Raw genomic sequence first — 57,127 nt, 5'->3', positions numbered from 1 at the left:
GCCATCCGCTTCCGCGCGGCGGGGGTCATCCTCCTCCTCGCGCATCTGCTGCTCGTCGCATGGCTGACGCTGCGCCCACTGGACGTCGTGTGGGTGACGGCGACGAATCTCCAGCCGCTCGCCGGAATCAAGGCGGACCTGGTGATGGGGCCGGTGGAGGCCGCGCGCAGGATCGGCGAAGGACTGCTGCTGCTGGCCCCTCTCGGCATACTGCTGCCGATGGCGGGCGGTCGGCTCTTCGTCTCCCCGCTGGCATCGCTGGCCCGTACGGTCACGGCCGGAGCCCTGCTGTCGCTCGCCATTGAACTGCTGCAGACGGCGGTGCCGGGCCGGGTACTGGATGTGGACTCGCTGCTGCTGAACACGGCCGGGGTGACGCTGGCCCATCTGCTGGTCGTGCCCGCGGGACGGGCCCGGCTCCGCCGCAGGCGGCGGACGGCGACGGGACCGGCCGCGAGATCGGCCCGGCAGCAGCGCGGTGCCCTGCTGCGGGACGAGGCGTCTCAGGGGGCGACCCCGACGATTCCCAGGGTCGGGATCGCCCCGTAGAGCGACGCTTTGACCCCCCTTGCGGAGCCACCATGGAGTCATCGGGAGCACGACGGAGCTGCTCCCACGAACGGTTCTTGCTAAGGAGCCCACCATGGCCGCACTTGCCCGCCCCCGTGACGGACGCATGATCGGTGGAGTGTGCGCGGCGCTGGCACGGCGCTTCGGCACCTCCGCGAACACGATGCGCGTGATCTTCCTGGTTTCGTGCCTGCTGCCCGGACCGCAGTTCCTGCTCTACCTGGCGCTCTGGGTGCTGCTGCCCTCGGAGAAGACCGCGAGCACGGCCTGGTAGAAGCCACCCGTACGACAAGTGGGGCGCACACCCGGACAGCGTGTGCGCCCCACTGCTGTCACGTCGGGTCAGCCGAGGCCGTGCAGACCGTCGCCGACCGGCAGGATGCCGACGTCACCGATCGGGAGGCCGTCGGCCGGGAGTCCGCCGAGCAGGCTGGCGACCGGGGCCGCCGGCTGCCCGGTGGGCAGCGCGTGCGTCAGCGCGTCCTGGACCGGCAGGACGCCGGCGACGCTGTCGAGCGAGGGCGCGGGGGCGGGCAGGACGGCCGGCGCGGCGGAGGCGGTGCCCGCGGCGGCAGCGGCGAAGGCGGCACCGAGAGCGGCGACACCGAGGGACTTGGCAGCAGACTGCTTCATCAGGGATGAGTCCTTGGGACGAGGTTGGTGGGAGGCTCGCCAAGCTAGCCAGCACCGCACAGTGGCCGCAAACACCTCGAAGCGGCCGGATGTTGACGTTCCCGGCCGCTTCTGCGCCCTCCCACTCAGCCCTGGGTGGGGGAAGACTCGCTGGTCGTGGCGGTCTGCCGGAACAGCCATTCGGACTTCAACTCGGCGTAACCGGGCTTGATCACGTCGTTGATCATGGCCAGTCGTTCATCGAAAGGAATGAACGCGCTCTTCATCGCATTGACGGTGAACCACTGCATGTCGTCGAGTGTGTATCCGAAGGTCTCGGTCAGCAGCTCGAACTCGCGGCTCATGCTGGTGCCCGACATCAGTCTGTTGTCGGTGTTGACCGTGGCCCTGAAATGAAGCCGGCGCAGCAGTCCGATGGGGTGCTCGGCGTACGAGGCGGCTGCCCCGGTCTGCAGGTTGGAGGTCGGGCAGAGCTCCAGGGGAATGCGCTTGTCCCGTACGTACGCGGCGAGCCGTCCGAGCTTGACGGCGCCGTCTTCGGTGACCTCGATGTCGTCGATGATCCGCACTCCGTGCCCGAGCCGGTCGGCGCCGCACCACTGGAGCGCCTGCCAGATCGACGGCAGCCCGAAGGCCTCGCCGGCGTGGATGGTGAAGTGGTTGTTCTCCCGCTTCAGATACTCGAAGGCATCGAGGTGGCGGGTGGGCGGGAAGCCCGCCTCGGCGCCCGCGATGTCGAAACCGACGACGCCCAGGTCGCGGTAACGGTTGGCGAGTTCCGCAATCTCCAGGGCGCGGGCCGCGTGCCGCATCGCGGTCAGCATGGCGCCGACGCGGATGCGGTGGCCGCTCTCGCGGGCCCGCAGCTCGCCCTCGCGGAAGCCCTCGTTGACCGCCTCCACGACCTCTTCGAGGGTGAGCCCGGCCTCCAGATGCTGCTCGGGCGCGTACCGCACTTCCGCGTATACGACGCCGTCCTCGGCGAGGTCCTGCGCGCACTCGGCGGCCACGCGGACGAGGGCGGCGCGGGTCTGCATGACGGCGCAGGTGTGCGCGAAGGTCTCCAGATAGCGCTCCAGGGAGCCGGAGTCGGCGGCCTCGTGGAACCAGATTCCGAGCTTGTCGGGCTCGCTCTCGGGAAGCGCCGTGTAGCCCGCGTCGCGGGCGAGTTCGATGATCGTGCCCGGACGCAGCCCGCCGTCGAGGTGGTCGTGGAGGAGCACCTTCGGAGCGCGGCGGATCTGGTCCGCGGAGGGCGTATTGAGGGTCTGGCTCGTCATCTGCGCACTCTAGCCCCTACGCGCGTAGAGCGCGCGGGGTCGATACGTAACAGTGACCGTGCGTACGGGTGGAGTACACCTGTCCTTCTGAGACTGTTCTGCCATGGCACACCACGCACTGCCCCTGTGGTCGGGGCGTCCGGAAGGCGCGGCGGGAGCGACAGTGGCAAGGGGCGCGCGAGGGAGCCGGGAAGCACCCTGCGCACGCCTGGGCAGGGCCGCCAAGGGACGCGGCCTCGGGGTCGACTCCACCGTGGGAGGGGTGGTGCTGCTCCTGCCGGACGGGGAGCCGCAGTCGGTACGCAGACCCTCGACGCTGGCGTACGCCGCCGCTCTGCCGCTCGGCCGCACGCTGGCGCGGGCGGGGCGCGGGGACGGCCTGGTCGTGCACGCGGTCCACTACCGCTGCCGCGGCTGGAACGGCACCGACGCGCATCTGGCGGCGGACGCGAGCTGGGCGGTGGACGAGGTCGTACGGCGCTACGGCGATGTCCCCGTCTGTCTCGCCGGCCATGGCATGGGCGGCCGCGCGGCCCTCCACGCGGCGGGCCACCCGGCGGTCAACTCCGTGCTGGCGATGGCCCCCTGGCTGCCGGAGGACGATGTGGCGGCGACACCGGAACCGGTGAAACAACTGGTCGGCCGCCATGTGCTGATAGTGCACGGCACGAATGACGCGCGTACGGATCCGGAGCTCTCCTACCGTCTCGCGGAGCGCGCGAAGAAGGCCAACCGCGACACCTGCCGCTTCGAGGTCCACTCGGACGGCCATGCGCTGCGCCAGTACCAGGAGGAAGTCCAGGCGCTGGCAGCGGACTTCGTGCTGGGCACGCTGTTCACCCGAACCTACGCCCGCCCGGTCGCGGACGCCCTGGCGGCCCCGCCGCCACTGGGCCTGCGCATGCCACTGGCGGCGGGCTTCGGCCGCGCACTGCGATCGTGAGCCTGGGGGCCGGGTCTCCGCCGGGCCCCTCCCGGGGGACCACCGCACGTCAGTCCGGCAGCAAGTGGCCCCGCCTGGACAGCAGGAACCGTTTGAACGCCGCCACCGGGGCCGTGTCCGGGTGGCCGTCCAGCCACGCCACACCGATCTCCCGTACCGCCCGCGGTGCCGTCACCGTCAGTTCGACCACGCCCGGGCGGGCCACCGCCGGTGGCGGGAGCAGGGCCACGCCCAGGCCCGCCGCGACCAGGCCGCGCAGGGTTTCCGCCTCCTCGCCCTCGAACGCCACGCGCGGCGTGAAGCCCGCCTCCGCGCACAGGTCGTCGGTGATGCGGCGCAGTCCGTAGCCGGGTTCGAGGGTCACGAAGGTCTCGTCCGCCGCTTCGGCCAGCCGGATGCGTTTGCGGGACGCGAGGCGGTGATCGTCCGGGACCACGAGCCGCAGGCGCTGTTCGTCCAGGCGCCGGGCGACCAGGTCCGGCGCGTCCGGGACCGGTGAGGTCAGACAGAGGTCGAGGTCGCCCGCGCGCAGGCGCTCGATCATGGCCTCGCCGTAGTTCTGGACGAGGGTGAAGCGGATACGGGGGTGGTCGGCCCGGAAGGCACGGATCAGGCCCGGCACGGTCTCCGAGCCCATCGTGTGCAGAAAGCCGAAGGCGACCTTTCCGGACGCCGGGTCCGCGTCCGCACGTACCGAGTCCGCGGCCCGCTCCACCTCGGCCAGCGCCCGCTCCACCGAGGTGAGGAACGTCCGGCCCGCCGGGGTCAGCGAGACCGTGCGGCCCTTGCGGGCGAAGAGTGTCACACCGAGGTCCTCTTCGAGGCGGACGATCGCCCGCGACAGCGTGGACTGGGGCACGCCCATCTCCTGCGCGGCGCGCGTCACATGCTCCTGCCGTGCGACCCCGGCGAAGTAGGCGAGGCGCGGAGCGAGCAGTAGCGCCGTGTCTTCCGCGTATTCTTCGTAACTGCCTGGTGACAGCCGCGGCTGTGAGCTGTGTTGATGCACCATAGGAACGATTATTGCCATTCCATGCATTGGACGCATGAAAAATGGCGGCCTACTTTCGATGCATGCCTTCCGCCAGTACCGGGGCGCCCACCACCGTGGGTGCCCTCACCTCGCCGTCCCTCTCGCCGTCCTCTTCGCACTCCGCCGAGCTCCTCGCCCCCGGCCGCCCCGGCTACCGCCGCATGAGCTTCGCGCTCTTCGCCGCGGGCGTTGCGACCTTCGCCCTCCTCTACTCCACGCAGGCGCTGCTGCCCGCCGTCTCCGTCGGCTTCGGCGTGAGCGCGAGCGCCGCCAGCTGGACGGTCTCCGCCGCGACCGGCGCGCTGGCCCTGTGCGTCCTGCCGATGAGCGCCCTCTCCGAGCGCTACGGGCGGCGCACCGTGATGACCGCCTCGCTCGCGGTCGCCGTCGTGGTCGGACTGCTGGTGCCGTTCGCGCCGAGCCTTGAGTGGCTGGTGGCGCTGCGCGTCGTGCAGGGCGCGGCGCTCGCCGGGCTGCCGGCCTCGGCGATGGCGTTTCTCGCCGAGGAGGTACGGCCCAAGGCACTGGTCGCGGCGATCGGCCTGTTCGTGGCGGGCAACAGCATCGGCGGCATGAGCGGCCGGATCGTCACCGGCTGGGTGGCCCAGCTGTGGGGCTGGCGCGCGGGGCTCGCCGCGGTGGGCCTGATGGCGCTGGCGTGCGCGCTGGTCTTCCGGGCGATGCTCCCCAGGGCCCGTCATTTCACGCCGGGTTCGCTCAACCCGAAGGCCCTGGCCGAGACCGTACGCGGCCACCTGGCCGACCCGCTGCTGCGGCGGCTGTACGCGATCGGCGCGCTGTTCATGACCGTCTTCGGGGCGGTCTACACGGTCATCGGCTACCGCCTGGTCGAGGCGCCCTTCAACCTCCCCCAGGGCATCATCGGCTCGATCTTCCTGGTCTATCTGGTCGGCACGGTCTCGTCCGCCGCAGCCGGCACGCTGGTCGCCCGCCTCGGCCGCCGTGGTGCGCTCTATCTCGCGGTCACCACCACCGCCGCCGGCCTGCTGCTGTCGCTGGCGGACTCGCTGCCCGCCGTACTGCTCGGCCTGGTCCTGATCACCGCGGGCTTCTTCGCGGGCCACGCGGTCGCCTCGTCCTCGGTGAGCCGTACGGCGAAGACGGGCCGCGCCCAGGCGTCCGCGCTCTATCAGTCGGCGTACTACCTGGGCAGCAGCGCGGGCGGCACGCTCGGCGCGGTCGCCTTCCACTCCGGCGGCTGGCCGGGCACGGTCCTGCTGGGGCTGCTCGCGGTCCTCGGCGTCGTGTCGATCACGCTGTACGGGACGCGGGTGGCGCGGGCCGAGCACCGGCTGGTGCTCGCCGCGGCCCAGCGCTGAAATAAACACCGAAATCCGCACAACTCCAACTCCCCGACGTGCGTCCAACCGGCAGGCACACCGCAATTGCACGGTGCACGGAGGGGAGTTGGTGGCTGTGAGGCGCATTCCGAAGAGCACAAACCGCAGGCGAGCAGGGGTCGTGCTCGGACTGACCGGACTGGTGGTCCCGCTGAGCGTGGCACTGGGCGGCGCGCCCGCGCAGGCGGCGTCGTGTACGACATCGACGGGGCCGTACCAGAAGCAGGTGGAGAAGTTCCTGGGCCGCCCGGTGGACGGCAAGCAGTCGGCGGCCGACTGCAACGCGATCCGCGCCTTCCAGGCCAAGCACGGGATCACGCCCACCATCGGGTACGCGGGGCCGATCACCTGGCGCACCATGAGCACGATGCTCGCGCAGCGGGCGGCCGGCAAGAACCCGAACCAGGCGGGCAGGTGCCCGACCAACAAGGGCCGTATCGCGTGCGTCGACCTGACGCGCCAGCTGACCTGGATCCAGGACGGCAGGAAGCTCAAGTACGGCCCGGTGCCGGTGCGTACGGGCAAGAACGGCACCGAGACCCGTACCGGCGCGAAGAAGATCTACTGGCGGAGCATCAACCACTGGTCGACGCTCTACAACGTGCGGATGCCGTACGCGCAGTTCTTCGACCGCGGGCAGGCCTTCCACTCCACCACGAAGTCGATGTACAACCCGCCCGGCTCCGGCGGTTGTGTGAACATGCGCCCCGCGGACGCGAAGGCATACTGGAATCTGCTGAAGAACGGCGACGACGTCTTCGTGTACGGGCGCAAGCCCGGAACCTGACCTCCATTGTCAGTCCGCTCCTGTAGCTTCCGGAGGACTGGTGCCAAGGGGCGACAGGGGTGGACTCGATGAGTGATACGGCAACGACCAAGGATCTGGACTCCGGGCTGGAGCAGTACCGACGGGAGCTGACCGGCTACTGCTACCGCATGCTGGGCTCGGCCTTCGAGGCGGAGGACGCCGTCCAGGACACGATGGTCCGGGCCTGGCGGAGCTTCGACAAGTTCGAAGGGCGCTCCTCGCTGCGCTCCTGGCTCTACCGCATCGCGACGAACGTCTGTCTGGACATGCTGAACGCCGGCAACCGCCGGGCCCGTCCGATGGACCTCACCTCCCCCACGCCCGTCGCCCAGGCACAGCTCAACGCCCGCCCGGAGATCACCTGGCTGGAGCCGGTGCCCGACGGGCGGGTGCTGCCCTCGGTCGCCGACCCGGCGGAGACGGCGGTGGAGCGGGAGACCATCCGGCTGGCCTTCGTCGCCGCACTCCAGCATCTGCCGCCCAAGCAGCGGGCGGTGCTGATCCTGCGCGAGGTGCTGGCCTGGAAGGCGAGCGAGGTGGCCGAGCTGCTTGCCACCTCGGTCGCCTCGGTCAACAGCGCGCTGCAGCGGGCGCGTGCGACGCTCGCCGAATCGGAACCGGCCGCGGCGGACGCGGCAGACCCCCTGGATGACGAGCAGAAGAAGCTCCTCGACCGCTATGTCGCGGCCTTCGAGGGGTACGACATGAAGGCGCTGACGGCGCTGCTGCACGAGGACGCGACCATGTCCATGCCGCCATACGACCTGTGGCTGCGCGGCCACGACGACATCGTGGGCTGGATGCTGGGCGTCGGCGAAGTCTGCCGGGGTTCGAAGCTGGTCCCGACCGTGGCCAATGGCTCGCCGTCGTTCGCGCACTACCACCCGAGCCAGAACGGCGACGGGTACGAGCCGTGGGCGCTGATCGTCCTGGAGGTCAGGGACGGCATGATCGGCGGGATGGACTTCTTCCTGGACACCAAGCGCTGGTTTCCGCTCTTCGAGCTGCCGGACCGGCTGGACGGGGCGGGCGCGGCCGCGGGTTAGGTCCTGTCCGGTCGATCAGGCCGGATCAGTGAGCGGGGTCTGGAGCGTGCAGATGCAAGGCGGAGGATGGGGGTCCCCCCGCCGAAGGCAGGGGGAGAGCCCACGCGGTGGGGGTACCTCCCGTGCCCGAAGGGCTACGGGGGAGTGCGTGCCAGGGCACGCGAGCCCGGCAAGATCGACCGGACAGGGCCTACGCGACCTCGCCGAGGCCGACCAGATCGAGCAGGGCCCGCAGCTCCGGCCCGGTGTTGCGCAGCCGTATCCGACCACCGAGCCGACGCGCGGTGAGCTGGAGGCAGGCGACGGCGTTGACGGCGGCGAGGTTCGCATCGGTGATCCCGCCGACGTCACAGATCACTTCCCTGACCCCGGCGGCGACATCGGCGCCCAGGAGCCGCGCGCTCAACTCCTCGCACAGGCGCGGCACATCGACCGGGGACACTCTCCCTGCGATGCGCACGATGATCGGCTGTGTGGCGTCCACACGGACGAGACTGCCCCAGCGTCCAGAACTCATCGTGGTACCCGGTCGTCGGCCCATGGCCCGGTGTCCCCGTCCCGTCGCAGTGGCGGACATGCCCTGCTCTGTGGACCGCTCGGCGGGCCGATTCTCATCGGCCCGCCGGGCGATGCGGGTCAGGCGATGCGGTCCAGCACGATCGGGTCGGCGGTGAACTCCGTGCCCGCCGGGGCGATGTCGTACGCCCCCTTCAGCGAGTCCAGCGCGTAGTCGAACTTCTCCGGGGTGTCCGTGTGCAGGGTCAGCAGCGGCTGGCCCGCCGCCACCGTCTCGCCCGGCTTGGCGTGGATCTCGACGCCCGCGCCGGCCTGGACCGGGTCCTCCTTGCGGGCGCGGCCGGCGCCCAGGCGCCAGGCGGCGATGCCGACGTCGTAGGCGTCGAGACGGGTCAGTACGCCGGAGGACGGGGCCGTCACCACGTGCTGCTCGCGGGCGACCGGCAGCGTGGCGTCCGGGTCACCGCCCTGGGCCGCGATCATGCGGCGCCAGACGTCCATCGCCGAGCCGTCGGCCAGCGCCTTCGCCGGGTCCGCGTCCTTGATGCCGGCCGCGTCGAGCATCTCGCGGGCGAGCGCCAGGGTCAGCTCGACGACATCGGCGGGACCGCCGCCCGCGAGGACCTCGACGGACTCGCGGACCTCGAGGGCGTTGCCCGCGGTGAGGCCGAGCGGGGTCGACATGTCGGTGAGCAGCGCGACGGTCTTCACGCCGCTGTCGGTGCCCAGCGCGACCATGGTGGAGGCCAGTTCGCGGGCGTCCTCGATGGTCTTCATAAAGGCGCCGGTGCCCACCTTGACGTCGAGGACCAGCGAGCCGGTGCCCTCGGCGATCTTCTTGGACATGATCGAGGAGGCGATGAGCGGAATCGCCTCGACGGTGCCGGTGACATCCCGCAGGGCGTACAGCTTCTTGTCCGCGGGGGCCAGTCCGTCGCCCGCGGCACAGATCACCGCGCCGGTGGTGTCCAGGACGTGCAGCATCTCCTCGTTGGAGAGCAGCGCGCGCCAGCCGGGGATGGACTCCAGCTTGTCGAGGGTGCCGCCGGTGTGGCCGAGGCCGCGGCCGCTCAGCTGCGGCACGGCCGCGCCGCACGCGGCCACCAGCGGCGCGAGCGGCAGCGTGATCTTGTCGCCGACGCCGCCCGTGGAGTGCTTGTCGGCGGTCGGGCGGGAGAGCGCGTCGAAGTTCATGCGCTCGCCGCTCGCGATCATCGCGGCGGTCCAGCGGGCGATCTCCGTACGGTTCATGCCGTTCAGCAGGATCGCCATCGCCAGCGCCGACATCTGCTCGTCGGCGACCTCACCGCGCGTGTAGGCGTCGATGACCCAGTCGATCTGCTCGGGGCTCAGCTCGCCCCGGTCCCGCTTGGTGCGGATGACGGAGATGGCGTCCATGGGATTCCTTCCGGCAAGTGCGGTGTTCGCGTACGCGCGACTCTACGCGCATAGAGAGGATGAAAGGGGAGCGGCCCTCCCGCCGAACGGGAGGGCCGCGAGGCTAGCCCAGATGCCCGGGCCCGAAGGAATGCGGCAGCATCTCGGAGAGCGGGAGCACCCCTTCCGGGGTCTCCAGCAGCAGTTCGGGCCCGCCGAACTCGTACAGCAGCTGACGGCACCGGCCGCACGGGACCAGGACCTCGCCCCGGCCGTCCACACAGGTGAAGTGGGTCAGCCGGCCGCCGCCGGTGGCCTGGAGCTGCGAGACGAGACCGCACTCCGCGCACAGGCTCAGCCCGTACGACGCGTTCTCGACGTTGCAGCCGGTCACCGTGCGGCCGTCGTCGACGACCGCCGCGACTCCGACCGGGAAGCCCGAGTACGGGGCGTACGCACGCGACATCGCCTCGCGCGCCTGCTTGCGCAGAGCGTCCCAGTCGAAGGTCACGGACGTCGTCACTTGCCCTGACCCTTGCGGTAGCGCATTCCGTCGGCCTTCGGCATCCGCAGCCGCTGCGCGGACAGCGACAGGACCAGCAGCGTCACCACGTACGGAGTGGCCGTCACGAACTCGTTCGGGACCGTTTCCGTGCTGAGGTACCAGAGCAGGACGCTGACGGCGATGACCGCGCTGATCACGGAGGGGACGAAGCTCTTGCGGTAGAGCTTCCAGGCCGCGAGACCCGCGAGCACGACCACCAGCAGCAGAAGCAGCGCGTGGACGGACTCGCCGCCGTTGCGCAGTTGGAGCGCGTCGGAGAAGCCGAACAGGCCCGCGCCCATGGCGAGACCGCCGGGCCGCCAGTTACCGAAGATCATCGCCGCGAGGCCGATGTAACCGCGGCCGCCCGTCTGGCCCTCGTTGTAGATGTGCGAGGTGACGAGCGAGAGGAACGCGCCGCCGAGACCCGCCAGACCGCCGGAGACGATCACCGCGATGTACTTGTACGTGTAGACGTTGACGCCGAGCGACTCCGCCGCGATCGGGTTCTCGCCGCAGGAGCGCAGCCGCAGACCGAACGCGGTCTTCCACAGGACAAAGAAGGTCAGCACGAACAGCACGGCCGCCAGGATCGTCAGCAGCGACAGGTTGGTGACCACGCCGCCCAGCACACCCGCCAGGTCCGAGATGAAGAACCAGTGGTGCGCCTCGATCGAATGCAGCCAGTCGGAGATCCCCGGAATCGTGACCGAGGTGATCTCGTCGACCGGCGGGGACTGCTTGGGGCTGCCGCCCTTGGACGCCGCCTCACCGGAGTTGAACCACAGCTTGGCGAAGTAGGTGGTGACACCGACCGCCAGGATGTTGATCGCGATACCGGAGATGATGTGGTCGACGCCGAAGGTGACGGTGGCGACCGCGTGCAGCAGACCGCCGAACATGCCGCCGAGCACACCGGCGAGTACGCCGAGCCAGGGGCTGGTCTGCCAGCCGGCCCAGGCACCGAAGAAGGTGCCGAGGATCATCATGCCTTCGAGGCCGATGTTGACCACGCCCGCGCGCTCGGCCCACAGACCGCCGAGACCGGCGAGGCCGATCGGCACCGCCATGGCGAGTGCCGCGCTGATCTGACCCGCCGACGTGATGTCCTGGGCGCCGGTGATGGCACGCACCGCGGACAGCGCGAGCAGGGCTCCCGCGATGATCAGCAGAATGACGGGGAGTGAGAGGCGGGTGCGGCCGCCCTTGCCGCCGTCCACCTTGGGGGCCGCGGGCGGCGGGGTGGAAGTCGCCGTGGCGCTCACGCCGACACCTCCTGCTGGTCGGAGTTACTGGCCTGGGCGGCGAGCTTCTCGCCGACCTGCCGCTGCTGACGCTTGATGCCGTAGCGGCGCACCACTTCGTAGGCGATGACGACACACAGGACGATGACGCCCTGGATGACGCCGACGATCTCCTTGTCGTAGCCCTCGAACTCGAGCTTTCCGGAGCCGCGCTCCAAGAAGGCCCAGAGCACCGCGCCGAGCGCGATGCCGACGGGGTTGTTGCGGCCGAGGAGGGCGATGGCGATGCCGGTGAAGCCGACACCGACCGGGAAGTCACCGCTGTACTCGAAGGAGTCGTTGAGCAGGGTCGGCATACCGATAAGACCGGCCATGGCGCCGGAGATCAGCATCGAGGTGACGACCATCTTCTTCACGTCGACGCCGCTGGCCTCGGCCGCGGAGCCGGACTGGCCGACCGTACGCAGGTCGAAGCCGAAGCGGGTGCGCGACAGCGCGAACCAGTACCCGATGCCCGCGATGATCGCGATCACGATGAAGCCCCAGATGGGGGTCGGCGTGGTCGGGAACTCGAAGAAGTGGGAGGACTCGGGGATCGGGGTGGTGGAGATCTTCGTGCCGGCCTTGTCGAGGTGGCCGAGCCGGCCGACCTGGAGGAGGTAGCCGATGATCGCCGTGGCGATCGCGTTCAGCATGATCGTCGAGACGACCTCGCTGACTCCCCGGGTGACCTTGAGAACACCGGCGATACCGGCCCACATCGCGCCGACGATCATCGCGGTGAGGATGATCAGCGGGATCTGCACGACGCCGGGGAGGGTCAGCGCGCCGCCGAGCGCGGCGGCGAAGAAGGCCGCGAGCCGGTACTGGCCGTCGACACCGATGTTGAACAGGTTCATCCGGAAGCCGAGGGCGACCGCGAGACCCGCCAGGTAGTACGTGGTGCCCTTGTTCAGGATGTAGACCTGGCTGTCCGACTTCGTGCCGTAGTCGAACATGATGCCGAAGGCGTTGAACGGCTCCTTGCCGGTGGCGGCCAGCACCAGGGCCGTCACCAGGAAGGCGACCACGATCGCGAGCAGGGGCGCGGCAATCCCCAGGAGCACTCGCTCCTTGTCGATCTTCTTCATCGGTCCTCTCCCCCGTCGGGGTCGTTGACGGGGTGGCCGTCGGCGTTGTTGCCCGGCGCTTCGAGGTGCCCGGTGGCGGCACCCGTCATGGCCGAACCCAGCTCCTCGGGAGTGATGGTGGCAGGGTCGGCGTCGGCGACCAGCCGGCCGCGGTACATGACACGCAGCGTGTCGGAGAGCCCGATCAGCTCGTCCAGGTCCGCGGAGATGAGCAGTACGGCCAGGCCCTCGCGGCGTGCCGCGCGGATCTGGTCCCAGATCTGCGCCTGCGCGCCGACGTCCACGCCGCGGGTGGGGTGGGCCGCGATCAGCAGCTTCGGGCTGTGGCTCATCTCGCGGCCGACGATCAGTTTCTGCTGGTTGCCGCCGGAGAGGGAGGCCGCGGTGACTTCGATTCCGGGGGTGCGTACGTCGTACTCGCGCACGATCCGCGCGGTGTCGGCGCGGGCGGCCTTGAGGTCGAGGAACGCGCCCTTGCTGTTGGGCTCCTCGGTGACATGGCCGAGGATGCGGTTCTCCCAGAGCGGGGCTTCCAGCAGCAGTCCGTGCCGGTGACGGTCCTCGGGGATGACGGCGACACCGTGCTCGCGGCGCTTGCGCGTCGGCGCGTGCGAGATGTCGGCGGTGTTCAGGGTGAGGACGCCGGTGTCCGGGGTCCGCATGCCCATGATGGCCTCGACCAGTTCGGACTGGCCGTTGCCCTCGACGCCGGCGATGCCGAGCACCTCACCCTTGTGGATGGTGAAGTTGATGCCGTCGAGCACCGCGCGTACGACACCGTCGGGGTCGGTGGCGGTCAGCCGCAGGTCCTGGACGGTGAGCATCGGCGTGTCGGTAACGGTCGACTCACGGGTCTCCGGCGAGGGCAGCTGGCTGCCGACCATCAGCTCGGCGAGCTGCTTGGTGGTGACCGACTTCGGGTCGGCGTCGCCGACCGTGGTGCCGCGGCGGATGACCGTGATCGTGTCGGCGACCGACAGCACCTCACCCAGCTTGTGCGAGATGAAGATGACCGTCAGGCCCTCGGCCTTGAGTCCGCGCAGGTTCTCGAAGAGCGCGTCGACCTCCTGCGGGACGAGCACGGCGGTCGGCTCGTCGAGGATGAGGATGCGGGCGCCGCGGTAGAGGACCTTGAGGATCTCCACGCGCTGGCGGTCGGCGACACCGAGGTCCTCGACATAGGCGTCCGGACGGATGTTGAGGCCGTACGCGTCCGAGATCTCTTTGATCTTGGCGCGTGCCTTGTCGCCGATGCCGTGCAGCTTCTCGGAGCCGAGGACGACGTTCTCGAGGACGGTGAGGTAGTCGGCGAGCATGAAGTGCTGGTGCACCATGCCGATGCCGCGGTCGATGGCGTCGCCGGGATCGTGGAACGAGACCTGCTCGCCGTCCACCGCGATGGTGCCCTCGTCCGGCTTCTGCATGCCGTAAAGGATCTTCATCAGAGTGGACTTGCCCGCACCGTTCTCGCCGACGAGGGCGTGCACGGTGCCGCGGCGCACGGTGATGTCGATGTCGTGGTTGGCCACGACCCCGGGGAATCGCTTGGTGATGCCGCGGAGCTCTACGGCATGGGAAGTGCTGGACGCTTTGATGGCGCACTCTCCTAGGCAGGGAGTGGGAGGAGCAGAGGCGGTGGTGGCGAAAAATACCGCGTAGGGGGAGTGCTACGCGCGTAGCGCCGCCAAATTGTTGAGGTGCCGAACCCGCTACGTGAGTCGGGGCCCGGACAAGCGGCCGAAGCAGCTCCTCCGGGCCCCGTCACGGGCCGGTCAGGTCGTGGTCTTGACCTTGATGGTGCCGTCGACGATCTTCTTCTTCGCCTCGTCGAGCTTGGGCTGGATGTCCTTGAGGTGGTCACCCGTGGTGGTCAGGCTGACGCCGTTCTCGGCGAGCGAGTACACGTGCGTTCCGGTGAGCGGCTTGCCGTCCTTGACGGACTTGGCGAGCTCGTAGACACCAGTGTCCACGTTCTTGACGACCGACGTCAGGATCGAGCCGGCGTACTTGGCCAGAGCCGGGTCCTTGGCCTGGTCGGAGTCGACGCCGATGGCCCAGGCGCCCTTCTGGGCGGCCACGGCCTCGATCGCACCGGCGCCGGAGCCGCCGGCCGCCGCGTAGATGACGTCGATGCCCTTGTCGAGCATGCCCTTGGCCGCGGCCTCGCCCTTGTCCGGGCTGCCGAAGCCGGAGAGGTCCGAGCCCGTGGACAGGTACTGGATCTGCACCTTGGCCTTGGGGTTGGTCTCCAGGACGCCCTGCTGGAAGCCGGCCGCGAACTTCTTGATCAGCGGAAGGTCCACACCGCCGATGAAGCCGATCTGACCGTCCTTGGACTTGAGCGCCGCCGCGACACCGGCGAGGTACGAGCCCTGCTCCTCGGTGAAGACGATGTTGTCGACGTTCTTCGCCTCGGCGACGGAGTCGACCAGACCGAAGTTGACCTTCGGGTACTTGGCCGCCACCTTGTCGAGCGCGTCCTTGTAGGCGAAGCCCACCGCGATGACGGGGTCGTAGCCGCCCTCGGCGAGGGAGGCCAGACGCGCCTCACGGTCGGCCGGGGTCTCACCGTTCTTGGCGGTGAGCTCCTTGGTCTCGGCCTTGAACTCGGCCTTGGCCTTGTCCAGACCGCGGGCCGCGGAGTCGTTGAAGGAGTTGTCGCCACGGCCACCGACGTCGTAGGCCATGCCGATCTTGAGGGTGCCCTGGGTCGAGCCCGAGGACTCGGTGGACGACTCGCCACATGCGGTGGCGGTGAAAGCGAGGGCCGCGGTGGCGATACACGCGGCAGTGATCTTGGATACCCGGCGCAAGAGGAAGGGTCCCTTCAAGACTGACCGAAAGCGCCTCTTCCGGCGCTGGTTTTGCCGCGATCGTAACGCGCGTAGATGTCAGTTAAAGACCTGTTCATGAGTCGTTATCGGATCGTCGCGAACAGCGAACCCGCCAGGACTTGGCAGACGACTCAAGCAGCATCCCACTCCCAACCTCGACAGCTACACGCAGCGACACGATCAAGCCATTCGGTCACTCGGACGTTGTAAGTGGAGTGGAACCCATTGAACACCCGAAAGACCGCTCCCGCTGCGATCGGCATGAGCATTGCCAGACAGGCGGGCCGCTCCGACCTGAGCGGGGCAGAGACGATCAACATGAGTCGGCCCGCCGAGAACATCGACGGGCCGGCTCACTCGCGAAGCGTCGCGGCTCAGGCGCGTCCGTCGAGCAGCGCAGCCGCCGTAAAGAGCTCCACGCCGACCGTGATCGCGTGCTCGTCCGCGTCGAAGTCGCCCCGGTGCAGATCGCGCCGGGTGGTGTCGCCGGGCGTGCGCACGCCCAGTCGCGCCATCGCGCCCGGGACATGCTCCAGGTACCAGGAGAAGTCCTCGCCGCCCAGGCTCTGTTCGGTGTCCTCGATTGCGTACGATCCCCGGCGCGCGGTCTGCGCGTCGCGCAGCAGCTCGGTGACGACCGGGTCGTTGACCACCGGCGGGACCCCGCGGATGTAGTTGATCTGCGACTTGGCCCGGTGCAGGGTGGCGATCTCGTCGATGGCGGCGTGCACCAGGTCGGGAGCCGCGCGCCAGCCCGCCAGGTCCAGGCAGCGGACGGTGCCGGACAGCTCCGCGTGCTGCGGGATGACGTTGCAGGCGTGGCCCGCCTCGATACGGCCCCAGGTCACCGCGAGTCCGGAGCGTGTGTCGACGCGGCGGGCCAGCAGGGCGGGGACCTCGGTGACGACCTTCGCGGCGGCGTTCACCATGTCGGTGGTCAGATGCGGGCGGGCGGTGTGACCGCCCGGGCCGTCGAGGGTGACCTCGAGGCGGTCGCAGGCGGAGGTGATGGGGCCGGGGCGCAGCCCGATGACGCCCGCGTCGACCTTGGGGTCGCAGTGCACCGCGATGATCTTGCTCACGCCTTCGAGGACGCCCGACTCTATGGCGTCGAGCGCTCCGCCGGGCAGCACCTCCTCGGCGGGCTGGAAGATCAGCCGGACCGGCTGCGGCAGCAGCCCCTGCCGGTCGAGGTCCGCGAGCACGAGCCCGGCGCCGAGGACCGCGGCGGTGTGCACGTCGTGCCCGCAGGCGTGGGCCCGGTCGGGGACGGTGGAGCGGTAGGGCACCCCGGTCTTGGTGTCCGGGATGGGGAGCGCGTCGATGTCGGCGCGGAGCGCGAAGAGGGGACGCATCCCTCCCACCCGTCGCCCACCACCATCCTTGTGCGAGCTTCGCGCCCCTTCTGAATCGCTGCCGATGTCGCACATGAGCCCGGTGCCGGTGGAGAGTACGCGGGGCCGCAGGCCTGCCTGCTCCAGTCGCGCCTTGAGCGCGGCGGTGGTACGGAACTCCTGGTTGCCGAGCTCGGGGTGCATGTGCAAGTCGCGGCGGAAGGTGATCAGTTCGGCGCGCAGCGATTCGGACAGCGTGCCGGGCAGTACTGCTTCCCCGGGCGCTTCACCGGGCAGGTCGGCTTCGGAGTCGCGGGACATCAGTTGGTTCACCTGTTGAAGAGTAGGCCCAGAGACCGGCCAACTGACCACTGATCAACAAAAGTTCAGCCCGTTAGGGTAAGGAAAGGTGGCCCCGAGGTGCATGATTGCCCACGCCTGTGGGTAAGCTCACTCCTCTTCTCGACCGTACCTCAACCCGCGGACGGCCGAACGATCACGGTTTCAGGCCGGTGCGGGCAGCCGCTGCACATCCCTGGCCGTCCCTGTCACCCCCGCCAGGAACCCCTGGGCCCGCGGTGACGCTGTGTCCCTGAGCCACTCCGGTGCGATGTCGCAGACCGCGACCCTGATGCCCGTGCCCACCAGGGCGAGCGGCAGGGTGTGCACCACGGTGGAGGGGAAGCTGAGGACCGTACGCCCGATCGGGCCACGGCGGGCGATCAGCTCCAGCGGCAGATCCGGGCGGACGATCTCCAGACCGGTCTCGACGGCGAGCCGGTGCAGCTTGTCGGAGCTCTCGCGGCGGTGTGCGAAGTAGCGCGTCGCACCGTGCGTACGGGCCAGCGCGGCGACCGCCTCCACATACTGGTCCGGGTCGACGACGCCCGTCTCCACGAGGGACGTGCCGACCAGGTCGGCACCCCGGGTGATCTTGGGCGGTCCGAAGCGGGAGCGGGTCCAGGCGAACCGGTTCGGTGTGAGCGTGACCCCCGGCGGCGGCTCGACCGGCATCGAGGTGAAGACCTCGACGTCACGGCTGCGGGACGGGGTGAGCCTGCGGCGGGCCAGAAAGGTGACCGGTGCGAGGACGAGCTCGCGCGGGCCGCGCCTGCCGCGCCGGTGCCAGCGCACCAGCTTCTCGCCGCGCGCCAGCTGCGCCACGAACTCCATGGTGGCGGTGCCGTCGTCGACCACGGTCAGATCCTTGCCGCCGAAGAGCGTCAGCAGCAGCTGTACGTAGCGCGAGAACGGGTCCCCGATCACGATGCGCTCGGCACGGTGCAGCATCGGGGCCAGCTCGCGCACCGTCTTCAGCGGCGCGCCCGCGCCGCCGCGCGCCTCCTGCCAGCGCACCGTGAACCCCTCGTCGCGGGCCAGCTCCGCCATCCGGCGCAGCTGGCCACGCGACATCGGATCGGTGGGCGACAGGACGACCACGGTGAGATCGGCGACCGGGAGCCGCCTCGTGCCGACCGGGCCGGTCGGCTGCCCGGGGACACCGGCCAGCGTCGCACCCGGCCGGGCGTGCGCCCACTCCAGGACGTTCAGAAGCTGGACCGGACTCTCGACGAAGGCGAGATTCACCGTCGTTCACCTCGTGATTCCCGGTCGGCGGGACGACACAGCGGGGCGGCGGGACGACTCGGCGCGGCGGCGGACACGTCAGACCGCGGCCGGCTCACGGTCGCCCGCCTCGGCGACGACGCCCGCGACGCGGCGCAGCTTCTTCATCGGCGCGAGCTCGGACTCGTAGACCTTCTTGACGCCGTCACCGAGCGCGGTCTCGATGGTCCGGATGTCGCGGACCAGTCGCTGCAGGCCACCCGGCTCGACCGAGGCGGCCTGGTCGGAGCCCCACATCGCGCGGTCGAGCGTGATGTGGCGCTCGACGAACGCGGCGCCGAGCGCGACCGCGGCGAGCGTGGTCTGCAGGCCCGTCTCGTGGCCGCTGTAGCCGATCGGGACGTTCGGGTACTCGGCCTGGAGGGTGTTGATCACGCTGAGGTTGAGCTCTTCGGCCTTCGCCGGGTACGTCGACGTGGCGTGGCAGAGCAGGATGTTGTCGCTGCCGAGCACCTCCACCGCGTGCCGGATCTGGCGCGGCGTGGACATGCCGGTGGAGAGGATGACGGTCTTGCCGGTGGCGCGCAGGGCGCGCAGCAGTTCGTCGTCGGTGAGCGAGGCGGAGGCGACCTTGTGGGCCGGGACGTCGAACTTCTCCAGGAAGGCGACGGCCTCGGTGTCCCACGGGGACGCGAACCAGTCGATGCCGCGCTTCTTGCAGTGCGCGTCGATCTGGCGGTACTCGTCCTCGCCGAACTCAACCCGGTGGCGGTAGTCGATGTATGTCATCCGGCCCCAGGGGGTGTCGCGCTCGATGTCCCACTGGTCGCGCGGGGTGCAGATCTCGGGGGTGCGCTTCTGGAACTTGACCGCGTCGCAGCCCGCGTCGGCGGCGGCGTCGATGAGCGCAAAGGCGTTGTGCAGGTCGCCGTTGTGGTTGATGCCGATCTCGCCGGTGACGTAGACGGGGTGACCGGGGCCCGCGGTCTTGGTGCCGAGGGTGCGCAGACGGGACGTGCTCATGGGGGAAGTTCCTTACTCAGGGGAGTTGTGGGACGAGGCAGGGGTGTCGTGGGTAGGTGCAGGGGCGGTGTTGGCAGGGGTGTGGAGCGTCGGGCCGAGGAGCCAGGCGGCGATCTCGCGGATCGCCCCCTCGCCGCCGCGCGCGGTGGTGACGACACGCGCGGCGTCGCGTACGGAGCCGTGCGCACTCGCCACGGCCACGGGCCAGCCGGCGAGGTGGAAGCACGGAAGGTCGTTGACGTCGTTGCCGACGTAGAGCACCCGCTCCGGCGCGATCCCGTGCTCCTCGCACCACTGCTTCAGTGCGAGGTCCTTGCGGTCGATGCCGTGCAGGACGGGGATCCGGAGTTTGCGGGCGCGGGCGGCGACGACCGGGTTCTGCTCGGTGGACAGGATGAGCAGCTCCAGGCCCGCCTTGCGCAGATGCGCGATGCCGAGGCCGTCGCCGCGGTGCACGGCGACTGTTTCGCGGCCGTCCGCGTCGATGTACACGCGGTCGTCCGTCTGCGTGCCGTCGAAGTCCAGGACGACGGCGTCGACGTCCTCGCGCGTGGGCAGCGCGGAGGTGCCGAGCAGCGGTGCGAGCGCGCGGGCCCGGTCGAGGTCGTGCGGGTCGTCGACCTCCAGGACGCGCGCCGGGTCGGTGCGTACGAGCGCGGTGCGCCCGAAGAAGCGGTGCCCGGCCTCCCGGAAGCCGGTGGCGGACATCGCGTACGCGGCGCCGGTCTCCAGGAAGTCCTGCCGCCGGTCCTGGCGGCGCGGCCGGAAGGACGCGTCGTGGTTGACGCCGTACCCCGAGGCCTCGGCGGTGTCGACGAGCAGCGCCGTGGAGCCGGCGGCGCGCTGGGCGCCGATGTTCGTCGCGGAGCCGACGTCGCCGTCCTCCTCGCGCCAGACGAAGCCGTGGAAGGGCGCGACGGTCACCGCGCTGTCCGCGCCGCCCTCGACGACCGCGGACGCGACGCCCTCGACGTCCTCGCGCGTCAGGAACGGGCTGGTGCACTGGACGAGCAGGACCACGTCCACGGACTTGCCGTGCATCGCCTCGTGCGCGTCCATCGCGTGCAGCACCGCGGCCTCGCTGGTGGCGGTGTCCCCCGCGATCGCCGCGGGGCGCAGCACCACTTCGGCACCGGCGCCGCGCGCGGCGGCCGCGATGTCCGGGTCGTCCGTGGAGACCACGACGCTCGTGACCAGGCGGGCGGCAAGGCTCTCGCGCACGGCGCGCGCCACGAGCGGCACGCCGCCCACGGGGGCCAGGTTCTTGGCCGGTACGCCCTTGGAGCCGCCACGGGCGGGGATCACGGCGAGAACGGTCATCGGGGCTCCTGAGTACGGGAGTTGAAGACGGGCGTGCGGTGGGGGCTCACAGCTCGCCCATCCGGCGGATGACGGGGGCGACGCGCTGCACGCCGTGGCGGTACGCGCCGCGCGCCGCGTTCCGTACGGCGTCGCGCACCACCCGCCGTACGCCGCTGATCTCGGCCTTGGCAGCCGCGCCCGGCAGCGGGGTGCCGTCGGGGGCCAGGTGGTGGCGGGCGAGGATGCCGGGCAGATAGCCGGGCGCTGTCGCGGGCGTGTAGTACGGAGCAAGCGGCGGGAGTCCGGGACGCTCGAGCAGCTCGGCGACGCGCTTGCGGGCCGCGTCGAAGGCCGTGTCGTACGCACCGTCGGCGGCGACGCCCTGCCTGGCCAGCCAGTCCGGGTCGGGGGCCGGCCGGTGGCCGCCGTCGAGCCGGTCCCAGGAGGTCAGCAGCCCGGAGCCGAGGAAGTGGTGGTTGCCCAGCGCCTCGCGCACGCCCAGGTCGGTGAGGACCGCGGTGGGGATGCCGCGGTGCAGGGACTCCAGCGCGGCCGTCGAGGAGAGAGTCACCAGCAGGTCGGTGCGGTCGAGAACCTCGCCCATGTGCCCGTACACCAGGCGGAAGTTGGGCGGCAGTCCGCCGGGCAGCCGGTCGGCGAGCTTCTGGTACGGCAGCTCTTCCAGGTGCGTGGTGTGCTCGCCGGGCTTGGAGCGCAGCTTCAGCAGCACCTCGCGGTGCGGGTGGAGCCTTGCGTGCTCGACCAGTCGCCGCAGCAGATAGGTGCGGTCGGCGCGGGACTCGGGCACGGAGGGCTGGGCGGCGAAGACGACGCTGTCGCGGCCCTCCTCGGCCCGGTGGGGCGCGCCGCCGAGGAAGGGCAGCGCGGCCTCGGTGACGCACGAGGCGTCGGCGCCCACGCCTTCGTACACCGCGCGGAAACGGTCCGCGTCGTGGCGGGAGTTGGCGAGCACGACGTCCGCGCCGTGCCGCAGCAGCAGTCCGTCGGCGAGCTTCTCGTAGACGACGCCGACATAGCCGGTGACGACGACGGGCCGCCGCGGCAGTGGCAGGGCGGCGAGTCCGTGCAGCATGGCCTGGACGGCGCCGCCGACGAGCGCGAGCACGATCACGTCGTACGGCCCGTCCGCGTCCCGTATCGCCCCCAGGAACTCGTTCCCGGTCACCTCGCGCAGCTCGTCGGCGCTCGCGCCCACCTCGGCGAGCTGGCGGGCCGTGGGAGTGGCCCGGCCGCGCAGCAGAAAGCCGCTCAGCCCGATGGAATCCGGGGCGTCGCCCGGGGCGATACGACGCGCGGTGAGCGCGCCCCATTTCCACCGGGTGTCGGAGTCGGCGAGTACGGCGATCCGTACGGCCTCACTGGTACTTGATGGCACGCCGAGGACGTTAGAAAGGACTGTGGTTTGACGGCCCAACTCGACCACAACAGCTGGTTAACAGCGTGTCTACGATTGGCGAAAAAGGACGTGAGCCAAGCCGATTAACAAGTCCGTCGCTTTCTGTTCACCCGCCATCCCTCCCAGGGACAGGACGAATGCCGAGCGCCGCCCTAACCTCACGCGGGTGGTTAAGCTCTCCGTCATCGTGCCGTTCTACAACGTGCAGACATACGCCCCCGACACCCTCAGAAGTCTCCAGGCGAACGCCCGCGAGGACTTCGAATTCCTGCTCGTCGACGACTGCTCGACGGACGGGACACCGGAGATCCTGGAGCGCGCGGAGCGTGTGGTTCCGGGGGCTCGGCTGATCAGACATGAACAGAACGGCGGGCTCGCCACCGCGCGGAACACGGGTCTGGACGCCGCGAGCGGGGAGTACCTCACCTTCCTGGACGGCGACGACTGGCTGGCGGCCGGCCACTACGAACGGCTGCTCGCCGCCATCGAGGGGCTGGGCTGCGACTTCGTCCGTACCGACCATGTGCAGTGCACCGCCAGGGCCCGTACGGTGCACCGCGTCCCGGTCGGCCGGCGCGGCGAGGTGCTGCGACCGCGCGACGCGATCCTGCCCGCCGATCGCTCGACGAGCGTCGACTACCCGATGGCCTGGGCGGGGATGTACCACCGGCGGCTCGCGGAGCGCGGGCTGCTGCACTTCACGGACGGGCTGCGCACCGCCGAGGACCGGCCGTGGATCTGGCGGCTGCACCGCGAGGCGGAGTCTTTCGCCGCCATCAGCCAGTTGGGGATCTTCTACCGACGCGGGATCGCATCATCCCTGACACAAATCGGTGACATTCGGCAGCTGGATTTCATCCGCGCATTCGACCAGGTGCTCGAAGAAACGGCAAAGGATCCGGATTCCGATCGGCTGCTCCCAAAAGCCGTACGGACGTACTGTGCTGTTATTTCCCACCACTTGGGATCAGTGGAGAGGTTCGAACCCGCAGTGGCCCGGAAATTGCGTGCGATGAGCGCGGCGGCGCTGAAGCGGATGCCGCAGTCCATTCTCAAGGACGCGCTCGACTCGATGGACATCGAACGCGCATCGAAACTGCGCAGGCTGCGCCGCCGGCCCGCCCCACTCTCCGCGGAGGCCGCGGCCTGATGCGCACAACCCAGATCTTCTACGCGTCCTCGCTGTACGGGGCCGCCACGCTGGCCGCGGCGATCGACAGCGGCGCGTTCGCCACCGCCGACCGACGGCTGCTCCTGGTCGCCAACAACTCCACCACGCCCGAGACTTCACCCTCGCTGGACCGTATGCCGGGCTTCGAGCGGCTGCGCGGCCGCTTCGACGGGGTGCTCTCCTGGAACGAGACCATCGCGCCCTTCCATCCGGGCGGCTGGTCCCCGCGCCCGGACGACGTCCCGCTCTGGGAGCGGTATCTGCGGATGCTCTGGGACCTGGGCGACGACCGGATCGAGCTGGCCGTCGAGTCCATCCAGGTCACCCCGGCGCTCTCGATCGCGCAGCTCTTCCCGGACGCCGCACTGGATGTGTACGCGGACGGCCTGATGAGCTACGGCCCCACCCGCAACAAGATCGACCCGCTGGTCGGCGAGCGGGTGCGCAGGCTCTTCCACCTGGATCTGGTGCCGGGACTGAAGCCGCTGCTGCTTGCGGAGTTCGGGGCGGAGCCGCAGATCGTGCCGACGGAGGCGTTCGTCAAGGTCATCGCCGAACTCTCCGACGCGGTGACGGATCCCGCGCCCGCGGAAGAGAGCGCGGACGAGGGCGGGGCTCTCCTGCTCGGCCAGTACCTCGCCGCGCTGGGCATCATCACGCCCGAGGAGGAAGAGGCCCTGCACGTCCGGATGATGCGCGGCGCGGTCGCGCTCGGCCACCGCCGGATTGTATTCAAGCCGCACCCGACGGCTCCGGCGTCCTGGACGCGCACCCTGGAGCGCGAGGCGGCGGCGCTCGATGCGGAACTGACGATCCTGGACCGCCCGTTGATCGCGGAAGTGGTCTACCGCCGGCTGCGGCCCGCCCTGGTGGCGGGCTGTTTCTCGACCGCGCTGTGCACGGCTAGCACGTTCTACGGCATCCCGGTCGCCCGGATCGGCACCGAGCCGCTGCTCGACCGGCTGACGCCGTACCAGAACAGCAACCGCATCCCGCTGACGATCGTCGACGCGCTGCTGCCGGACCTGGCGGAGGGGGAGTCGGGGGCGCCGGGGGAGGCGGACGAGACGCTGAGGGGCCTGGTCAGCGCGGTGGGCTTCGCGATGCAGCCCCAGATCAGGCCGGACCTGCGGCCGGCGGCGGAGAGCTATCTCGGCACCCATCTGAACGCGCGCACCTGGCGCTACTTCAAGCGCCGCCGCCTGACGGTACTGGGGCTGCCGGGCGGCATCCCGGTGCCACGCAACGCGACGGCGCGCCGCCTGGTCCGCCAGGCACGCCGCGTTGCGCGGGTAGTCCGGGGCTGAACGTGTTTTCGGGGGCTCCGCCGGGCTTGATGCACCTGGGGCTCCGCCCCAGACCCTGCCCCTACGCCCTGCGGGCGTGGGGGCACCCCCACGCCTCACACTCCCCCAGACTTCGTCCGGGGGACCCCCACGGGGCTTGATGTGCCCGGCCCAGCGGGAACTCACTCCCCCCGCAGCACCACACCCACCCCCGCCACCACCGCCGCCAACCCCGCCTCGAACCCCTCCTCCTGCCGCGCAAAGAGCTCCTCCCCCGCCGCCGCGACCAGCGGATACGCCGCCAGTCGCGCGGCGCGGGCCGCCAGGTCGAACCCCTCACCCGTCGACGGGTCCGGACCCATCGCCTGCTCCTCGATCACGTAGCCGATCGTGTAGTTGTACGCCGTGAACCACGCGCGCGCCGCCCCGGCCGCCGTGAAGCCCGCCTCGGTGAGCAGCCGCAGATGCGCCTCCATCGCGGCGGCGTAGCTCGTGTCGGTGTAGTGCGTGCCGCTGTAGACCTTCGCCCCGTCCCGGTACCGCAGCAGATGCCCCCTAAGCCCCCGCATCGCCGCTGTCAGCACCTCGGCCCAGTCCGCCGGCGGCCCCGACGGCGTCATGTCCTCCACCATCCGCCGCACCATCTCCGTGGCCATCTCGTCCAGCAGCGCCTGCTTGTCCTTGAAGTGCCAGTACAGCGCCGGAGCCTTGACGTCGAGTTCCTTGGCGATGGCGCGCAACGTCAGCCCTTCGAGGCCCACTTCGTTGAGCAGGCGCAGGGCGGTGCGCGCCACCCGGGTCCGGTCGAGTCGTTCCGTAGCCACGGGGCCAACCTACCCGTACCCCCTTGACAACTTAACAACGTTAAGCGCACCCTCGAGAACATGGAACTTAACAACGTTAAGGAAACCGAGGTGCTGGTCGTCGGCGCCGGGCCCACCGGTCTCACCCTGGCCTGCGATCTCGCCCGCCGCGGCGTGCGCACCCTCGTCGTCGAGCAGTCGGACACGCTCTTCCCCGGCTCCCGCGGCAAGGGCATCCAGCCGCGCACCATGGAGGTCCTCAACGACCTCGGCGTACTGGACGCGGTGCTCGCCGCCGGCGGCACGGCCCCGGTCGGCATGGTCTGGCAGAACGGCGTCCGGCAGGGCGAGCACGACATGTTCGAACGCCCCGGGCCGACGGAGACCGAGCCCTACTCAGAGCCCTGGCTGCTCCCCCAGTGGCGCACCCAGCAGATCCTGCACCAGCGCCTGACGGAGCTCGGCGGGAGCGTCGCCTTCGGCACGGCCCTGACCGGGATCACCCAGGACGCCGACGCGGTGACCGCCGAACTGTCGAACGGTACGGTCCGCGCCGCATACGCGGTCGCGGCCGACGGCGGCCGCAGCAGGGTCCGCCCGGCCCTCGGCATCGCGATGACCGGAGAGAGCGTCGACCCGGCCCGGATGCTGGTGGCCGACGTCCGCATCCCCGCGCTCGACCGGCTCAACTGGCACATCTTCCGCGGCGACAGCAGCACCGGCTATTTCGCCGTCTGCCCGCTGCCCGGCACCGACGACTTCCAGGTCGTCGGCCAGTTCATCCAGGGCGAGCCCGACATCTCACCCGAGGGCGTACGGGAGCTTATCGCCGCCCGCACCCACCTCGCCGCGGACGACGTCACCGAGGTGCTGTGGGCCTCCGACTTCAGGCCCCGCGCCGCCATGGCCGACCGCTTCCGCGAAGGACGCGTCTTCCTCGCGGGCGACGCGGCCCATGTCCACTCCCCCGCGGGCGGGCAGGGCCTCAACACCAGCGTCCAGGACGCCTACAACCTCGGCTGGAAGCTCGGCCAGGTGCTGCGCCACGGCGCGCCCGCCTCGCTGCTCGACACGTACGAGGCAGAGCGGCTGCCCGTCGCCGCTCAGATGCTCGGCCTGTCGACGCGTATCCACCGCGGCCAGGAGCAGCGCGGCGCGGCCACCATGCAGCTGGGCCTCGGCTACCGCGGCGGTCCGCTCTCCGACGGCTCCGCGGGCGCCCTACAGGCGGGCGACCGCGCCCCCGATGGCCCACTGCCCGGCGGACGGCGGCTCTTCGACCTCTTCCGCGGCCCGCACTTCACCCTGCTCGCGGTGGGTACGGACGCCGAACTGCCCCCGCTGGAGGGCGAGTTGGTACACGTACACCGCATCGACGCGTACGAGCCGTACGGCAAGGGGCTCTTCCTCGTACGCCCGGACGGTTATGTCGGCTGGGCGGACGGGGACACAACCGGACTGAGCGACTACCTCGCGAGAGTCACGCGCTAATCGTCGCCGTCGAGCAGCCGGTCTGCGGACAGCTCCAGGGCGATGACGACTGAGGGCGGGACGGTGACGGACATGCCGCGCTTGTACTTCGAGCACGTCCGGTACTCGTCGCCCTCGGGGTCAGCGTGCACCAGGACCCTGTCGTGCTTACGATCCACGACGACGTACACGGGGATGCCGGCTCTGGCGTAGGTTTCGACCTTGATGACCATGTCGTTCGACCAGTTGGTCGACGTGACCTCAAGGACCAGGCGAAAGACGTGCCTCGTGGCACTTCACGATGAGCCACGACAGCGTCTCCTTGTGCGGCCCGTCAGGCGGCGGTGTCTCAACAATGCTCCCGTTGAGGATCTCCACCCGGTGCCCGGGCAGCTCGTCCCAGAGACGGTCGGCAGCATCAGCAAGCGATGTCTCGTGCATCATCACAGCCACGGCACCCTCCATTTCGGAGCCCACTGTCCACGAGCGTATCCCGCGGGGCAGGCACTCCGCCCGGGATCGCTCGTTCGGGTATGCACCTCAGAAGGCGTCGGTCGGGACGTATGTGCCCCACACCGCGCGCAGCGCATTGCACACCTCGCCCACGGTCGCCCGCGCCTTCAGCGCGTCCTTCATCGGATAGAGGACGTTGTCCGTGCCCTTCGCGGCCTGCTGGAGCGCCGCCAGCGCCGCGTCAACGGCTCCCTGGTCGCGCTCGGCCCGCAGCTTCGCCAGCCGCTCCGCCTGCTGCGCCTCGATCGCCGGGTCGACCCGTAGCGGCTCGTACGGCTCCTCCGCGTCCAGCGTGAAGCGGTTGACGCCGACGACGACCCGCTCGCCCGCGTCCGTCTGCTGCGCGATCCGGTACGCGCTGCGCTCGATCTCGTTCTTCTGGAAGCCGTGCTCGATCGCGCTGACCGCGCCACCCTGGTCCTCGACCCGCTGCATCAGCGCCAGCGCCGCCGCCTCCACGTCGTCCGTCATCCTCTCCACGACGTAACTGCCCGCGAAGGGGTCGACGGTGGCGGTGACGTCGGTCTCGTACGCGAGGACCTGCTGGGTCCGCAGAGCGAGCCGGGCCGACTTGTCCGTCGGGAGCGCGATCGCCTCGTCGAAGGAGTTGGTGTGCAGCGACTGGGTGCCGCCGAGGACCGCCCCGAGGCCCTGCACCGCGACGCGCACCAGGTTCACCTCGGGCTGCTGCGCGGTCAGTTGCACACCCGCGGTCTGGGTGTGGAAGCGCAGCATGAGCGACTTGGGGTTCTTGGCGCCGAACTCCTCCTTCATCACCCGCGCCCAGATCCGGCGCGCGGCACGGAACTTGGCGACCTCCTCCAGGATCGTCGTACGGGCGACGAAGAAGAAGGAGAGCCGCGGCGCGAAGTCGTCGACGTCCATGCCGGCGGCGACGGCGGTACGGACGTACTCGATCCCGTCCGCGAGCGTGAAGGCGATCTCCTGCGCGGGCGAGGCCCCGGCCTCCGCCATGTGGTAGCCGGAGATCGAGATGGTGTTCCACTTCGGGATCTCGGCCTTGCAGTACTTGAAGATGTCGGCGATCAGCCGCAGCGAGGGCTTGGGCGGGAAGATGTAGGTGCCGCGGGCGATGTACTCCTTGAGCACGTCGTTCTGGATGGTGCCGGTGAGCTTGTCGGCCGGGACGCCCTGCTCCTCGCCGACGAGCTGGTAGAGCAGCAGGAGCAGCGCGGCCGGGGCGTTGATGGTCATCGACGTGGAGACCTTGTCCAGCGGGATCCCGTCGAACAGCACCCGCATGTCGTCGAGCGAGTCGATGGCGACGCCGACCTTGCCGACCTCGCCGTGCGCAATGGGCGCGTCCGAGTCGTGGCCCATCTGGGTCGGCAGGTCGAAGGCGACGGACAGGCCCATGGTGCCGTGCGCGATGAGGTCCTTGTAGCGGGCGTTGGACTCGACGGCGGTGCCGAAGCCCGCGTACTGGCGCATGGTCCAGGGGCGGCCCGTGTACATGCTCGGGTAGACGCCGCGGGTGAAGGGGTACGAGCCGGGCTCGCCCAGCTTCCCGGCCGGGTCCCACCCCTCCAGTGCGTCGGGTCCGTAGACCGGTTCGATGGGCAGTCCCGACTCGGACTCGCGCGCCATGTCTGTGCCTCCGCTGAAGCTGCTTGTGAAGCTACTCGCTGGTAACTGACCCTCGCGACGGACTGTAGCGGCGGCTCCGCGACGGATGGAGGGCCGCTCGCTGGGACGTTCCTCACAGCCTCCTTCCCTGTCATGCGCGGGTGTGTTCCCCATCATGCGCGGGATTGTGCAACCGGGCAGAGCGGGAATCTGTCTCTTGAGGCACAAGGAATACAGGGGGGCGAAATGCTTCGGAAAATCGTCATACGCAGAGCAATGGCCGCGGCCGCCGTGGTGGCCGTGGCCACCGGCTGTACGGCACAGGCCGCGACCGGCCGCCCGGCGGCCGACGCCAAGCCCGGCAGCTCGTCGGCCGCGCCGGACACCACACAGACGCCGTCGGCGTCCGACGACGCCTCCCCGACGGGCAGGCCGAGCGCGCAGGCGAGCGAGACCGCGAAGCCCGAGGTGCTGATGGCCGGCGGCTCAAAGGGCGGGAAGGTGCGCGAACTTCAGGCCAGGCTGGCCCAGATCGGCTGGTTCGACGACAGGCCGACGGGCACCTACGGTCCGGTGACGGTCGCTTCGGTCAAGGGCTTCCAGGGCAAGCGCGGTCTGCCCACCACGGGCGACACGGACACGGTTACCTGGCAGAAGCTGCTCGCGATGACGAAGAAGCCGACGCGCGACGAGCTGGACGGCAAGACCGTCAACAAGCCGTCGGCGAAGCTGGACCCGCGCTGCAAGACCGGCCGGGTGCTGTGCATCAGCAAGACCACCCGCACGCTCTCCTGGGTGATCGACGGCCATGTGCAGTCGACGATGGACGTGCGCTTCGGCTCGCAGTACACGCCCACCCGTGAGGGAACCTTCAGCGTGTTCAGCAAGTCCAAGGACCATGTCTCGACGATCTACCACACGTCCATGCCGTACGCGATGTTCTTCAGTGGCGGCCAGGCGGTGCATTACTCCTCGGACTTCGCGGCCCGCGGCTACAACGGCGCGTCGCACGGCTGTGTCAACGTCCGGGACAAGGGGAAGATCGCTTCGCTCTTCGCGCAGGTCCACAACGGCGACAAGGTCGTCATCTACTGGTGAGTGACCCGGACACACGGTGAGTGGGAGAGAGCGGCGCGGGCGGGACCGGGGGAACGTGTCCCGCCCGCGCCATTTGCGCCCAGCCGTAGGTACGGGGGGAACCCCGGCTTCGGGCGCAGCCGATGACCAGTCGGCTCACTCTTTACTGCGCCGGAGGGCCAAAAAACGTCACACCTGGCCGACCGGAATTCGTCACGGTCGAGAAACCACAGGTCAGAGCGCGGCCAGCGAAGGGCTCGGCGAGGGCCGGGGAGCACTTTCGGACGGCAGCGGCGCGGGCTCCGCCGGCAGCTGCGACCAGGAGACGGGTGGCAGGGAAGCGCCGCCCGCGGTGCCGACGGAACCGGGGAGCCTCCCGGCACCACCGTCCCCGTCACCGCTGTCGCCGTCGTCGCCGTCACCACTGCCGCCGCTGTCGTTGTTGTCCTTGCCGCCCTCGGACTCGCCTCCGAGGAGCCGGTCACAGAACTGCTCGACCCCGCCGCGCCCCTCGGCCAGCCTCTCCAGCTCCCGCTTGCGCTCCGGGCTGATGCGGCCGCTGCGGTAGTCCCGGCAGGCCTCGACCGCCTTGCGGCGCAGCTCGGCCTTCCGTTCGCGTGACTTCTTGTCCGTGTCGCCCTGCTTGCCGAAGTCGCCGCCCTCGGGACCGCTCGTCGGGTCCGGGCTCCGGCTGCCGCCGATGCTCGCCGACGGCGACTCCGGCGTGCCTGGCGAACCCGGAGTCTGCGGCGGTATGAGGGCTCCGCCGGTGGGCGAGTCGGAGACCAGCGGCTGCGGGGTCGCGGCGGCCGAGACGGTCGACGCGGGTAGAGGACCGTCAAAAGGACTGCGGAGCAGGCCCGTGCCCGCCGCCACGGCGACACCGCCGAGCGCGCATCCTGCCACCGCCGCGACCAGCCCGAAGCGCACCGGACGGCCCAGGCGCATACCGAACGCAGGACGCGTGGGACGAGCCAGCCGTACCGTGCCAAGGGTGTCGCCGGCGGGTGTCTGGGCATCCGCCCTGGCCTTGCGGAAAGCGGCCAACGCGGCCGCCTCACCAGGCATTTCGCCCTCGTCGGCGTAGGCGTGAGTGCCGCCCCTGCCGGTGTCGTGCAGGGCACGGGAAAGTCGTGCGGCCTGAGCGCGGGCGTGCTCGCCGGAGGCTTCGACCGGTTCACCGCGCAGCAGCCGCTCCGCCGCTTCCTTGTCAAGCCACTCGTACCGCTCGTCGGCCATCACATGTCCTTCTGCGTCCGCAGGCGTGAATGCGTCACACCGGCGGGAGCCGTCGCGCCCGGCCGGGGACCACGCTGCGGCGGTACGCCATTCAGATCCACGCCGCGTTCGGCGGGACCCGTGCCTGCGTTGTCCGGGTCGGAGCCGTACGCCCCATCGGCACCGTGCGTCCCGTCCGCCCCGTACGCGCCGTCCGCGCCCAGCAGCTCGGCCAGCCGCTTCAGTCCGCGGTGCGCGGCCGTCCGTACCGCGCCGGGCCGCTTGCCCAGAGTCTTGGCCGCGCTCTTCGCGTCGAGGCCGACCACGACGCGCAGAACGACGGCCTCGGCCTGGTCCTGCGGCAGCTGGGCGATGAGCGCCATGGTGTTGCCGGTGGCGAGGGCCTCCATGGCCTCGTCCGCGGTGTCCGACTCGGCGGGCTTGCCGTTGAGCTCGGTCTCGTCGCCGCCGACGGCGGGGCGGCGGCCCCGCATGCGGATGTGGTCGAGGGCGCGGTTGCGGGCGATCCGTGCGGCCCAGCCGCGGAAGCGGTCCGCGTCGCCGCTGAACCGGTCGAGGTCACGGGCTATCTGCAGCCAGGCCTCGGACGCGACGTCCTCGGCGTCCGGCTCGCCCACCAGAGTGCGTACATAGCCGAGCAGCCGCGGGTGCACGGCGCGGTACACAGTACGGAAGGCACTCTCGTCCCCGTCCTGTGCCGCGAGCACCGCGGCGGTCAGCTCCGCGTCGTCCCCCAGCACTCCCTCAACCTGTCCCAAATAGCAGCTGGTCACCACTGCGCCACCCTGCGCGAATCAGCACGCTACGTGCTTCAGCGGGGCCGCGTCCACATTTTGTACAACCGGCAACAACACACTGCCGCGGCGCGGTGTGACAGAAAAGGCACCCCAGGCGCTGAGAGAAGTACGGGGCCGCTCTGCGGCCCCGGCGAACGACGACCGGGGCCTCTCCTGTGGGGGGTGGCGGCCCCGGTCGTCCTTCCATGCCCAGGACCGCCGGTCAGCGGGGCTGAGCCGCCGGTGTTTCCCCGGCGCCGCCATCGAGGTCGGCTGCCGAATCGTTATCCTGTTTCCCCGGCTTCTCCCCGGGCTTCCCGTCCGCCGCGTTTCCGTCCCCCGGGTTCGGGCGGATGTCGTGCATCTCACCCGCCAACAGTGGCCCGCAGTAGGCCCGTACGGCCTCCGGGCCGCCGGCGGCCGCCTCCAGTTCGGCCATGGCCGCGCCCCGGGGCGGCTTACCCCGCCGCTCCACGGCCGCCAGATACACGCGACAGTGTGCGACTGTGTCCCGCGCGGTGGCCGGACGCCCCGGCGGAGCGTCGGGCGCGGACGGGGCGGGCCACACCGGACCCGCCGATGCTTCTTCCCCGCGCCGGCCATCGGCACTGTCCTCTACGACGCGCTCTTCGACGCCCGGTTTTGTGGGCGCGCTCCGTATCGGCTTCGGCTCCGCGCCGCCCCCGAACGGCAACGGGATCGCGCCCTTCCCGGCCGCGACCGCCACCCCGCCCAGCGCCGCCGCGGCAACACCCGCCATCAGCGCCTTCAGCGCCCGCCCCAGGTGCCGCTCACCGGCCGGCCGCCAGTCGTCCCGGCCGCGCCGCCACCGCACCGGTGACGGGTGCACGCCGTCGCGCACCGCGCGGAAGGCCAGCAGCGCCCGCTCCTCGGCAGCCGGATCGGGCACGGTGCGCCGCGCCGCGTCCAGCAGCGCCTCCAGCTCGGGCGTGCGGGGGGCTTCCCGTTCCGGTTTCATGTCCCATCCTTCAGCGTGCGCCGTACCGCGGACTGGCCACTGCCCGCCCCGGCCACGGTCAGTCGCTCGGCCAGTCCTTTCAGTCCCCGGTACGCCGCCGTGCGTACGGCTCCGGGGCGCTTGCCCAGTACCCGTGCGGCTGTCGGCCCGTCGAGTCCGACGACCGTACGCAGCAGTACGGCTTCCGCCTGCTCGCGCGGCAGACTGCCGATGAGCGCGAGAGCCCGCTCGGTGGAAAGCGCCTCGATCGCCGCGGCGGCCGTGTCCTGCCCGCCCGGAAGTTCGAGTACGTCCTGTTCCAGTAACGCGGTGCGCGGACGCCGCTTCTGCTTACGCAGATGATCCAGGGCCCGGTGACGGGCAATCGTCGCCGTCCAGCCCCGGAACCCGGCCCCGTCGCCACGGAACCGGCCCAGGTCGCGGGCGATTTCCAGCCACGCCTCGGCGGCCACGTCCTCGGCATCGTCGCCGACGAGACCTCGGACGTAACCGATCAGCCCCGGCTGCACCAGCCGGTACGCGGTCGCGAACGCGCCCTCGTCACCCTGCTGCGCCCGCTCGACGGCAGCCCCCAGCTCCGCGTCGTACGCCCCCACACGTCCCTCTCCGTGCCAGTGCCCGTTGGCACATGCCCCTTCCTCTCTGCGTACGGAGCTGAAGAAACGTCACCGACCGCAGGCGGCCCTCGGGTCGGCGGTCCTGCGCGCCCGCCCGTGCAGCAGCAGGTAGAAGCGCTGCACCGACTCTTCCGGGCCGCCCAGCTCGAAGCGGTTGACGACCTTGCCGAGCGGATTCCACACCCGTCCATCGGGCATCCGGACGCCCACCGGCTGCCCGAACAGCTCCCGCTGCTCCGGTCCGAAGTCCACCCACTGAGCCCCGGCCCGCCGGACGATCACCTCTCCCGTGTACGCCCCGAGTCCCTGGAGCAGCCCGGCGACCTGCGCTACCTCCGGACGGCCGCGCCGTACCCCGTCCACCATGAAGTCGACGAGGCGCAGGCTGGCGACGGAGTAGTCGAACGGCAGCCGGTTGCGCTCCGTCAGCCGGTCGACGACCCCGGCGACGTACGCGCGCATGTCGGCAGCGCCGGGAAGAACTCCAAAGTCCGTATCCATGTATGACCCAGCGACAGATGCGCGGAGATCATCACGGAGTACGGAAGTGTTCGTTCTCACACACGAGTTCGAGCCAGGCGGACAACCATCGGCCCGGCTCAGGCGTCCTCGACCACCACTCGCTTCAGGCGACGTGCCAGAATGCGCCCCCGTGACACCAGCCTCGTACGTCACCGCCTTCGCGGAACTGTTCGGCCCGCCCCCGGCCGACGCTGCCCCCGTCCCCGTCGACTGGGACACGGTCGAGTCCTGGCTCGGACTCCGGCTGCCCGCCGACTACAAGGCGATCGCTTCCGCGTACGGGCCGCTGGACATCGGGGAGTTCGTCTGGCTGCACATACCGTGCGCCAGGCAGGGCTGGTTCGAGTACGGGAGCTGGCTGGAGGGGGCACGGGGGAAGGCGCCCGACGGGCTGCTCCCCTGGGGCGAGACCCGGATGTGCGACCTTCTGTACTGGGACACCACGGCGTCCGACGATCCCGACGAGTGGCCGGTCGTCACCTTCCACAAGGACGGGGCTCGCGCGGGCGCGGACCCCTGGCACCGCTACAGCACCCCACTGCTGCCCACCCTGACCACGCTCCTCGGCGAGGGCCTCCGGCCGACGGCGAGCCGCACCGCCTTCCTGACCGAGGCCGACCCCGGCCCATGGACCCCGCCGGTCCCGCGCCCGGCACCGACCCCGCAGCAGCGCGCCGCGCTCACCGAGGGCACAGGCCTGGAGGCACTGACCGCACTCGTACCGCCGCCGCGGAAGCCGAATCTCGGAGACGGCGCGTGGGAGTGGCTGTACGAGCGCCTCGGCACGCGTCTGCCGACGGAGTACGTAACCCTGATGGAGACGTACGGAGGCGGCTGCTGGACGCAGTGGCTCAACTTCGATGCCCCGCTGGAAACCGGCAGGTTCGGACTCGTCGAGCAGGCCACGAGGGTCTGCGACGGCTACCGCAGCCTGCGGGCCAGTCATCCGCAGTCCCGGCCGCTGGCGGTCTGGCCCGAGCCGGGCGGCCTGCTGCCCTTCGCCTCCTCGATCGACGGCGACCAACTGGGCTGGCTCACCGAGGGGCCCACGCCGGACGACTGGCCGCTGATCGTCTATCCGCGCCATGCCGAACAGGGCCCACCGCTGACCGGCACGCTCACCGACACTCTGCTGGAGTGGCTGCGCGGCCGTTTCGGCACGGATGGCCTGCCGAGTCTCGGCCGGGTGAAGGACCCGCTCGACCACATCGGATTCGAGCCGTTGGACGACGTTGAGTAGCCACGACGGAACGCCTCACCCCGGCTCCCTTCCGCAGAGCAACCGATCAGCGAAAAGGAGCGGGATGAACAGCGGGACACATTCAGGCTTCTTCGGCCGACGGGTCAGCCGATGGCGATGCGCGGGTGCGCGCCGGGCTTGATCCAGCCCATGATCCGGTCCATCGTGGCGCGCGGCACCGAGACGCAACCCGCGGTCGCCCCCTTGCCATTGACGTGCAGGAAGATCCCGGCTCCGCGACCCGGTGTGGCCGGCCAGCGGTTGAAGTTGATGACCAGAGCCTTGGCGTACTGGGTCGGGTAGTTGATGAGGTGCTCACTGCCCCGGTCGCCGGACTCGGTGAGCGGGAAGTCGGCCCCGGCCGCGGTGTGCATCTGGTTGTAGAACTTCGACTCGGGGTCCTCCACCCACCAGTGGCTGGAGTTGACCCGGGTGTACGGCATGCTCGTGCCGCTGGACTCGACGCCGAAGCCCTCGGTGATGGTGTAGGTGCCCGACGGCGTGGTGTAGGTGCCCTGTCGGCGCGTGGCCCCATTGACAAGGCCGTTCGAACCGACCCTGCCGCTGTCGGAGAAGACGGACTTCCAGCCGGACGCCCCCTTGGACCAGGCCGTCACCTTGGCGTACGAGCCGCTCGCCTTCACGGTGATGACCTGAGTGGCGTTGCCCACGGAGACCGATACGGGGAAGTTCGGGGCGTGGGCCGTCGGGGCGGCCTGAGCCGTCCCCGTACCGCCGCCCGCCGCGCTGCGGGAGCCGCTGGGCGCCGGCTTGGCACTGCCGGACGGCTTCGCGGAGGCGGAGGCCGAGGTGGAGGTGGACGGGGAAGCAGACGCCGAGGCGGCCGCGGAGGCGGAACCGCCGGGAGAGGCGGAAGAGTCGGACGCGTCCGACGTCACGCTGGTGGCAGTGGCCGCGGCAGCGTCGGCGGCCGGGGCGTCCTTGCCCTGGTGCCCGCAGGCCGTGGCCAGGAATATCGCGCCGGTGGCAGCCAGTGCGGCGGAGAAGGTACGGGACGAGGGCAGCACGAAGTAACCCTTCAGGGTGATGGGCAAGACGCGACGGCCGGGATCGGCACGGCGGAGTATGGCTGGTTTTATATCAGGTCGACGCCCGAATGCGAACCGACGGATATTTCGGTCAAATCCCTAGACGCCGAGATCGCGGCGCGTCGAAGATGACGGCTCATCACGAACCATCGAGCCGACCGTGGTTGCTGCTGACGGAGGGCCCCATCATGGTCATCAGCTTCTGGAAGGTTGGATTCTTGCAGAAGGCCGGGTATTTACCGGTGATGAATTCCAGGGCGTCGGTCGTGAACCGGGAAACAGCCGCAATGAATTCATCCGTTCCACAGTGCCCCGGTGCCGGGTCCCAGGATCGCAGGATCTTCAGATCCGATCCGTCGCGTACGAAGTCGATCACCACGTCGGACTCCGTGAAGGTGACACGCCCGTCTTCGCCCGCCCGAATTGCGCGCGCCGACAGCAGGAGGCAGTACATGAAATCGAGAACAGGGACCCGAAAGTTCTCCGTGTCGAAACCGTCCGCGGCGAGGGTCACATCCGCCTCGAAATGAACGTAGCGCAGCTTCCACTCAACCGTGGAACCCAGGTCCGCGACCTGCCGCTCCGAAGGCTCCCACATGGAGTCATGGTCGAACTCGATGAGAAGCATCGCTCCGCACCTCTCCGCTGGTCGGCCTCACATGGGTCCGGTGGATGCCTCAGTACCAGAAGGCTTGGTCTCGGACCTCCTGCGCAGCGGAGGTCACCGGACGCCCGCGGGGAGCTCGATCTTCCCGTCGAACGCGCCCTGGTTCTCCTGCCGTACGTCCTGCTCGTACGTGATGTCCCGGCCACCGGCGTACGGGACGAGGAAGCCGAACTCGAACCGGTGGCTCTTGATCCGGTACGTCTTGGCGTCCAGGACCAGCACCTCCTCCAGCCCGGACAGCGTCAACTGAGCGTCGGTCACCGGGATTCCGGCGTCCCGGAGCTGCTCGGCGGTGGAATCGAACTCCCGCTGCGCCTTCTTCACCCAGGCCCGGTCCCGGACGGCGGTCAGCTTCTGCTTGTCGCTGCCGACACGGAGCTGGATCGTGCCGTCCGTCTTGGTCAGCGTCATCTCGTCACCGGCGGCCTGCGCGTACTCCCGGAACTCCTCGATGGCCGCGACGGCGTCCTCGACCTTGTTCTGCATCTCGGGGTCGGAGGTGGGCGCGGCCTTCCAAGGCGCGCTGCCCTCCTTGAGGTGTGCCGTGCCGTCGACGACGTAGATCTCCTCGTTCTTGGTGGTTCCCTTGCTGCCGGTACTGACGCCCTGCGAGTGCAGCGCCTCCGGCTCCATGCCGCGCCGGACCGTAGCCCGGTAGGTCGCGGCGCTCTTCCGGCCCTGGAGCGTCAGCCCCTCCTGCCCCTTCACGGAGAACGTCCAGGCGCCTTCCTCCGCCATCGCCTTCTCGGCGAGGTCGAGGAAGTCCTCCGGGGACGCGGGTGCCGCGGGCGCCTCGGAGGGCTGCGTCGCCTCAGGGCTCTCGGCCCCGGCCGGCTCCACCGGCCCGTCCTCCTCCGCTGCGCCGCAAGCGGCCAGCGAGAAGGCGAGAGGCAGAACCAGTGCAGCGCACCTGAAACGACTTCGCATGGATCTCTTCCTTACGTCACGGCGGGGCGCGCGGACTGTACAGCAGCGATCAGCCTCCGATCACGCCGACGACCATTCCTCGCGAACCGTCATGAATGCTCTGCACCTCACACCACACGGTCTTGCTGCGGGGGCCCTGTTCCACACCCCACCGCAGGGTCAGGGCGTCGAGCAGGGCGAGGCCGCGGCCGGTCTCGTCATGGTCTGCGGCCTTGCACAGAACGGGCAGGGCTCGGGGGTCGGGGTCGGTGACCTCCAGCCGGGTACGGCCCTGCTCACAGACCACGCGGACGGTCACGGGTACGCCCTCCCCGAGATGGCGGACAACGTTCGTGATCAGCTCGCTGGCGCACAACTGGAGGTCGGCGCAGGGACCGCCCATGTACGCACGCAGGACCCGGCGGACCTCGGGCACGTCCTTCGAGGTGGCGAGCAATTCCAGGGTGAGCGGTGGCCGCATCACGCAACTCCCTTGCGCAGGGCGTCGACCAGGGCGCGGGCGGTGGGCAGGTTGCAGTTGCCCAGCGCGATGAGGGGCTGGGTCGAGTAGCGGGCGGCGAAGGTCGGCAGGTCGACGCCGAGAGACGGCAACGTGATGCCGTGGGCGGCGAGGGCGGCCCGCAGCTCCTCGGCGCAGTCCTGGACGTCCGGGTGGTCGTGCACGGGGGTCACACCTTCCAGTGCGCTCTGTGACGAACTGCTCACACCCTGACGCCGTGCCGCGTACCGTGAAAGAGGTTCGGGCTCCCGACCCTGAACTGCGCGTATGCGACGTGGAGTTGGTACGGACACGGGAATCGCCGGGACTCGGGCGAACACGGGCGGTAACGGCACCAAGGGCGGTGAACGATGGGCCAGCGGAAGGACATCGACGGGTCGGCAAGCGTCCCCACCTTCTACGGCAAGGAGTTGCGCTGGAAGCGGGAGGAGGCCGGGCTCACCCTCCAGCAGCTGGTCGAGGGCAGTTTCTACGGCCCCAGCCACCTCAGCGAGATCGAACGGGGCGAGCGCCGCATGCCGGCGGAACTGGCCGAGCACGTGGACAAGGCGCTGGGGACGGACGGCTTCTTCAAGCGGCGCTGCGAGGACGTACGGAAGGCGAAGAGGCGAGGCCACGCCAGCTACTTCGAGCGCGTACTGGAGGCGGAGAAGCACGCGGAGACCATCGAGGAGTGGTGTCCGACCCTGATTCCGGGCCTGTTGCAGACGGACGCGTACGCGCGGGCGGTGGTGCGGGCGACGCACCCAGTGGCGCCCGACGACGAGGTGGAGGAGAAGGTCAGCGCCCGGTTGGCGCGGGCCCGCCTCTTCGAGGACAGCCACAGGACCCCTGTGTACTGGGCGATCCTGTCCGAGTCGCTGCTGCGCCAGCCGATCCTTCCGCCGGAGCAGGCGGCGGAACAGCTGGAGCACATCGCGGCGCTGGCGCGGCGCCACCGAATCGTTCCCCAGATCCTTCCGTGGAACTGCGGGGCGCATCCCTTCATGCTGGGCACGGCCAAGATCATGGCCTTTCCCGACGCCCCGCCCCTGGTCTACACAGAGGCGCTGCACAGCGGGGACACCATCGACGATCCGGCCCTCGTGAAGGAGTACCGCAGGTCGTACGATCTGCTCAGGGCCGCCGCACTACCGCCGGAGGCGTCCCTCGCCCTGATCGAGCAAGCGGCTGAGGATGACCGAAATGGCAAGCAACGGGATTGACTTGAGCACGGCCGTCTGGCGCAAGAGCAGCTACAGCAACGGCAGCGGAGGGGACTGCGTCGAGGTCGCCGAGGCCTTCCCCGGCGCCGCCCACTGGCGCAAGAGCAGCCACAGCAACGGCGACGGCGGAGACTGCGTCGAGGTCTGCGACGCCCACACCGGCATCGTCCCGGTCCGCGACTCCAAGCTCCCCCACGGCCCGGTCCTCACCCTCACGGCCCCCGCCTGGACGTCCTTCGTCACATCCCTCAAGGACACCCCGGCCACGCAGGCTTCGTAGGAGCCGCCCCGAACCGCAAATGGACGGCCCGCCAGACACTCTGGCGGGCCTGCGCGTCGGAGTCCAATTCGGTCGATGCCCGGCGGCTCAGAAGGTCCGGTAATAGGGCGTCTCGATCGTCGCCGCGACACTGAATGTGGAGAACTCGGCCTCCGTGAGCACGCGGTAAACAAATTCCGAGGCGGTCATGTCGAAACGCTGGAAAGGCTCCAGCGGATCCACTCGCGCGACCACGGGCCACGTCGACGGCTCCTGCGAGGTGTCGACCAGCCAGTAGCACTCCTCCTCGATGAAGGAGTAACCCCACTGCACAAGGCCCTTGCGCTTGCTCTCGTCATTCGCTCCGAGGATCCCAAACGGTTCGAACATCCGCCGATCGCCGGGATCCCCCCGCACGGACCTGAGCAAGGACTCGTAATTGGCGAGCACCGACTCCGTATCTCCTTGTGCTTCCAACACGAGAACCTGGTCGGCAGGCGGTGACTCATGACTTCACCACCAAGACCTACGGGATGGAGCGGAATCAAGCCCGATGGCAGAGCACTCATCGCGTGACTCGCCACGGTCCACCCCAAGGGCGCGAAGCGACAAGTTGACCGGACCTTCGCTCGCGTCGAGAGGCCCGTCCCCATCCGAGAGGTCCCACACGAACGAACCCGAGACAGCCCCGTCCGAAGCGACGATCGCGGACTGTCTGTCCACCTGCACTTCGAGGATGGCGATTTTCCCTGCGAACCCTGTTCCGAAGCCGGCGCACCGCAGGACCGCGGCCACGAAATAGCCGAGCTCGCCCGCCACGTCAGGATGCACTGACGCCAGTGCATCACCGACGCAGTCCCAGACCGCATCGGTCAGCGGGACGAGCGCCTTCCCCTGCCGCAACGGCACAGCGACCAAGGAGCATCCGCTCTCGGCCAGATCGCACTCGTTCAGGACGAGCGCAGTGTGCGTCTCATCTGCCACTGGGCTCACCCCCAGGAGCATAGAAGCGTCACTACCGAGCCTGACCGGCCAGGCGGAATCGGGCCCCGGTTACCCAACAGTTCCGCGTGCGAACTACGAGCACGGGAGTTTCCGGACCAGACTGTCCGGAACTCACCCTTGAACCATCCGCCGCGGAACTCTTGGCCCCGGCGGCCCAGTCGCCTGTGGTGTGACGGATTCGGGGTTCTACGCGCTGGAACAAGCATGATCACTGACGCGACGTACGGAGAAGACAGAGACGCCGAGTCCCGTGGGGTCCTGGACTTGCAGCAGTCCGTGACCCGGCATGCTCGAGTTGGTCGCCCCGCGTGGCTTGCCGGCTGGGTGCGGCACCTATGGGCATTGAAGGCGGTGGTCTGCATCGCCCTGCTCACACCGGCCATGGGATGCGCCACAGCACCGGATGAAGTCGCGCCCACTGCCTCATCTCCATCCTGGCCCTCCTCTTCGGACGATGCGAAACCTGTGAAGGAGACGCCTTCAATTGAACCGAGCGCCATATCGGTCCTCATCACTTTTGTCGGTGGACCAGCCGACGGCCGCACCCAGCACATTCCGCTAACCCGGCTCAAGGATGAGATAGCCATTGCGGGGGTGCCGTACCGAACGAAGAGGGGAGGTATTCCGGAGGTGACGACCACCCCCGAGGGGGCAGCGCAGATCTTTCGCCCTGTCTGACGCTGCCCGGAGTCCGGCTCCGGGAACAGCCTCGCGATGGAGTACGACCCGAACCCAGGGGCTGTTCCATTTGCTGATGTTCAGCTGTAGACGCGCTTGGCCACTGCGCCACCGCTCGCCGAAGCCTCCAGATAGAACCTCTTCATGGCTTCGAGGTGACCCATCAGCGCCTCGATCATCCAGTCCGGGGCTCCCCCGACAACCCGAAGCTTGCCCTTGTTCTCACGTACCTGGGCCCCGGGGTCGATGCCTTGAAGATAATCAGCCGCCGCACGGACCAACTCCGGTTTCAGAACGAGCAGTACGTCGACCTGTTCCCCGCCAGTCGCGATGTGCTCGCCTCCGAGCACAGGCAACGACTCGACTCCGGTGGCTGGAAAATCCTCACCGGTGAGGAGGACGTTGACCATTTGCCAGTCCTCACCGAGGTTGCACAGGATCCCGGAATCCAACTCCTTCTTGAACGTTCTATTCTTGAGGGTCTTCGAGAACTGCTTCTCCAGATAATCCGGGCCCTTCGCCACCTCATCAGGAGAAACCCGGCGCATTCTCAATGACGTACCCAACGTGGACTCCTGTCTCGGCTGGATGCCCAATCCAAGATCACTTCGCCGGGCATCGCCACGATAGTGGCAGGCTCACCCTACCCAAACGGGGCGTTGCCCGGGCGCCCCCTCAAGAGGGCTTGGCACCCGGGCAACGCCATCGATTTCACGCGAATTGACCGCTTCGCCGCCGAACGGCTAGAAGGCAGCCGCTCCGCCCGTAATCAGCCCCCCGGCCAGGGGGAATAGGAAGGGGTCGTCGGCGACCCCGATACCGGTGAGATCGTCCGCGGCGGCAACCGCTCCGACGACGACTCCGGTTCCCATCAGCAGCGCACCCGTCAGCCAGCTCGGCCTGCTGGCGGGCTCCTTCGCCGGCTCCGGCTCAGGGGCGGGGCGCGTCTCGATCTCCCGTGTGTTGTACGCGATCACCGAGGACGACCTGGCGGACGGCCATGCCGTTACCCACTCGGCGCCCTTCCTCCAGTTCACGCCGGCCTGTGCCGGGAATGCGAATCCGGCTTTTACCTTGCGGGTGTCGTTATTCGCCTTCAGCTGCTTCTGGAGTGCCTTTACCTTGTTCTCGACGTCCTTCTTCCCTCCTCGTTCCGCCGAGCCTCCAGCATGCTTGGAGTCCCAGATGTAAACGGTGGTGTCAGTCCAGTAGATCAGGTCCGCGTATCCGACGTTCGCGCCTGGGTTTTGGCTCGAGCCGCCGCTGATCGCGTTACGCGGATTCCTCAGTCCACCGGACTGCTGGAGATCCATTGTCACCTCGCCGCCGCCCATGGGCTGTTCAGACCTCAAGTACCCGGCCACCAGAAGTGTCGCGGTGTCGTGGGCGGAGTTGTAGAGACCGAAATTGCACACCGCGCAGAGGTCGAACGGGTTGTACAGGAAGGTGTTCTCTCGACTGCAGATGGTGCAGGTCCCACCGGGATCCGGCGCCGGCATGTGGCCGTCGAGCTCGACCATGCTCGTCGGATTGCCGCCGGCGAAGGCATAGCGGTTGCTGGTGTACGGGTCGTTGCCGAGGTTCATGTCGGCGAGGGCCCCGTTGTACATGTCCCGGGTGGTGAAGCGGTTCAGCCCCGGGTTGTAGTCACGGAAGCCCATGTCGTACGTGCCCGACTTGGAGTCCCACCGCTTGGCGTTGAACCGGTAGGGGTTGTACGCCTCCTTGGTGGGGTCGCCCGCGTCCGGCTTGTCGATGCCGGTGAACTGATCCTTGTCGTCATTGCCGTAGCCGGTGTAGCCGTAGGTGGCCTTGGTGTCGCCGTTCTTGTCGGTCAGCGTCTCGACGTCGGTGTGGCTGTTGTAGCCGTAGTAGCCGTCCTCCGTCGTGCCGTCGGTGTTGTGCTTGACCTGCGACAGGCGCTCGCCCCACGGGCTGTACTGGTACGACTTGGTCAGCTGACCGGCGACCTTCTCGTCCAGGACCTCTTCGGACAGGCCCAGGTACTCGAAGTCGGTGGTCTTGCCGTCAGCCGTCTTGGTGGCGGTGCGGTCCAACGGGTCGAAGGTGTACTTCGTCGACTTGAGCGCACCCGTGGCGTCCGCCTTCTGGGACTCCACGACGTGGTCGAAGCCGTCGTAGACGCTTCGCTCGATGACCTTGCCGCCGGCAGTGACCGTCTCCTGGCGGCCGTAGGGGTCGTAGGTGTAATTGGCGGTGGAGCCCGACACCGTGGCGGTCAGCAGCCGGTTGCGGTCGTAGTTGAAGGCGGTTGTGGTGCCCTTGACCGTCTGGTTGATGACGTTGGCGTTGTCGTCGTGGACATACGTCTCGGTGCCCGCTGCGGAGCCCGTCCTGACCGACTTGGAAAGGCGGTTGACCGGGTCGTAGGTGTAGTCCGTGGTGGAGTCGAGGTACGCCGCGTGATCGTCGGCGTTCATCTTCTTCGCCACGTCCTGCGCCTTGTTCCCGTTCGGGTCGTAGGCGTAGGTGTGCGAGGCGACCAGCGTGCCGTTCGGCTTCTTCTCCGAGGACGACTTCAGGGACTGGTCGAGGTAGTAGCCGTAGTCGACCGTGTTGCCGTTGGCCTTGGTCTCCTTCAGCTTCAGGCTGCGGTCGGTGTACGTGTAGGACGTGACCTTCGGCGAGGCGTCCGTGGCCGACTTGCCCACCGAGACCGTCTTGACGAGCTCGCGCAGGTCGTAGGTGTACTTGGAGTACTGGTCGGGGTGGCTGACCGTATCCGGCTGACTATTGGCGTCGTACGTGTACGACGTGGCCTTCTTCTCCTGGCCGGCCAGCGCCTCCGTCACCTTCTGAACCTGGTTGGTGCCGGTGTACGTCACCGTGTAGGCGTCGATCTTCGCTCCGGACGAGGTGTCGTCGATCGACGTCATGTTGCCGTTGACGTCATAGGCGTACGTGAACGACCGCTTCTCGGTGTCCGCCGCATCACCCGTGGTGTCCCGGACCAGCTTCACGCCGTCCGCGACCGCGATGCCGCCGCTGTTCTGGTCCAGCTTGAGCTTGGCGTCCTCGCCCTGCGTCAGGCTGTACGAGCCGAGGCTGACCCACGTGCCGGTGTTCGCATTCTGGTCCTTGGTGACCGACGGTTCTGTCGTCGCACCATGGCTGAGGGTGTACTTCGCCGTGGTGGCGGCGCCGGTAACCTTCGGGAACTTCACATACGCGGTGTACGTGCCGTCCTTGGGGATGTTCAGCGTCCACGTGAAAGCGTCCGTGCCACTGCCCGCCGCGTGCGTGCGGTGGTTGTAGCCCTGCTGCCCGGTGATGTCTCCCGTCGCCCATGTACCCGTGGAGGAGGTGTTCTGGGTGTCGGAGTTGTCCACCAGGACCACGGACTTGCCAGCAGGCACGCCATCGTCCGACTTGGACTTCAGCTTGCCGTCGGGGTAGTACGTCCACGACATGGTGCGCTCCGAGGAGCCACCCGCCGAGGTCAGGGTGCGGCTGGTCTGCAGACCGAGCTCGTTGTACTCGTAGGTGCTGGCAATGTCCCACGGGTCCGTCGACTTCTTGGTCCAGCCGTTGTCGAAGTACTCGAAGGACGTGTCGTTGCGGACCGTCTCGCCCTCGGACGGCGGAAGGGAGGTCTTGGCGACCCTGCCCAACGCGTCATAGTCCGTGCGGGTGTAGACGTTCGGGTTGTTGTAGCGGGCATCCGCCGGGTCGTAGGGCTGGAACTGCTTGACCGGACGGTTCAGCGCGTCGTACTCGGTGCGCGCGGTGAAGTCGTCCGCCGCCGCGGTCGCCACACCCCGCGGAGAGATCACCTTGGTGGTGTTGCCGACCTGGTCGTACTCGTACTTGGTCGACCGGTAGGTGACCGGCGAGTTGCCGTCGTACGGGACCTTGACCTCGGTCCGCTTGCCCCGCTCGTCATAGGTGATGAGCGTGGTGTTCTGCTCGGCGTCCGTCGCGGAGACGACCAGCGAGTCCTTGTCGTAGGTCTGGGACGTCGACTTCCCTGCCGCGTCCGTGACCGATATGACCCGGTGGTTCAGGTCATAGGAAGTCTTGGCCGTGAAGTCGGTGGTGTCCGCGGTCGCGTTCTTCTTGGGGTCGATGACCGTGACGGCGTTGCCGACGTTGTCGAACTCGTACGAGATCTTGTCGCCCGCGGCGTTCACCACGGAGGTGAGCTGGTAGATCGCGTCGTAGTTGTTGGTGGTGAGGTAGTCGGCCGCGTCCGCCGTGGTCAGCGAACCCTTCGGCTCGGTCGTCGTCTTGAGGTTGCCGACCTTGTCGTAGGTGTAGAGCGACTTGCGCTCGTCCGAGGTGGTGGTGTCCTTCGGCGCGGTCGCAGAGGAGATCTGGTCCGCGTCGTCGTACACCGCCGTGGACACGGCGCCGTTCGGTGACGTTGACGTGGTGATGTTGTCGTTGGCGTCATACACCGGCGCCGGCGTCGTGATGAGGACGCCCGCCGCCTGGTCCTTGGGCACCGTCTGGACCAGCGGACGCCCGAAGGTGTCGTAGGTCTGCGTGGTCTTCTTGCCCAGCGCGTCGGTGACCTCGGTGACCTGGCCCCGCTCGTCGTAGACAAAGGACGAGGACTTGTTCAGCGAGTCCGTGATGGTCGCCGGGTAACCGGTCGGCCCGAAGCCACTGTTGGTGGTCGGGTTGCCGTTGGCGTCGATGGACTTGGTCTGCTGACCGTAGGCGTCGTACTCGTACGACGTGGTGTAGTCCCCGGCCGTCGCCGTGGCGACACCCTTCGGATCGGTGACCGTCTTCAGATTGCCGAAGGTGTCATAGCCGAACTGCCAAGTGCGGCCCTCCGGCGAGATCTTGCGGTAAAGATCGGCCGAGAATCCGTCCAGACGGGTCTGGTACTCGAACTTCTGGCTGTTGGCCGGGTACGTGCCCGGGGCGCAGTCCGAGGACGGCGGGACACCGGCCTTGTTGAACTCCGCGGTGCGCTGCCAGAGCGGGTAGCCCGTCTTCTGGTCGTAGCAGAACGCGGTCTTGGCGCCGTTGTCCTCCTCCAGATAGGTGACGTTGTTGTCGGCGTCCCACGACATCTTCGTGGTCTGCGACTTGGCGTTGGTGGTCTGCACCGGACGGTAGAAGTCGTCGGTCACATAGACCGAGGCGTGATTCTCGGCGTCCGTCACCGTGGTGTCGTTGAACTTCGTGTTGCCCGCGTTCACGGCGTACGCGAAGCCCGTCGTGCCCTGCAGACGGTCTGTGATCGTCTTGGTCCACCAGTGGTACTTCGGGTCGTCGCCGGTCTGCGGGGCGTAGTAGGCCAGGCTGGTGGCCTTGCCGCGCGGGTCGGTGGCCTTGACCAGCTTGACGTTCTTGTTGCCCTGGGTGGCGTCGTAGGTGAACTTGAACACCTTGGGCTGGGCGGAGCCGTCGCCGTCGGTGAACTGCCCGAGCAGGCCCTTGTCGGTGTAGTAGAAGGAGACCTTGCGGCCCGAGATGTCCGTCATGGACTTCACGTGGTCGTAGATCTTGGAGTTGGTGAGGTTGGTGCCGGTGACCTTGGCGCCGGTGGCATCGATGTAGTCGTAGGTCGCGTCACCCTTGTTGTAGTAGGTGACGGTCATCGACTGGCGACCGGCCGGGTCGGTGATGTACTTGAGGAACTTGGTCGGCTTGTTGTTGGACTTGCGCTCCTCGTACGTGAACGTCTGCGTGTTGCCGTTCTTGTCGATCGCAGACGTCATGTAACCGTCGCAGCCGAACAGGAAGCGGGTGCCGTCCGGGCGGGTGAGCGTCCAGGCGTCCGGGACCGGGTCCTTGGAGGGCTTGCAGTCCAGGCCGGACTTCATCGTGACCTTGTAGTGGACGCCTGCCGGTGCCTTCCAGCTGCCGTCGGGCTGCTTGCTGAAGATGTGCGTGGTGCCGTCGCCGTCGGGGAGACGGATCTCCGTCGGGTTGGGGTTGGGGTGGAAGTCCAGCGGAGCCCCGAGACGGATCGGACCGGCGGCCTGGCCGGACCAGCCCGCACCCAACACCGTGTCCGATGTGTCGAGGGAGTTGTACGCGAACCGCGCGAAGGTATTGAGGCCCCGTCCCGGGTTGGTGAACACGTTGTAGGACCACACGCTGTTACCGGACGCGAGGTTGTTCATCACACTCGAGCCGGCGCCGGTGTTCTTGCCGGTGTACGAGTAGAACTTCTCCAGCCCCAGGCTGTTGGAGGTCGGGTCTTCGACCGCCACGTTCTGCTTCAGTGACGGGATGGCGGGGGTGCCGGCCGACAGCCAGCTGCCGTCCGAGATCTTGCGGACGTCCCAGCCCAACACGTACTCGGTGCGCTTGGAGCCGTTGTCCGAGTTGATGGGCGTCTTGACCTGCGCCTGGATCGTGGCCGACTTGCCCGGCAGCAGGGCAGGGATCGCCGTCGACAGCTGGTTGCCGCCATTGGTCATGTCCGTGCCGTCGGGCAGCTTCCAGGTGTACGACAACTGCCGCTCACCCGCGGCCCACGCCGAAGCGGTCGTGTTCGTGACCGTGAAGTCCACCGTGTACGTGGAGTTCGGCGTCATCCGCGCCGGCGTCTGCGGCGCGTAGTACGTGTCCTCCGTGGTGGAGTCGACGTAGATGACCTGCATGTACGGCCGCAGCTGCGGGTCGGAAGCCTCCGACGACAGGAACAGGGTGCGCTCCTGCGGGCCGGTGGTCGTCTCGTCCTTCAGCTTGACGGCCACGCCCTTGTTGCCCGTGGGCGTCTTGACCCAGGACTGCATCAGGCCGGTGGCGTCCCACCAGTGCCGCCCGACCTCGTCCGTGATCTGCGGGACGGTGTCCGAGACGGTGGCGGACATGTCGCCGCCCGGCGTGGTCCACGCCGTCGTCGCCGTCGCGTTGTTCCAGGTCGCTGTCGTGTCGGTGAAGTCCCGGGTCAGCGCGTGGAGTTCGTAGATCGCACCATTGGTGGTGCTGGTGGTCTCCGCGCCCCACATGTACAGCTTGTTCTCCAGCACCGTCGCGGTGCTGGGAATGCCGGTGGTGGGGAACTTCAGCACGGCACGCGTCTTGCCGTACGTGGTGGAGTTGTTGCCGACGCTCAGCCAGGTCTGGCCCACGCCGAAGGACTGGATCGCGTTCTGGTTGGTGGTCGGCTGCTGCGAGGACAGCGTCGTGTCCGTCTGACCGGACTGGATGATCTTCATCGTCCGGCCGGCCTTCGGGATGCCCACCACCCGGGTCGGCGACCCGAGCAGCTCACCGCCCTTGGTCTTGACCGCCAGCTGGTAGAAGTACGACTTGCCGATCTCCGACGAGCTGGAGTCCGGGGTCGGCACCGCGGTGGTGTCCGTGTACGCGGTCGTGGTCGAGGGGATCGGCGCGATGAGCGTCGCCGCGGACGGCGTGAAGACCTGCTGCGTGGAACGGTGCAGCTGGTACTCGACGATGTCGTCGTTCGCCACGCCACCTGTGTTGACGTACGCCGGCCAGGACAGCTCCGGGCCCGTGCCGTGCACCACGGTCGGGGAGTTCAGCGCCGTGCCGACCTTCCCGTAGGTGACGGTCAGCCGCGGAATGGTCGAGGTCTCGCCGCCGTAGGAGTTGCCGTCGCCCGCCTCGTAGCGCGGGCCGCCGGTCGGCGCGGTGCCCGACTCGTCGGTGGCCTTCAGTACGAACCCGTAGTTCGGGGCGGTACCGGACACCCACTTCTGGACGGTGTCGGCGACCGGGAAGTCGTGCCACAGGTTGTACTTGCCGACGGGCTTCACGATCTGGGCCGGGTTCACCAGCCGGATCGAGTCCGCCAGGGTGCGCGTGGTCGAACTGCCGGTGTCACCCAGCACGATCTTGCCCGCGTTGCCCTTGGCGAAGCTGTACTCGGCGGCGTCCAGGGTCTTCCAGACCCCACCCGTCCCGGTCTGGTTGACCGTGTAGTTCTTCGTGCCGCCGTTGTACGTGACGGTGTACGGCGCGGCCGTGGCCGCGTCGGAGGCCGCCGGGTAGTGCACATCCACCCGGTAGGAGTCGGTCTCCGGGACCTGCGGCTGCCAGGTGTACTTCTCGCCCGTCAGCGCGTTCTTGTTGTAGGCGAAATCGTCATTGGTCGCGGCCCCACCGGTGGTGGTGCCTCCCGGCCACTCGCCGACCGCCGCCGTACCGGTGTCCCCGTCGTCCTGCTGGACGGTGGTGCCGGACAGCTCACCCACCAGCGCACTGGTGTTGGACCAGTTCGCACCCGCCTCGGTCCACGAACCCGTCGCCCGGTGCGCCTCGATCGTCACGGCGTTGGCGTTGGTGGTGTGCGCCTGGTCGTAGTACATCGACAGCCGCGCGGCATCGACCTTCACGCCTGCCGGGATCTCACTCAGCGGGAACTGAATCAGCGAGCGGGCGATGCCCGTGTCCGTCTTGCCGGCCGAGAGCTTCCACGTGGTGTTGAAGTTCACCGACGGCTGGTCGGACAGGACCATCGTGTCCTGCGAGTCCGTCGGCGACGGCGCGATGGTGATCGTCGGGTCGATCACCACCGGGTACTGACGCTCCTTCGCCGCCAGCCACTTGGTGTCCGGCGTGAGTGTCAGCTTCCAGTTCCTGCCGTCGCGGGCGAGCTTCTGGCTGACCTTGGTGGAGTACGTACCACCGGTCGGCGACAGCGCGTCCTTCTTGGCGTCCGTCATGTACGGCGCCGGAATCACCATCACCGGAGTGTTCGGGAGCTCACCGAACAGCGCGACCGAACCGTCCTTGCCGGCCTTCGGCGTCAGGCCGTCGGTGTTCAGCGTGAAGGTGTACGACACCGGGCCGGCCGGAGCCGCGTCCAGGACGACGTTCTCCTTGACCTGCCCCCGGCCCACCACGTACTGCAGATCCGCGCCGGAAACAGCGTCCTTGTACGTGACGGTCTCGCCCTTGGCCTGCGGCTTCAGCGACGTGCCGGCACCCTTCAGACCCATCGTGACCGAGCGGCCGTTCGGCGCCCCGAAACGCAGCAGCTTCTCGGCGTCGGAACCGAACCAGCTCTGGCCCGTGTTCGTCGTGTTGGCGAAGTCGAAGCCCTTCGCCGTCGTCGGCCTCAGCGCCGTGTCGATCGGCTTCCAGGACTTCCCGGACTTGTACGAGACCGGCACGGCCGCCAGCTCCGCCTCGACCCGGCCGTCCGACAGCTGCCAGAACCGCGCCTGCGGCGTACGGCGGTTCGTCAGCTCCTTGACCCGCTTGGCCTTCGGAAGCTTCTTGCCCTTCGGCAGCTTCTCGCGGCTGGGTATCTCCAGCTTCCCGCCGACCGGCGGCCTGTCCGCCTCCTGGTCGTCGTCGTCCGAGAACCAGCCCTTGACGGTGTCGACAATCCCCTTGCCGTCGTCATTCGCCGACGACGCCGGGGCCGCATACGCGACCTGCGGCAGCAGCGTTCCCGCTATCGCCGACACGACGAGACAGGAGATATATCTCCCGTACGGAACTTTCACCTCGTTACCCTTCCGCATCGGCGACCAATTCGCCGCATGCGAAATGGGCACGCCGAATGAGCCGACCCGGAGGTTTCCGGCCGACGTGACTCATTGCTCCACAACTGCGAACTGGCAGTTCACGGCTGTGGCGGCGTGATTTCTAATCACCTGAGTGATGCCCCGTCAACCCCGGGGACATTAGGGACAGTTGGCCCCCGAAAAGGGCGTCGATTCGCCCGTTTCTTCCGCTCGCTCGCGGCAGGCGGATCGCGTCGTGTATAAACGCCCGGTTCCGCACAGAGTCAATTCGCCGAAAGCCGGTCCCTTATGCCATCCACGGAATCCGCCGAGTCCACTGAGTCCCTTGAGTCCATAGAGTCCGTAGAGCCCGTGGAGTCCGCCGAAGCGACCGAAGCCTCGGATCTGATCGACGTCGCGGAGCCCGAGAACGCCGAGAAGGGCCGTGCCGACGCCCGCCCGGACCGGCGTGGCCTGATCATCGCCGCAGTCGTGCTGCTCGCCTGCGGCGGACTCATCGGCTACGGCTTCCTCAACACTCCCGAGAAGCCGAAGTCCCGCGCCGTCCCGACGGCCGAGGTGACCTATGAGGTGACCGGAAGCGGCACGGCCGAGCTCTCCTACCTCGCGCGCAGCGAGTCCGGCGAGGCAACCGTGGAGAAGGGCGTCACGCTGCCCTGGAAGAAGACCGTCCAGGTGCCGCTCGGCAAGGCACCGACCGTCGCCCTCGTCCTCGACGGGAAGGGCGGCCAGGCCAGTTGCACGCTCGCCATCCGCGGCAAGCACGTGCAACGTGCCACCGCGTCCGGCAACTTCGGGCGAGCGACCTGCACCGGCGAGTTGCCGGCCGGCGAGCGCGGCGAGCACTGAGGCCCGCTCGTCTCATCTCTGCGGCTCCCCGGGCGGGCACGGGACAGGGCGTACGGAAACCGGAGCCGGGCACGCTCGTGCCCCTAGCCGGCCCGAGGACACAGCCGTCCGCGGCAGCCCCCATCCGCGCGGGTCAGCGCTTGACGCGAGCCCGGCGCGAGACGACCGCGCGCAGCACGCGCTGGCCCTCGATCGAGACATCCAGCGCCTGGCGCAGTCCGACGCCGCCCCGGGCCTCCGCGAGGATCTCCAGGATCTGGATCTGGCGGCGCAGTTCACCGGCAACGAGCGGTCCCGCGCCGTCCGGCTCGCCCTCGCGGCAGCGCGCGAGCACCTGGACGACATCGGCCGCGGCCGGCTCGTCGGCCCCGGGGCCCGCGTCGAAGCGGTGGTGGAGTTCGAGCGCGGCCACGGAGCAGTCGTCCGCCCACTCGCGCAGCGGGTCCGCCGCCCACTCGGAGGGCGCGGCGCCGAGCATCTGCCGTACGAGCGTGGCGGCTTCGTCGTCGACGGCCTCGCTCTCCATGGTCGCTCTGGCCTCGGCGAGCCGTCCCGACCAGTCCTCCTCGCCCTCCACCAGGCCCGACCACAGCGGACGCAGCGCGTCGGCCTCCGACGCGAGCAGCGGCAGACAACGATCCAGGCAGGCGAGCCCACTCGCGGCCAGGCCTCGCTCATCCGCCTGTGCGATCAGTTCCCTCAGGCTCTTCGACGCCACCGGACGACTCCCATCACTGACGCAGTACTCCTCTTACTGCGCCCCGTGGCTCAAATGCGTCACTCCTCCGTGCCAGGAATCCCCAGTTCCTTCCAGCAATAGGAAGCAGAATTCCTCGGCACAGGCCGCGGACCGCATGGCGCAAAATACCCCCTTCGGCGCCTCTGCCGCCACAGTCCCGCCAAGCCGACGCCGAGCATTCACCATACGCAACTCGTACACATATACGGCACAGCTCTGTTACCTTCTGCGCCACGGAACTCGGCCTGCAGAGCGCCCTGCTGAGAGCGCCGCGGCCTGAATTCCCGCGGTGTGGGCCCGCACACCCCCGAGCGGACCCACATCGCGATCCCTTCCGCCGGCCGCTCAGCGACCGCTCACTGCGCCGCTCAGCCCGCAGGCCCGCTCAGCCCGCGAGGCCCAGCTTGCGCGCCAGCGCCTCGAAGGACTGCCAGCTGCGCTCCGGAGGGCGCGGGTCCCACAGTTTCTGCGCCGTCGCAGCCAGTGGCATGGCGATGCCGCGCGCCACCTGCTCCTGGGTCTGGGAATTGGCGAGGTCGCACCAGACCGCGAACCGGCCGCCCAGTATCTGGTCCGAGTACGTGCGCGACACCGGCTGGGTGCCACGGATCACGAAGGGCGTCCACTGCTCGTATATCCGGCGGCCCGTCGGATATACGAAGGTCTGCGGCTGTCCGAGCACGTAGTACAGATACTCGTCATTGACATTGACCAGCCGCCGGCCCTCGCGCAGATACTCCTGCGGCGGGCGCGCGCCGATCTCCTTGCCGGTCCAGTACTCGACCTCGAGGTCCCTGTCCGCCCTGACCACACCGCCCCGGAAGAACCCGTCGTTCCATGCCTTGAGCTTGCGTCCCAGGGGGCGCAGCACCGCCGCGCGGTCGTTCACCCAGGCCGCGGCCAGGTCCTGGACCCGCCCCTGCGGCCCGTACTTCTGCCGGGCCAGGGCCGCCAGCTGCGGGAAGGACGCCTCCGGGTTCTTCCGGACCAGCGCCTGGTACTCGTCGCCGCCCAGATGCCAGTACGCGCCGCCGAACAGCTCCGCGTACTCCCGCAGCAGCTCGTCCACGATCCGCGCGGACCCCTCCTGCCCGATGTCGATCGCCCCGGGCACCGTCCTGCCCGCCGCATCCCTCAGCCGCAGCTGCGGATGCGCGGCGAGCACCGCGCCCAGATGGCCCGGGGAGTCGATCTCAGGGATGACCGTGATGTGCAGGCGCGTGGCAAGAGAAAGGATTCTGCGCACCTCGTCCTTGGTCAGGTGCTCGCGCGAGACCACCTCGGGATGCGAGTCGGACGCGATGCGGAAGCCCTGGTCGTCGGAGAAGTGCAGGCCCAGCTGGTTGAGCTTGAGGTCGGCCATCTCGCGCAGCCGCGCCTCGATCCAGGCCGCGGTGAAGTGCTTGCGCGCGATGTCGACCATCAGTCCGCGCTGCGGCCGGTCGGGACGGTCTCGTACGACACCCTCCGGCATCGCCCCGCCCGACCTCACCGCCTGCTTGAGCGTCCGGGTCCCGTAGAAGACCCCGGCCTCGGCGGCACCGGTGATCCGGACCCGGCCGCTGCGTGCGCTCACGGTGTACGACTCGGGCCCGCCCTTCCCCGCGGCATCCAGCGCCAGCTCGACATCGCCCGCCCTGGCGGGCACCGCGCCCCGGTAGCCGAGCTTCAGCTCGCCGGCCAGCAGCCGCCCCTCGTCGGCGAGCACCTCGCTGCCCCGGGCGACGACGACCCCGCCGCCGGGGCCGGGACGCCAGCCCGGACCGCGGGCCGGTTCGTGCGTACGCACGGAAGGGATGGTGGCGGGCGCCACCGAGAGGGGGTACGTCCTGGACGGTTGGGGAGACGGACTCACCGCGGCGGGAGTCTTCGCCTCGGCGCCCCTGGCCTTCGCGGATTCGCCGCTCGAGCAGCTGGTCAGGGTTATCGAGAAGGCCGCGGTCGCGGCCAGGACTGCTCCGGCGAACCGGGCATGCCCTGAGTGCCGTATCACTCGGATACCTCCCATATGCGTCGGATCTACGGCGAAACACCCCCGTACATCGTCCATCACATGAGTCGAAACTCTCCCGTCCGGGTGAAAATCGCGCATCCGTCGGACAGCTCGTCGCGCGCATGGATAGCGTTGCGCCTCAGCGCCCCGGCAGACCCAGCACGCACATCGGCCACCCACGCCCCTGGCCCAGATTCACGACGACCGCAGTGCCCAGTCCCTTGCGGTACAGCCGTCCCGCTGTCCTTTTCGAGGAGCCCACGCTGTCCAGCGAATCCCACGCCGGCCTCCCGATGCGACCGCCGACACTCCACCACACTTCACCCGCCCTCGCCTCTTCGGGCCCGCCCTCCCCACCGTCCCCGCTGCCCGCCCAGCGCCACGGCACTCCCGGTCTCGACCGCTTCAACACCGCCGCTGCCGGCGCCGCCGAAGCCGCACTCCTCGCCTGCTGCGGCAGCCGCCGCTGGGCCCAGCGCCTGGTCGCCCACCGCCCCTACCCCGATCTCGACGCACTCCTCGCCGCCGCCGACGAGGCCAGCTACGACCTCTCCCCCGCCGATCTCGCCGAGGCCCTCTCCGACGAGTCCTCCGCCGGTGTGCACCCGGGCGCACCCCCGGCCGCGCACACCGCGCTGGCCGCCGCCCACGCCGCGTACGAGAGCCGGTTCGGCCACGCCTTCGTGATCTGCCTCGACGGGTTCCGCCCGGAGGAGTATCTCGACCAGGTACTGGCCGGTATCCGCGCCAGGCTCGGCCACGAAAGAGACGAGGAGCGGGCCCTCTCCGCCGAGGAGCTGCGCGGCCTCGCCCGCACCCGACTGGCACATGTAGTGGCCAACCATCCGGAATCAGACGTCGCCGGGGCTTCCCGATAGCCCGTCCGAGGCTGTTTGATTGCCTGTTTGATCACACCTATGGACCCCGGGCGAGCGAACCGACAAGTCGTCGCTACGATGGCCGGGGCCGGTGGACCGTACCCGGCCGGGCCAGACCGACAGAGAAGCCGGCATGGCCCCAATCCCCGCTTTCGGAGGGTTCTTCCGTGCCGGCTGGAACGCTGTACCGCGGCCGGGAAGGAATGTGGTCCTGGGTGGCTCATCGAGTCACCGGCGTCCTCATTTTCTTCTTCCTGTTCGTACACGTGCTGGACACCGCTCTCGTCCGCGTCTCGCCCGAGGCCTATGACGATGTCGTTGCCACGTACAAGACGCCGATCGTCGCGCTGCTCGAATACGGCCTGGTGGCCGCGATTCTCTTCCACGCGCTCAACGGCCTGCGTGTCATCGCCGTGGACTTCTGGTCCAAGGGCCCGCGCTACCAGAAGCAGATGTTCTGGACCGTGCTGGCCATCTGGTTCGTGCTGATGGTGGGCGCCCTGTACCCGGTGCTCGGCCACGCCGTACGTGAACTGTTCGGGAGCTGAGCCAGACCATGTCTTCGAACAACACAGTCGCCGAGACCTCCGCCGTCGGGCCCGTCGAGGGCGGCGAGCCTGTCCTCCGATTCGACACAGACAACCCGGCCCCGTACATCGAGGCCCCGCGCAAGCGCACCGGGAAGACCCCGAAGGCGACCCGCGGCAACTTCGAGATGGCCGCATGGCTCTTCATGCGTCTGTCCGGCATCGTCCTGGTCGTCCTCGTCATCGGCCACCTGCTGATCCAGCTGGTGCTCGACGGCGGTGTCTCCAAGATCGGCTTCGCCTTTGTGGCCGGCCGCTGGGCCTCCCCGTTCTGGCAGGTCTGGGATCTGCTGATGCTGTGGCTTGCCATGCTGCACGGCGCCAATGGCCTGCGTACCGTCATCAATGACTACGCGGAGCGTGCCAACACGCGCCTGTGGCTCAAGGGCCTGCTGTACACCGCCACGGTGTTCACCATCCTTCTGGGCACGCTGGTGATCTTCACCTTCGACCCGAACATCCGCTAAAGCCGGGGCTGACGACCAATGAAGATCCACAAGTACGACACCGTCATCGTCGGCGCCGGCGGCGCCGGTATGCGCGCGGCCATCGAGTCGACCAAGCGCAGCCGTACCGCCGTGCTGACGAAGCTCTACCCGACCCGCTCCCACACGGGCGCCGCGCAGGGCGGCATGGCCGCCGCGCTCGCCAATGTGGAGGAGGACAACTGGGAGTGGCACACCTTCGACACGGTCAAGGGCGGTGACTACCTGGTCGACCAGGACGCCGCCGAGATCCTGGCGAAGGAGGCCATCGACGCGGTCCTGGACCTCGAGAAGATGGGCCTGCCGTTCAACCGCACCCCGAACGGCACCATCGACCAGCGCCGCTTCGGCGGCCACTCGCGCAACCACGGCGAGGCCCCGGTCCGCCGGTCCTGCTACGCCGCGGACCGCACTGGCCACATGATCCTCCAGACGCTGTACCAGAACTGCGTCAAGGAGGGCGTGGAGTTCTTCAACGAGTTCTACGTCCTGGACCAGCTGATCACCGAGGTCGACGGCGTCAAGAGGTCGGCGGGCGTGGTCGCGTTCGAGCTGGCCACCGGCGAGATCCACATCTTCCAGGCGAAGGCCGTCATCTACGCCTCCGGCGGCACCGGCAAGTTCTTCAAGGTGAC

General features: G+C 69.1%; 51 protein-coding genes and 1 pseudogene (2 of these 52 only partly in view). 18 read left to right on the top strand and 34 right to left on the bottom strand.

Annotated elements, in window-relative coordinates:
• On the top strand, nt 1-549 hold the 3' portion of the coding sequence (locus tag ACI2LP_RS19685) for a VanZ family protein (protein WP_404725754.1). The gene continues 30 nt to the left of window position 1, outside the view; the window shows 549 of its 579 coding nt (coding positions 31-579); its start codon lies beyond the left edge, outside the window; its stop codon occupies nt 547-549.
• 94 nt (nt 550-643) lie between these two features.
• Nucleotides 644-844 carry a PspC domain-containing protein gene (locus ACI2LP_RS19680; RefSeq protein WP_360871546.1) on the top strand — a complete coding sequence of 67 codons (201 nt, stop codon included), beginning with the start codon at nt 644-646 and terminating at the stop codon, nt 842-844.
• 68 nt (nt 845-912) lie between these two features.
• Here ACI2LP_RS19680 and ACI2LP_RS19675 read toward each other — a convergent pair whose 3' ends face one another.
• Together ACI2LP_RS19675 and ACI2LP_RS19670 are read right to left on the bottom strand one after the other, a co-directional pair.
• Entirely contained in the window at nt 913-1,203 is a 291-nt protein-coding gene (locus ACI2LP_RS19675) for a hypothetical protein (protein ID WP_404725753.1), read from the bottom strand.
• Between the two features lie 125 nt (nt 1,204-1,328).
• Nucleotides 1,329-2,483 carry an adenosine deaminase gene (locus ACI2LP_RS19670; protein WP_404725752.1) on the bottom strand — a complete coding sequence of 385 codons (1,155 nt, stop codon included), beginning with the start codon at nt 2,481-2,483 and terminating at the stop codon, nt 1,329-1,331.
• 262 nt (nt 2,484-2,745) lie between these two features.
• On the opposite strand from ACI2LP_RS19670, the gene ACI2LP_RS19665 reads away from it, so the two are divergent.
• Nucleotides 2,746-3,426: an alpha/beta hydrolase gene (locus tag ACI2LP_RS19665; protein WP_404725818.1), complete on the top strand. Its 681-nt coding sequence runs from the start codon at nt 2,746-2,748 to the stop codon at nt 3,424-3,426.
• Nucleotides 3,427-3,475: 49 nt separating this feature from the next.
• Here ACI2LP_RS19665 and ACI2LP_RS19660 read toward each other — a convergent pair whose 3' ends face one another.
• Nucleotides 3,476-4,438, bottom strand: coding sequence for a LysR family transcriptional regulator (locus ACI2LP_RS19660; RefSeq protein ID WP_404725751.1), 963 nt, complete (start codon nt 4,436-4,438; stop codon nt 3,476-3,478).
• Between the two features lie 62 nt (nt 4,439-4,500).
• On the opposite strand from ACI2LP_RS19660, the gene ACI2LP_RS19655 reads away from it, so the two are divergent.
• From ACI2LP_RS19655 to ACI2LP_RS19645, 3 genes are all read left to right on the top strand, one after another.
• Complete coding sequence (locus tag ACI2LP_RS19655) at nt 4,501-5,799, top strand: MFS transporter (RefSeq protein ID WP_404725750.1); 1,299 nt, start codon at nt 4,501-4,503, stop codon at nt 5,797-5,799.
• 151 nt (nt 5,800-5,950) lie between these two features.
• The gene (locus ACI2LP_RS19650) at nt 5,951-6,607 is read left to right on the top strand and encodes a L,D-transpeptidase family protein (protein WP_404725817.1); all 657 of its coding nucleotides are present in this window, start codon (nt 5,951-5,953) and stop codon (nt 6,605-6,607) included.
• Nucleotides 6,608-6,675: 68 nt separating this feature from the next.
• Nucleotides 6,676-7,674 (top strand): sigma-70 family RNA polymerase sigma factor, encoded by a 999-nt coding sequence (locus ACI2LP_RS19645; RefSeq protein ID WP_404725749.1) that lies wholly within the window; start codon nt 6,676-6,678, stop codon nt 7,672-7,674.
• Nucleotides 7,675-7,864: 190 nt separating this feature from the next.
• Here the strand turns inward: ACI2LP_RS19645 and ACI2LP_RS19640 are convergent, their stop codons facing one another.
• The 12 genes from ACI2LP_RS19640 to ACI2LP_RS19585 form a co-directional block, all read right to left on the bottom strand.
• Complete coding sequence (locus ACI2LP_RS19640) at nt 7,865-8,158, bottom strand: STAS domain-containing protein (RefSeq protein WP_404725748.1); 294 nt, start codon at nt 8,156-8,158, stop codon at nt 7,865-7,867.
• A gap of 152 nt (nt 8,159-8,310) precedes the next feature.
• Complete coding sequence (locus ACI2LP_RS19635) at nt 8,311-9,588, bottom strand: thymidine phosphorylase (protein WP_404725747.1); 1,278 nt, start codon at nt 9,586-9,588, stop codon at nt 8,311-8,313.
• A 103-nt stretch (nt 9,589-9,691) separates the two neighbouring features.
• Nucleotides 9,692-10,090: a cytidine deaminase gene (locus ACI2LP_RS19630; protein ID WP_404725746.1), complete on the bottom strand. Its 399-nt coding sequence runs from the start codon at nt 10,088-10,090 to the stop codon at nt 9,692-9,694.
• The gene (locus ACI2LP_RS19625) at nt 10,087-11,376 is read right to left on the bottom strand and encodes an ABC transporter permease (RefSeq protein WP_404725745.1); all 1,290 of its coding nucleotides are present in this window, start codon (nt 11,374-11,376) and stop codon (nt 10,087-10,089) included. The genes ACI2LP_RS19630 and ACI2LP_RS19625 overlap by 4 nt, the downstream gene beginning before the upstream one ends.
• Complete coding sequence (locus ACI2LP_RS19620) at nt 11,373-12,485, bottom strand: ABC transporter permease (RefSeq protein ID WP_404725744.1); 1,113 nt, start codon at nt 12,483-12,485, stop codon at nt 11,373-11,375. Before ACI2LP_RS19620 ends, ACI2LP_RS19625 begins: the two co-directional genes overlap by 4 nt.
• Nucleotides 12,482-14,080 (bottom strand): ABC transporter ATP-binding protein, encoded by a 1,599-nt coding sequence (locus ACI2LP_RS19615; protein WP_404725816.1) that lies wholly within the window; start codon nt 14,078-14,080, stop codon nt 12,482-12,484. The genes ACI2LP_RS19620 and ACI2LP_RS19615 overlap by 4 nt, the downstream gene beginning before the upstream one ends.
• A gap of 177 nt (nt 14,081-14,257) precedes the next feature.
• Nucleotides 14,258-15,298 (bottom strand): BMP family protein, encoded by a 1,041-nt coding sequence (locus tag ACI2LP_RS19610; protein ID WP_404725743.1) that lies wholly within the window; start codon nt 15,296-15,298, stop codon nt 14,258-14,260.
• 395 nt (nt 15,299-15,693) lie between these two features.
• Nucleotides 15,694-16,974 (bottom strand): amidohydrolase, encoded by a 1,281-nt coding sequence (locus tag ACI2LP_RS19605; RefSeq protein ID WP_404725815.1) that lies wholly within the window; start codon nt 16,972-16,974, stop codon nt 15,694-15,696.
• A gap of 183 nt (nt 16,975-17,157) precedes the next feature.
• Nucleotides 17,158-18,240, bottom strand: coding sequence for a hypothetical protein (locus ACI2LP_RS19600; RefSeq protein WP_404725742.1), 1,083 nt, complete (start codon nt 18,238-18,240; stop codon nt 17,158-17,160).
• A gap of 78 nt (nt 18,241-18,318) precedes the next feature.
• The gene (locus tag ACI2LP_RS19595) at nt 18,319-19,242 is read right to left on the bottom strand and encodes an N-acetylneuraminate synthase family protein (protein ID WP_404725741.1); all 924 of its coding nucleotides are present in this window, start codon (nt 19,240-19,242) and stop codon (nt 18,319-18,321) included.
• Nucleotides 19,243-19,254: 12 nt separating this feature from the next.
• On the bottom strand, nt 19,255-20,562 hold the full coding sequence (locus ACI2LP_RS19590) for a cytidylyltransferase domain-containing protein (protein WP_404725740.1): 1,308 nt from the start codon (nt 20,560-20,562) through the stop codon (nt 19,255-19,257).
• 46 nt (nt 20,563-20,608) lie between these two features.
• Nucleotides 20,609-21,940, bottom strand: a complete 1,332-nt coding sequence (locus tag ACI2LP_RS19585; protein ID WP_404725739.1) for a DUF6716 putative glycosyltransferase — start codon at nt 21,938-21,940, stop codon at nt 20,609-20,611.
• A gap of 187 nt (nt 21,941-22,127) precedes the next feature.
• On the opposite strand from ACI2LP_RS19585, the gene ACI2LP_RS19580 reads away from it, so the two are divergent.
• Nucleotides 22,128-23,111 carry a glycosyltransferase family 2 protein gene (locus ACI2LP_RS19580; RefSeq protein WP_404725738.1) on the top strand — a complete coding sequence of 328 codons (984 nt, stop codon included), beginning with the start codon at nt 22,128-22,130 and terminating at the stop codon, nt 23,109-23,111.
• Entirely contained in the window at nt 23,111-24,439 is a 1,329-nt protein-coding gene (locus ACI2LP_RS19575) for an alpha-2,8-polysialyltransferase family protein (RefSeq protein WP_404725737.1), read from the top strand. Before ACI2LP_RS19580 ends, ACI2LP_RS19575 begins: the two co-directional genes overlap by 1 nt.
• Before the next feature lie 161 nt (nt 24,440-24,600).
• Here the strand turns inward: ACI2LP_RS19575 and ACI2LP_RS19570 are convergent, their stop codons facing one another.
• Nucleotides 24,601-25,242 carry a TetR/AcrR family transcriptional regulator C-terminal domain-containing protein gene (locus ACI2LP_RS19570; RefSeq protein WP_404725736.1) on the bottom strand — a complete coding sequence of 214 codons (642 nt, stop codon included), beginning with the start codon at nt 25,240-25,242 and terminating at the stop codon, nt 24,601-24,603.
• A 54-nt stretch (nt 25,243-25,296) separates the two neighbouring features.
• Between ACI2LP_RS19570 and ACI2LP_RS19565 the strand changes: the two are divergent.
• Nucleotides 25,297-26,712, top strand: a pseudogene (locus ACI2LP_RS19565) (FAD-dependent monooxygenase); the annotation flags it as partial.
• Here the strand turns inward: ACI2LP_RS19565 and ACI2LP_RS19560 are convergent.
• A complete protein-coding gene (locus ACI2LP_RS19560; RefSeq protein WP_404725735.1) occupies nt 26,709-26,924 on the bottom strand; it encodes a Uma2 family endonuclease in 216 nt (71 codons plus the stop codon). The pseudogene ACI2LP_RS19565 and the gene ACI2LP_RS19560 sit on opposite strands and share 4 nt — an antisense overlap.
• Nucleotides 26,925-27,231: 307 nt before the next feature.
• A complete protein-coding gene (locus tag ACI2LP_RS19555) occupies nt 27,232-28,812 on the bottom strand; it encodes a methylmalonyl-CoA mutase (RefSeq protein ID WP_404725734.1) in 1,581 nt (526 codons plus the stop codon).
• 225 nt (nt 28,813-29,037) lie between these two features.
• Here ACI2LP_RS19555 and ACI2LP_RS19550 point away from each other — a divergent pair, with 225 nt between their 5' ends.
• Nucleotides 29,038-29,889 carry a L,D-transpeptidase family protein gene (locus ACI2LP_RS19550; RefSeq protein WP_404725733.1) on the top strand — a complete coding sequence of 284 codons (852 nt, stop codon included), beginning with the start codon at nt 29,038-29,040 and terminating at the stop codon, nt 29,887-29,889.
• 213 nt (nt 29,890-30,102) lie between these two features.
• Here ACI2LP_RS19550 and ACI2LP_RS19545 read toward each other — a convergent pair whose 3' ends face one another.
• The 5 genes from ACI2LP_RS19545 to ACI2LP_RS19525 all read right to left on the bottom strand — a co-directional run bounded on the left by ACI2LP_RS19545 (nt 30,103) and on the right by ACI2LP_RS19525 (nt 33,941).
• Complete coding sequence (locus tag ACI2LP_RS19545) at nt 30,103-31,107, bottom strand: hypothetical protein (protein ID WP_404725732.1); 1,005 nt, start codon at nt 31,105-31,107, stop codon at nt 30,103-30,105.
• On the bottom strand, nt 31,107-31,847 hold the full coding sequence (locus tag ACI2LP_RS19540) for an RNA polymerase sigma factor (protein WP_404725814.1): 741 nt from the start codon (nt 31,845-31,847) through the stop codon (nt 31,107-31,109). Before ACI2LP_RS19540 ends, ACI2LP_RS19545 begins: the two co-directional genes overlap by 1 nt.
• Nucleotides 31,848-32,106: 259 nt before the next feature.
• Nucleotides 32,107-32,862, bottom strand: coding sequence for a hypothetical protein (locus tag ACI2LP_RS19535; RefSeq protein WP_404725731.1), 756 nt, complete (start codon nt 32,860-32,862; stop codon nt 32,107-32,109).
• On the bottom strand, nt 32,859-33,458 hold the full coding sequence (locus ACI2LP_RS19530; protein WP_404725730.1) for an RNA polymerase sigma factor: 600 nt from the start codon (nt 33,456-33,458) through the stop codon (nt 32,859-32,861). Before ACI2LP_RS19530 ends, ACI2LP_RS19535 begins: the two co-directional genes overlap by 4 nt.
• A 69-nt stretch (nt 33,459-33,527) precedes the next feature.
• Nucleotides 33,528-33,941, bottom strand: coding sequence for a hypothetical protein (locus ACI2LP_RS19525; protein WP_404725729.1), 414 nt, complete (start codon nt 33,939-33,941; stop codon nt 33,528-33,530).
• Between the two features lie 190 nt (nt 33,942-34,131).
• On the opposite strand from ACI2LP_RS19525, the gene ACI2LP_RS19520 reads away from it, so the two are divergent.
• Nucleotides 34,132-35,241 (top strand): SMI1/KNR4 family protein, encoded by a 1,110-nt coding sequence (locus ACI2LP_RS19520; RefSeq protein ID WP_404725728.1) that lies wholly within the window; start codon nt 34,132-34,134, stop codon nt 35,239-35,241.
• A 104-nt stretch (nt 35,242-35,345) separates the two neighbouring features.
• Here the strand turns inward: ACI2LP_RS19520 and ACI2LP_RS19515 are convergent, their stop codons facing one another.
• The 5 genes from ACI2LP_RS19515 to ACI2LP_RS19495 all read right to left on the bottom strand — a co-directional run bounded on the left by ACI2LP_RS19515 (nt 35,346) and on the right by ACI2LP_RS19495 (nt 38,547).
• The gene (locus ACI2LP_RS19515) at nt 35,346-36,296 is read right to left on the bottom strand and encodes a L,D-transpeptidase (protein ID WP_404725727.1); all 951 of its coding nucleotides are present in this window, start codon (nt 36,294-36,296) and stop codon (nt 35,346-35,348) included.
• Nucleotides 36,297-36,429: 133 nt separating this feature from the next.
• The gene (locus ACI2LP_RS19510; protein WP_404725726.1) at nt 36,430-36,918 is read right to left on the bottom strand and encodes a hypothetical protein; all 489 of its coding nucleotides are present in this window, start codon (nt 36,916-36,918) and stop codon (nt 36,430-36,432) included.
• 93 nt (nt 36,919-37,011) lie between these two features.
• Nucleotides 37,012-37,884: a hypothetical protein gene (locus tag ACI2LP_RS19505; RefSeq protein ID WP_404725725.1), complete on the bottom strand. Its 873-nt coding sequence runs from the start codon at nt 37,882-37,884 to the stop codon at nt 37,012-37,014.
• Between the two features lie 49 nt (nt 37,885-37,933).
• On the bottom strand, nt 37,934-38,344 hold the full coding sequence (locus ACI2LP_RS19500; RefSeq protein WP_404725724.1) for an ATP-binding protein: 411 nt from the start codon (nt 38,342-38,344) through the stop codon (nt 37,934-37,936).
• Complete coding sequence (locus ACI2LP_RS19495) at nt 38,344-38,547, bottom strand: hypothetical protein (protein WP_404725723.1); 204 nt, start codon at nt 38,545-38,547, stop codon at nt 38,344-38,346. Before ACI2LP_RS19495 ends, ACI2LP_RS19500 begins: the two co-directional genes overlap by 1 nt.
• A 186-nt stretch (nt 38,548-38,733) precedes the next feature.
• Between ACI2LP_RS19495 and ACI2LP_RS19490 the strand changes: the two genes are divergently transcribed.
• Together ACI2LP_RS19490 and ACI2LP_RS19485 are read left to right on the top strand one after the other, a co-directional pair.
• On the top strand, nt 38,734-39,588 hold the full coding sequence (locus ACI2LP_RS19490; RefSeq protein ID WP_404725722.1) for a helix-turn-helix domain-containing protein: 855 nt from the start codon (nt 38,734-38,736) through the stop codon (nt 39,586-39,588).
• Entirely contained in the window at nt 39,569-39,868 is a 300-nt protein-coding gene (locus tag ACI2LP_RS19485; protein ID WP_404725721.1) for a DUF397 domain-containing protein, read from the top strand. The genes ACI2LP_RS19490 and ACI2LP_RS19485 overlap by 20 nt, the downstream gene beginning before the upstream one ends.
• Before the next feature lie 87 nt (nt 39,869-39,955).
• Here ACI2LP_RS19485 and ACI2LP_RS19480 read toward each other — a convergent pair whose 3' ends face one another.
• From ACI2LP_RS19480 to ACI2LP_RS19465, 4 genes are all read right to left on the bottom strand, one after another.
• Nucleotides 39,956-40,297: a hypothetical protein gene (locus ACI2LP_RS19480; protein ID WP_404725720.1), complete on the bottom strand. Its 342-nt coding sequence runs from the start codon at nt 40,295-40,297 to the stop codon at nt 39,956-39,958.
• Nucleotides 40,298-40,360: 63 nt separating this feature from the next.
• On the bottom strand, nt 40,361-40,831 hold the full coding sequence (locus tag ACI2LP_RS19475; protein ID WP_404725719.1) for a hypothetical protein: 471 nt from the start codon (nt 40,829-40,831) through the stop codon (nt 40,361-40,363).
• A 779-nt stretch (nt 40,832-41,610) separates the two neighbouring features.
• Complete coding sequence (locus tag ACI2LP_RS19470) at nt 41,611-42,096, bottom strand: DUF1877 family protein (RefSeq protein WP_404725718.1); 486 nt, start codon at nt 42,094-42,096, stop codon at nt 41,611-41,613.
• Between the two features lie 177 nt (nt 42,097-42,273).
• Nucleotides 42,274-50,958 (bottom strand): DNRLRE domain-containing protein, encoded by an 8,685-nt coding sequence (locus ACI2LP_RS19465; protein WP_404725717.1) that lies wholly within the window; start codon nt 50,956-50,958, stop codon nt 42,274-42,276.
• Nucleotides 50,959-51,312: 354 nt separating this feature from the next.
• On the opposite strand from ACI2LP_RS19465, the gene ACI2LP_RS19460 reads away from it, so the two are divergent.
• Nucleotides 51,313-51,810, top strand: a complete 498-nt coding sequence (locus ACI2LP_RS19460; protein ID WP_404725716.1) for a hypothetical protein — start codon at nt 51,313-51,315, stop codon at nt 51,808-51,810.
• Nucleotides 51,811-51,943: 133 nt separating this feature from the next.
• Here the strand turns inward: ACI2LP_RS19460 and ACI2LP_RS19455 are convergent, their stop codons facing one another.
• Together ACI2LP_RS19455 and ACI2LP_RS19450 are read right to left on the bottom strand one after the other, a co-directional pair.
• Nucleotides 51,944-52,528: a hypothetical protein gene (locus ACI2LP_RS19455; RefSeq protein ID WP_404725715.1), complete on the bottom strand. Its 585-nt coding sequence runs from the start codon at nt 52,526-52,528 to the stop codon at nt 51,944-51,946.
• A 406-nt stretch (nt 52,529-52,934) separates the two neighbouring features.
• Nucleotides 52,935-54,557, bottom strand: a complete 1,623-nt coding sequence (locus tag ACI2LP_RS19450; RefSeq protein WP_404725714.1) for a glycoside hydrolase family 20 protein — start codon at nt 54,555-54,557, stop codon at nt 52,935-52,937.
• A 278-nt stretch (nt 54,558-54,835) separates the two neighbouring features.
• Here ACI2LP_RS19450 and ACI2LP_RS19445 point away from each other — a divergent pair, with 278 nt between their 5' ends.
• The 4 genes from ACI2LP_RS19445 to sdhA all read left to right on the top strand — a co-directional run.
• Nucleotides 54,836-55,420: a 2-oxo-4-hydroxy-4-carboxy-5-ureidoimidazoline decarboxylase gene (locus ACI2LP_RS19445; protein WP_404725713.1), complete on the top strand. Its 585-nt coding sequence runs from the start codon at nt 54,836-54,838 to the stop codon at nt 55,418-55,420.
• Between the two features lie 167 nt (nt 55,421-55,587).
• Complete coding sequence (gene sdhC / locus ACI2LP_RS19440; protein WP_404725712.1) at nt 55,588-55,968, top strand: succinate dehydrogenase, cytochrome b556 subunit; 381 nt, start codon at nt 55,588-55,590, stop codon at nt 55,966-55,968.
• An 8-nt stretch (nt 55,969-55,976) separates the two neighbouring features.
• Nucleotides 55,977-56,474, top strand: coding sequence for a succinate dehydrogenase hydrophobic membrane anchor subunit (locus ACI2LP_RS19435; protein ID WP_404725711.1), 498 nt, complete (start codon nt 55,977-55,979; stop codon nt 56,472-56,474).
• An 18-nt stretch (nt 56,475-56,492) separates the two neighbouring features.
• A protein-coding gene (sdhA, locus tag ACI2LP_RS19430) for a succinate dehydrogenase flavoprotein subunit (RefSeq protein ID WP_404725710.1) crosses the window boundary here: on the top strand, nt 56,493-57,127 show its 5' end (the start). It continues 1,120 nt past the right edge of the window; 635 of the gene's 1,755 nt are visible here — the first part of the coding sequence; it begins with the start codon at nt 56,493-56,495; its stop codon lies beyond the right edge, outside the window.

Source organism: Streptomyces sp. NPDC019890 (genome assembly GCF_044903445.1).
In the GTDB taxonomy this organism is placed as follows: Bacteria; Actinomycetota; Actinomycetes; order Streptomycetales; family Streptomycetaceae; genus Streptomyces.
Note: the sequence above shows the minus strand (reverse complement) of the source record. Positions and strands in the feature narration are given on the sequence as shown.

Bases quoted from the DNA above. Each gene is read 5' to 3' on its own strand.
- ACI2LP_RS19680 (WP_360871546.1), top strand. From the start codon at position 644: ATGGCCGCACTTGCCCGCCCCCGTGACGGACGCATGATCGGTGGAGTG.
- ACI2LP_RS19675 (WP_404725753.1), bottom strand. From the start codon at position 1,203: ATGAAGCAGTCTGCTGCCAAGTCCCTCGGTGTCGCCGCTCTCGGTGCC.
- ACI2LP_RS19670 (WP_404725752.1), bottom strand. From the start codon at position 2,483: ATGACGAGCCAGACCCTCAATACGCCCTCCGCGGACCAGATCCGCCGC.
- ACI2LP_RS19660 (WP_404725751.1), bottom strand. From the start codon at position 4,438: ATGGTGCATCAACACAGCTCACAGCCGCGGCTGTCACCAGGCAGTTAC.
- ACI2LP_RS19655 (WP_404725750.1), top strand. From the start codon at position 4,501: ATGCCTTCCGCCAGTACCGGGGCGCCCACCACCGTGGGTGCCCTCACC.
- ACI2LP_RS19645 (WP_404725749.1), top strand. From the start codon at position 6,676: ATGAGTGATACGGCAACGACCAAGGATCTGGACTCCGGGCTGGAGCAG.
- ACI2LP_RS19635 (WP_404725747.1), bottom strand. From the start codon at position 9,588: ATGGACGCCATCTCCGTCATCCGCACCAAGCGGGACCGGGGCGAGCTG.
- ACI2LP_RS19620 (WP_404725744.1), bottom strand. From the start codon at position 12,485: ATGAAGAAGATCGACAAGGAGCGAGTGCTCCTGGGGATTGCCGCGCCC.
- ACI2LP_RS19605 (WP_404725815.1), bottom strand. From the start codon at position 16,974: ATGTCCCGCGACTCCGAAGCCGACCTGCCCGGTGAAGCGCCCGGGGAA.
- ACI2LP_RS19595 (WP_404725741.1), bottom strand. From the start codon at position 19,242: ATGAGCACGTCCCGTCTGCGCACCCTCGGCACCAAGACCGCGGGCCCC.
- ACI2LP_RS19590 (WP_404725740.1), bottom strand. From the start codon at position 20,562: ATGACCGTTCTCGCCGTGATCCCCGCCCGTGGCGGCTCCAAGGGCGTA.
- ACI2LP_RS19575 (WP_404725737.1), top strand. From the start codon at position 23,111: ATGCGCACAACCCAGATCTTCTACGCGTCCTCGCTGTACGGGGCCGCC.
- ACI2LP_RS19560 (WP_404725735.1), bottom strand. From the start codon at position 26,924: ATGGTCATCAAGGTCGAAACCTACGCCAGAGCCGGCATCCCCGTGTAC.
- ACI2LP_RS19555 (WP_404725734.1), bottom strand. From the start codon at position 28,812: ATGGCGCGCGAGTCCGAGTCGGGACTGCCCATCGAACCGGTCTACGGA.
- ACI2LP_RS19550 (WP_404725733.1), top strand. From the start codon at position 29,038: ATGCTTCGGAAAATCGTCATACGCAGAGCAATGGCCGCGGCCGCCGTG.
- ACI2LP_RS19545 (WP_404725732.1), bottom strand. From the start codon at position 31,107: ATGGCCGACGAGCGGTACGAGTGGCTTGACAAGGAAGCGGCGGAGCGG.
- ACI2LP_RS19535 (WP_404725731.1), bottom strand. From the start codon at position 32,862: ATGAAACCGGAACGGGAAGCCCCCCGCACGCCCGAGCTGGAGGCGCTG.
- ACI2LP_RS19525 (WP_404725729.1), bottom strand. From the start codon at position 33,941: ATGCGCGCGTACGTCGCCGGGGTCGTCGACCGGCTGACGGAGCGCAAC.
- ACI2LP_RS19510 (WP_404725726.1), bottom strand. From the start codon at position 36,918: ATGCTTCTCATCGAGTTCGACCATGACTCCATGTGGGAGCCTTCGGAG.
- ACI2LP_RS19505 (WP_404725725.1), bottom strand. From the start codon at position 37,884: ATGCGAAGTCGTTTCAGGTGCGCTGCACTGGTTCTGCCTCTCGCCTTC.
- ACI2LP_RS19500 (WP_404725724.1), bottom strand. From the start codon at position 38,344: ATGCGGCCACCGCTCACCCTGGAATTGCTCGCCACCTCGAAGGACGTG.
- ACI2LP_RS19490 (WP_404725722.1), top strand. From the start codon at position 38,734: ATGGGCCAGCGGAAGGACATCGACGGGTCGGCAAGCGTCCCCACCTTC.
- ACI2LP_RS19485 (WP_404725721.1), top strand. From the start codon at position 39,569: ATGGCAAGCAACGGGATTGACTTGAGCACGGCCGTCTGGCGCAAGAGC.
- ACI2LP_RS19465 (WP_404725717.1), bottom strand. From the start codon at position 50,958: ATGCGGAAGGGTAACGAGGTGAAAGTTCCGTACGGGAGATATATCTCC.
- ACI2LP_RS19450 (WP_404725714.1), bottom strand. From the start codon at position 54,557: ATGGGAGGTATCCGAGTGATACGGCACTCAGGGCATGCCCGGTTCGCC.
- ACI2LP_RS19445 (WP_404725713.1), top strand. From the start codon at position 54,836: ATGCGACCGCCGACACTCCACCACACTTCACCCGCCCTCGCCTCTTCG.
- ACI2LP_RS19435 (WP_404725711.1), top strand. From the start codon at position 55,977: ATGTCTTCGAACAACACAGTCGCCGAGACCTCCGCCGTCGGGCCCGTC.